The 57,671-nt window shown below is 45.3% G+C and carries 46 protein-coding genes (1 of these 46 running past the window's edge); 20 read left to right on the top strand and 26 right to left on the bottom strand.

Annotation, left to right across the window (positions count from 1 at the left end):
• Positions 1 to 57: 57 nt before the first annotated feature.
• Both CLOSA_RS04910 and CLOSA_RS04905 read right to left on the bottom strand, forming a co-directional pair.
• Positions 58 to 1,722 (bottom strand): alpha-glucosidase, encoded by a 1,665-nt coding sequence (locus CLOSA_RS04910; protein WP_013271666.1) that lies wholly within the window; start codon positions 1,720 to 1,722, stop codon positions 58 to 60.
• A gap of 85 nt (positions 1,723 to 1,807) precedes the next feature.
• Positions 1,808 to 2,722: a helix-turn-helix transcriptional regulator gene (locus CLOSA_RS04905; RefSeq protein WP_013271665.1), complete on the bottom strand. Its 915-nt coding sequence runs from the start codon at positions 2,720 to 2,722 to the stop codon at positions 1,808 to 1,810.
• 210 nt (positions 2,723 to 2,932) lie between these two features.
• Between CLOSA_RS04905 and CLOSA_RS04900 the strand changes: the two genes are divergently transcribed.
• From CLOSA_RS04900 to CLOSA_RS04875, 6 genes are all read left to right on the top strand, one after another.
• Complete coding sequence (locus tag CLOSA_RS04900) at positions 2,933 to 4,750, top strand: sensor histidine kinase (protein WP_013271664.1); 1,818 nt, start codon at positions 2,933 to 2,935, stop codon at positions 4,748 to 4,750.
• A 1-nt stretch (position 4,751) separates the two neighbouring features.
• Positions 4,752 to 6,287: a response regulator gene (locus CLOSA_RS04895; protein ID WP_013271663.1), complete on the top strand. Its 1,536-nt coding sequence runs from the start codon at positions 4,752 to 4,754 to the stop codon at positions 6,285 to 6,287.
• A 106-nt stretch (positions 6,288 to 6,393) separates the two neighbouring features.
• Positions 6,394 to 7,671 (top strand): ABC transporter substrate-binding protein, encoded by a 1,278-nt coding sequence (locus CLOSA_RS04890; RefSeq protein WP_242647784.1) that lies wholly within the window; start codon positions 6,394 to 6,396, stop codon positions 7,669 to 7,671.
• Between the two features lie 24 nt (positions 7,672 to 7,695).
• Positions 7,696 to 8,574 carry a carbohydrate ABC transporter permease gene (locus tag CLOSA_RS04885; RefSeq protein ID WP_013271661.1) on the top strand — a complete coding sequence of 293 codons (879 nt, stop codon included), beginning with the start codon at positions 7,696 to 7,698 and terminating at the stop codon, positions 8,572 to 8,574.
• Positions 8,574 to 9,404 (top strand): carbohydrate ABC transporter permease, encoded by an 831-nt coding sequence (locus CLOSA_RS04880; RefSeq protein ID WP_013271660.1) that lies wholly within the window; start codon positions 8,574 to 8,576, stop codon positions 9,402 to 9,404. Before CLOSA_RS04885 ends, CLOSA_RS04880 begins: the two co-directional genes overlap by 1 nt.
• A gap of 16 nt (positions 9,405 to 9,420) precedes the next feature.
• Positions 9,421 to 11,040, top strand: coding sequence for a glycoside hydrolase family 13 protein (locus tag CLOSA_RS04875; RefSeq protein WP_013271659.1), 1,620 nt, complete (start codon positions 9,421 to 9,423; stop codon positions 11,038 to 11,040).
• A gap of 141 nt (positions 11,041 to 11,181) precedes the next feature.
• Here CLOSA_RS04875 and CLOSA_RS04870 read toward each other — a convergent pair whose 3' ends face one another.
• On the bottom strand, positions 11,182 to 11,664 hold the full coding sequence (locus CLOSA_RS04870; protein WP_013271658.1) for a MarR family winged helix-turn-helix transcriptional regulator: 483 nt from the start codon (positions 11,662 to 11,664) through the stop codon (positions 11,182 to 11,184).
• A 275-nt stretch (positions 11,665 to 11,939) separates the two neighbouring features.
• On the opposite strand from CLOSA_RS04870, the gene CLOSA_RS04865 reads away from it, so the two are divergent.
• The 3 genes from CLOSA_RS04865 to CLOSA_RS04855 are packed head-to-tail and all read left to right on the top strand — an operon-like array spanning position 11,940 to position 16,249.
• On the top strand, positions 11,940 to 13,133 hold the full coding sequence (locus CLOSA_RS04865) for a MalY/PatB family protein (RefSeq protein WP_013271657.1): 1,194 nt from the start codon (positions 11,940 to 11,942) through the stop codon (positions 13,131 to 13,133).
• Positions 13,134 to 14,522 (top strand): cation:dicarboxylate symporter family transporter, encoded by a 1,389-nt coding sequence (locus CLOSA_RS04860; RefSeq protein ID WP_013271656.1) that lies wholly within the window; start codon positions 13,134 to 13,136, stop codon positions 14,520 to 14,522.
• A gap of 29 nt (positions 14,523 to 14,551) precedes the next feature.
• Positions 14,552 to 16,249 carry an FAD-dependent oxidoreductase gene (locus CLOSA_RS04855; protein WP_013271655.1) on the top strand — a complete coding sequence of 566 codons (1,698 nt, stop codon included), beginning with the start codon at positions 14,552 to 14,554 and terminating at the stop codon, positions 16,247 to 16,249.
• A gap of 123 nt (positions 16,250 to 16,372) precedes the next feature.
• Here CLOSA_RS04855 and CLOSA_RS04850 read toward each other — a convergent pair whose 3' ends face one another.
• The 3 genes from CLOSA_RS04850 to CLOSA_RS04840 all read right to left on the bottom strand — a co-directional run bounded on the left by CLOSA_RS04850 (position 16,373) and on the right by CLOSA_RS04840 (position 18,911).
• The gene (locus CLOSA_RS04850) at positions 16,373 to 17,692 is read right to left on the bottom strand and encodes an aspartate kinase (RefSeq protein WP_013271654.1); all 1,320 of its coding nucleotides are present in this window, start codon (positions 17,690 to 17,692) and stop codon (positions 16,373 to 16,375) included.
• 121 nt (positions 17,693 to 17,813) lie between these two features.
• A complete protein-coding gene (locus CLOSA_RS04845; RefSeq protein ID WP_013271653.1) occupies positions 17,814 to 18,395 on the bottom strand; it encodes a hydrolase in 582 nt (193 codons plus the stop codon).
• A gap of 54 nt (positions 18,396 to 18,449) precedes the next feature.
• On the bottom strand, positions 18,450 to 18,911 hold the full coding sequence (locus CLOSA_RS04840; protein ID WP_013271652.1) for a DUF523 domain-containing protein: 462 nt from the start codon (positions 18,909 to 18,911) through the stop codon (positions 18,450 to 18,452).
• A 507-nt stretch (positions 18,912 to 19,418) separates the two neighbouring features.
• On the opposite strand from CLOSA_RS04840, the gene xdh reads away from it, so the two are divergent.
• The 3 genes from xdh (at position 19,419) to CLOSA_RS04825 (ending at position 24,489) form a co-directional block, all read left to right on the top strand.
• Positions 19,419 to 22,037, top strand: a complete 2,619-nt coding sequence (gene xdh / locus CLOSA_RS04835; RefSeq protein WP_013271651.1) for a selenium-dependent xanthine dehydrogenase — start codon at positions 19,419 to 19,421, stop codon at positions 22,035 to 22,037.
• A gap of 111 nt (positions 22,038 to 22,148) precedes the next feature.
• Complete coding sequence (locus CLOSA_RS04830) at positions 22,149 to 23,171, top strand: XdhC/CoxI family protein (RefSeq protein ID WP_013271650.1); 1,023 nt, start codon at positions 22,149 to 22,151, stop codon at positions 23,169 to 23,171.
• Positions 23,172 to 23,286: 115 nt separating this feature from the next.
• A complete protein-coding gene (locus CLOSA_RS04825) occupies positions 23,287 to 24,489 on the top strand; it encodes an FprA family A-type flavoprotein (protein ID WP_013271649.1) in 1,203 nt (400 codons plus the stop codon).
• A gap of 144 nt (positions 24,490 to 24,633) precedes the next feature.
• On the opposite strand, the gene CLOSA_RS04820 is transcribed toward CLOSA_RS04825, so the two are convergent.
• The 15 genes from CLOSA_RS04820 to CLOSA_RS04745 form a co-directional block, all read right to left on the bottom strand.
• Positions 24,634 to 25,146, bottom strand: coding sequence for a ferritin (locus tag CLOSA_RS04820; protein ID WP_013271648.1), 513 nt, complete (start codon positions 25,144 to 25,146; stop codon positions 24,634 to 24,636).
• Positions 25,147 to 25,187: 41 nt separating this feature from the next.
• Complete coding sequence (gene rd / locus CLOSA_RS04815) at positions 25,188 to 25,343, bottom strand: rubredoxin (RefSeq protein ID WP_013271647.1); 156 nt, start codon at positions 25,341 to 25,343, stop codon at positions 25,188 to 25,190.
• 422 nt (positions 25,344 to 25,765) lie between these two features.
• Positions 25,766 to 26,392 carry a MarR family winged helix-turn-helix transcriptional regulator gene (locus CLOSA_RS04810; RefSeq protein ID WP_013271645.1) on the bottom strand — a complete coding sequence of 209 codons (627 nt, stop codon included), beginning with the start codon at positions 26,390 to 26,392 and terminating at the stop codon, positions 25,766 to 25,768.
• A gap of 164 nt (positions 26,393 to 26,556) precedes the next feature.
• Positions 26,557 to 27,210 (bottom strand): fructose-6-phosphate aldolase, encoded by a 654-nt coding sequence (gene fsa, locus CLOSA_RS04805; protein ID WP_013271644.1) that lies wholly within the window; start codon positions 27,208 to 27,210, stop codon positions 26,557 to 26,559.
• Positions 27,211 to 27,244: 34 nt separating this feature from the next.
• Positions 27,245 to 27,460: a VOC family protein gene (locus tag CLOSA_RS04800; protein WP_013271643.1), complete on the bottom strand. Its 216-nt coding sequence runs from the start codon at positions 27,458 to 27,460 to the stop codon at positions 27,245 to 27,247.
• 1 nt (position 27,461) lies between these two features.
• A complete protein-coding gene (locus CLOSA_RS04795) occupies positions 27,462 to 30,602 on the bottom strand; it encodes an alpha-mannosidase (protein ID WP_013271642.1) in 3,141 nt (1,046 codons plus the stop codon).
• Positions 30,603 to 30,622: 20 nt separating this feature from the next.
• A complete protein-coding gene (locus CLOSA_RS04790; protein WP_013271641.1) occupies positions 30,623 to 31,444 on the bottom strand; it encodes a carbohydrate ABC transporter permease in 822 nt (273 codons plus the stop codon).
• Positions 31,445 to 31,455: 11 nt separating this feature from the next.
• Positions 31,456 to 32,334 carry a carbohydrate ABC transporter permease gene (locus CLOSA_RS04785; RefSeq protein ID WP_013271640.1) on the bottom strand — a complete coding sequence of 293 codons (879 nt, stop codon included), beginning with the start codon at positions 32,332 to 32,334 and terminating at the stop codon, positions 31,456 to 31,458.
• 289 nt (positions 32,335 to 32,623) lie between these two features.
• Positions 32,624 to 34,045, bottom strand: a complete 1,422-nt coding sequence (locus CLOSA_RS04775) for an extracellular solute-binding protein (RefSeq protein WP_013271639.1) — start codon at positions 34,043 to 34,045, stop codon at positions 32,624 to 32,626.
• Between the two features lie 245 nt (positions 34,046 to 34,290).
• Complete coding sequence (locus CLOSA_RS04770; RefSeq protein ID WP_013271638.1) at positions 34,291 to 35,547, bottom strand: ABC transporter substrate-binding protein; 1,257 nt, start codon at positions 35,545 to 35,547, stop codon at positions 34,291 to 34,293.
• Positions 35,544 to 37,061: a response regulator transcription factor gene (locus CLOSA_RS04765; RefSeq protein ID WP_013271637.1), complete on the bottom strand. Its 1,518-nt coding sequence runs from the start codon at positions 37,059 to 37,061 to the stop codon at positions 35,544 to 35,546. The genes CLOSA_RS04770 and CLOSA_RS04765 overlap by 4 nt, the downstream gene beginning before the upstream one ends.
• A 22-nt stretch (positions 37,062 to 37,083) precedes the next feature.
• A complete protein-coding gene (locus CLOSA_RS04760) occupies positions 37,084 to 38,910 on the bottom strand; it encodes a sensor histidine kinase (protein WP_013271636.1) in 1,827 nt (608 codons plus the stop codon).
• A gap of 193 nt (positions 38,911 to 39,103) precedes the next feature.
• Positions 39,104 to 41,017: an anaerobic carbon-monoxide dehydrogenase catalytic subunit gene (gene cooS / locus CLOSA_RS04755; RefSeq protein ID WP_013271635.1), complete on the bottom strand. Its 1,914-nt coding sequence runs from the start codon at positions 41,015 to 41,017 to the stop codon at positions 39,104 to 39,106.
• A 139-nt stretch (positions 41,018 to 41,156) separates the two neighbouring features.
• Entirely contained in the window at positions 41,157 to 41,780 is a 624-nt protein-coding gene (locus CLOSA_RS04750; protein ID WP_013271634.1) for an undecaprenyl diphosphate synthase family protein, read from the bottom strand.
• A 151-nt stretch (positions 41,781 to 41,931) separates the two neighbouring features.
• On the bottom strand, positions 41,932 to 42,846 hold the full coding sequence (locus tag CLOSA_RS04745; RefSeq protein ID WP_013271633.1) for a LysR family transcriptional regulator: 915 nt from the start codon (positions 42,844 to 42,846) through the stop codon (positions 41,932 to 41,934).
• A gap of 105 nt (positions 42,847 to 42,951) precedes the next feature.
• Here CLOSA_RS04745 and CLOSA_RS04740 point away from each other — a divergent pair, with 105 nt between their 5' ends.
• From CLOSA_RS04740 to CLOSA_RS23120, 3 genes are read left to right on the top strand one after another with little or no spacing between them, the layout of a single operon-like run.
• Positions 42,952 to 43,521: a chromate transporter gene (locus CLOSA_RS04740; protein ID WP_013271632.1), complete on the top strand. Its 570-nt coding sequence runs from the start codon at positions 42,952 to 42,954 to the stop codon at positions 43,519 to 43,521.
• On the top strand, positions 43,521 to 44,096 hold the full coding sequence (locus CLOSA_RS04735; protein ID WP_013271631.1) for a chromate transporter: 576 nt from the start codon (positions 43,521 to 43,523) through the stop codon (positions 44,094 to 44,096). The genes CLOSA_RS04740 and CLOSA_RS04735 overlap by 1 nt, the downstream gene beginning before the upstream one ends.
• The gene (locus CLOSA_RS23120; RefSeq protein WP_013271630.1) at positions 44,096 to 44,623 is read left to right on the top strand and encodes a hypothetical protein; all 528 of its coding nucleotides are present in this window, start codon (positions 44,096 to 44,098) and stop codon (positions 44,621 to 44,623) included. Before CLOSA_RS04735 ends, CLOSA_RS23120 begins: the two co-directional genes overlap by 1 nt.
• A gap of 134 nt (positions 44,624 to 44,757) precedes the next feature.
• Here CLOSA_RS23120 and ppdK read toward each other — a convergent pair whose 3' ends face one another.
• Both ppdK and CLOSA_RS04720 read right to left on the bottom strand, forming a co-directional pair.
• On the bottom strand, positions 44,758 to 47,385 hold the full coding sequence (ppdK, locus tag CLOSA_RS04725; protein WP_013271629.1) for a pyruvate, phosphate dikinase: 2,628 nt from the start codon (positions 47,383 to 47,385) through the stop codon (positions 44,758 to 44,760).
• A gap of 265 nt (positions 47,386 to 47,650) precedes the next feature.
• Positions 47,651 to 48,982 carry an MATE family efflux transporter gene (locus tag CLOSA_RS04720; protein WP_013271628.1) on the bottom strand — a complete coding sequence of 444 codons (1,332 nt, stop codon included), beginning with the start codon at positions 48,980 to 48,982 and terminating at the stop codon, positions 47,651 to 47,653.
• A 236-nt stretch (positions 48,983 to 49,218) separates the two neighbouring features.
• Between CLOSA_RS04720 and CLOSA_RS04715 the strand changes: the two genes are divergently transcribed.
• From CLOSA_RS04715 to CLOSA_RS04695, 5 genes are all read left to right on the top strand, one after another.
• Positions 49,219 to 50,388 (top strand): BMP family lipoprotein, encoded by a 1,170-nt coding sequence (locus CLOSA_RS04715; protein WP_013271627.1) that lies wholly within the window; start codon positions 49,219 to 49,221, stop codon positions 50,386 to 50,388.
• A 227-nt stretch (positions 50,389 to 50,615) separates the two neighbouring features.
• On the top strand, positions 50,616 to 52,151 hold the full coding sequence (locus CLOSA_RS04710) for an ABC transporter ATP-binding protein (RefSeq protein ID WP_013271626.1): 1,536 nt from the start codon (positions 50,616 to 50,618) through the stop codon (positions 52,149 to 52,151).
• Positions 52,148 to 53,257 carry an ABC transporter permease gene (locus CLOSA_RS04705; RefSeq protein WP_013271625.1) on the top strand — a complete coding sequence of 370 codons (1,110 nt, stop codon included), beginning with the start codon at positions 52,148 to 52,150 and terminating at the stop codon, positions 53,255 to 53,257. The genes CLOSA_RS04710 and CLOSA_RS04705 overlap by 4 nt, the downstream gene beginning before the upstream one ends.
• Complete coding sequence (locus CLOSA_RS04700) at positions 53,254 to 54,207, top strand: ABC transporter permease (RefSeq protein WP_013271624.1); 954 nt, start codon at positions 53,254 to 53,256, stop codon at positions 54,205 to 54,207. The genes CLOSA_RS04705 and CLOSA_RS04700 overlap by 4 nt, the downstream gene beginning before the upstream one ends.
• A 222-nt stretch (positions 54,208 to 54,429) precedes the next feature.
• Positions 54,430 to 54,900, top strand: coding sequence for a cupin domain-containing protein (locus CLOSA_RS04695; protein WP_013271623.1), 471 nt, complete (start codon positions 54,430 to 54,432; stop codon positions 54,898 to 54,900).
• Positions 54,901 to 55,044: 144 nt separating this feature from the next.
• On the opposite strand, the gene CLOSA_RS04690 is transcribed toward CLOSA_RS04695, so the two are convergent.
• The 3 genes from CLOSA_RS04690 to recO form a co-directional block, all read right to left on the bottom strand.
• Positions 55,045 to 56,433, bottom strand: a complete 1,389-nt coding sequence (locus CLOSA_RS04690) for a glycine--tRNA ligase (RefSeq protein ID WP_013271622.1) — start codon at positions 56,431 to 56,433, stop codon at positions 55,045 to 55,047.
• A 14-nt stretch (positions 56,434 to 56,447) separates the two neighbouring features.
• The gene (locus CLOSA_RS04685) at positions 56,448 to 57,077 is read right to left on the bottom strand and encodes a hypothetical protein (protein ID WP_013271621.1); all 630 of its coding nucleotides are present in this window, start codon (positions 57,075 to 57,077) and stop codon (positions 56,448 to 56,450) included.
• A gap of 215 nt (positions 57,078 to 57,292) precedes the next feature.
• Positions 57,293 to 57,671, bottom strand: the 3' portion of a protein-coding gene (recO, locus tag CLOSA_RS04675) for a DNA repair protein RecO (protein WP_013271619.1). The gene runs 287 nt beyond the window's last position; the window shows 379 of its 666 coding nt (coding positions 288-666); its start codon lies beyond the right edge, outside the window — the gene reads right to left on this strand; its stop codon occupies positions 57,293 to 57,295.

The raw sequence follows: 57,671 nt of genomic DNA, 5'->3' as shown, positions 1-57,671 counted from the left end.
CTTCCTGCTTTTATTTATGAGCTTTCCGCTTACATTGGTTTAGGGTCATCGCTCGGTTTAAATTTCCAATACAAGGAACTGCCAGCCTTTTAAAGTAATCTTGTTCTGGTCTAAACATACCTCCGGACCGTTATTGATCAAAACTGATTTTGGTACGCAGGGCAGAATCGCTTCCTGTGCATCTTTTTGAAAATTCCCAATGATAAGGAGTGTTTTAGGCCCTTTCCGGTAGTAAGCCATTATATTCTTCTCTCCCTCAAGCACTGGTTCCAGGGTTCCATAAACAATGGTTTCCTTCCACCGGGGATCCTTCCTTAACTGAATCAGCCTTTTATAGAACATGAATACCGAATCATCCCGGGAAATCTGGTCAGCCACATTGATATCCTTATAATTCGGATTCACCTTCAGCCAGGGGGTGCCTTCCGTAAATCCTGCATTGGCCGTTGCCTCCCACTGCATGGGAGTTCTTGCATTATCCCTGCTGTAGCGGCTTACAATGCCAAGCGCTTCTTCCGGCGTGTACCCTGCCTCCAGGGCGGTCTTATATTGGTCAAGAGTGGCAATGTCATCCACCTCATCAATACTGGAAAAAACAGTATTTTCCATTCCGATTTCCTGTCCCTGATAGAGAAATGGGATGCCCCGGAGCATAAAATTCAGGCCGCCAAGCATCTTTTTCGCTTCCATGGTACATTCTCCTGCAGGAATGTAATGACTGACTCCCCTTGGCTCATCATGGTTTTCAATGATGTTGGATAAAAAGCCTGAGGTTCCCACATGCCTTTGGGCATCAAAGCAGCAGTGCTTATAATCCTCCGGAGTAATCTCCCTGGCATCGTACCAGCCCAATTCACTTTTGCCGAATACGGTTTCATTAAAATCAAATTTACTGGAAAAGTATCCGTTTTCACCGATGAAGTCTTCTAATTCCTCCGGCTTTTCATCAAAGACCTCCCCAACGGTAAAAGCATCATGAGGCTTGAAGCAGCGGTCTCTCATCTCGCTTAAAAATTCACCTACTCCATTGGCATGGGACAGCATTTCCTGGATACTGCATAAACCGTCTTCCCGGTCTGGCTGGTAGCTCTCAAAAGGGAGAGCCTTTTTGATATTGATGATTGCATCGATCCGGAAACCACCCAGGCCCTTATCCAGCCACCAGTTGATATTTTTATAGATCTCCTCCCGGACTGCCGGATTTTCCCAGTTTAAGTCCGGCTGTTTTTTATGGAACGAGTGGAGATACTGCTTATTGGTACCGGGTATATCGCTCCACACCGAATTTCCAAAGTAAGAACGCCAGTTGGTAGGGGATTTCCCGTCTTTTTTTTCGCGGATATAAAAGTATTTTCCATATTCACCCTCCGGATCGGCGCACGCTAATTGAAACCATTTATGCTCGTCGGAGCAGTGGTTCACCACCAGATCCATGACGATATCCATCTCTCGTTCTTTCGCTTTTTTAATAAGCTCCTCCATATCCTCCATGGTCCCGAACCTGGGGTCTATGTTATAATAATCAGCAATGTCATATCCCTGATCCGCAAACGGGGAAACATAGATCGGAGACAGCCATAGGATATCCACCCCCAAGTCTTTTAAATAATCTAATTTACGGATAATCCCTCTTAGATCCCCAATGCCGTCCCCATTGGAATCCAGAAAACTCTTTGGATAAATCTGATAAGCGGTTTTATCATGCCACCATTTCTTAATCATCGTAAGTGACCTCTCTTTTCTGTAGTAGCCTTATTCTACCTCGGAGAAAAAGATTTGTCTTACACTTCTATGATTAAAAAATTCACTATTTTGACTTTTCTTTCCGATATTGCAAGGGAGTCGTCCCGGTATACCTTCGGAATATTTTCAAAAAGTTCCCAAGGTTAAAAAAACCGGAGTCCAGACATATGTTCATGACCGGAAGATCTGTGGTTTCCAGAAGGGAAATTGCCTTCCGGATCCGGTAATCATTGATGTATTCCGTGGGAGTCCTGCCAAGGGCTTTTTTAAAAAATCGGCAGAAATACTGCTCGTTCATGTTGGCAAGGGAAGCAAGGTCACGGATATAAATCTTTTCTCTGTAATGGTTTCTAATAAAGATCATGGAGGCTTTGATCAGCTCTACCCGTGCATCGGTGTTGCGGTGAGAATCGGAATAAAGGTGGAACTGGAATAAAATAGCCAGCATTTTAAGAAGGGAGGCTTTGATATGAAGCTGGGAAATAACGGCTTCTGCAGTACCGCCCTCCATGACAGGGAGTTCCTCTTCTCCAAAGAAATCGGTCACACTGGTAAAGCAAGCCAGAATGGAAGCATAGGACGGATGATCTGGCTGAAGGCACCTTGGAAAGGAAAGCTCCTGATTCCTCAGGGGATTAATCAGGTACATCTGAGCCGAGTCATAAGTTTCAAAACTGAGAATTCCCGGCTGGAATACAATGGCATGCTCCTCATGATAACTTTTGGATTCACTGATGATTCCATGAAGCTCCCCTGGATTGATAAAATAAATACATTCTTCCTGGATTTCGTAAGATTCCATGTTGACTAGTAAGCGGAAGTGGCCCTTAAGAAAGTGGATCATTTCAATTTCCTCGTGCCAGTGGTGCTTCACTATCATACCCTTTTGGGCTGATTGTGTCCGGTAGATCCCGCAGGGAAAGGAACTGGTACCATGGGGACGCCCCTCTTTTAATTTGGATTTTATCTCTGGATTCATGATTATCCTCATTTCCCGGCGCTTTTATGCCTTGAAGTCAAGCGGATATTCCCAATCCGCTCCGCTGCCTGATTCGTTTCAAATACGGTATTCTAAATGTATCATATCACAGGGATGGAAAAGGATTCAAGTAAAAGCATACTGTTCAAGCGGTTGTGTTTATAGTACACTTAAAAATATAACCTAAGCCAGAATACCAGGAGGAATACTATGCTCAGACGATTCCGCAAATTATCCTTTCAGTCTAAAATACTGCTAACCTATTTGCTCTTACTGCTGTTTACCGTGGTTATTTTTGCCATCTGCTATATACAGGGAGTCTCTTCGGCCCTTACCTACAACATTGAGTACATGAAACAGTCAAACCAGCAGAAAAACATGAATTTGGATATTGCCATGGGAAATAACAGCTCCTTAAACCTTCTTCATCTGATCGATCCAAAGGTCAATGTCATACTCCATGAAAAAGTCAGCGATATGTCCGCAAATGATCGTTATGAAAGAGATTATTATATGCAGACCGTTCTTAAAATGCTCACGGTCATCAATCCCCATGTACAAAGAACGACCATCCTGACATCTGAAGGAGACACCTATTGCAGCATTAACAATATATCAGAGGATTATATTGAAAATGCTTGGAAGACCATCAAAAGTATCCAGTGGAAAACAAAGAGCCAGAAATACTATACGATTCCTTATCCCCAGAAAATTGGAAATACCGGCTATTCCCTGGTAACGGTCTACCACCAGCTTTCGGATATCGGCCAGTATAAAACCTATGGATACCTTATGGCAGACTTGGATTTTGGCTCCCTTGCAAAAGATTTCAATTCCACTGATGCTGCCGACGGTCTGGCCTCTTCCTTTGCCATCGTATATAAAAACCAGGTCATCTATAACTCCAGAAACGCTTATATCAATCTGGAAACCGATCTTTCAGAAAAAGAAAAGCAGAAAGCCTTTCCTGATCTGGAACAGATCGAAGCATCGGGCCAAGGTTCCGGAGAACTTTTTCTCAATGACACCCTCTGCATTGCCGCTGTTTTAAAAAACGAATCCACCGGCTGGTATCTGGTGCAGTATATCCCTAAGCACCTGCTGATCAGCACCAGTATGGAAAGCATGCTGAATGTCATGGCATGGGTGATGCTGATTCTGACTGCAGCCGGGATCTTAAGCTTTCTATTATCCAAGCAGGTCAGCTGGCCCATTAAGGCGCTGGCAGAGACCATGAGCCAGGCTAGACAGGGGGAAGTAAAGCTTTTCCATGGATTAAAGCCCAGAGAGGATGAAATCGGCAACTTGATTGAAATCTACAATGAAATGGGAAAGCGGATCAACGACAGCATTACCAAGCTGTATATTATGCAGCTGAACCAAAAGCAGACAGAGCTTAAAATGCTTCAGTTCCAGATCAATCCCCATTTTTTGTATAATGCCTTAAACACGGTTACAGCCATTGCCCGGCTGGAGGAAATTGAAGAAATCCCTGCAATCACCGAAAGTCTGTCAGACATGTTCCGCTATAACATCAAAGGGACTGATTTTGTAACGATCAAGGATGAAGTGATTCAGCTAAAGAACTATATCCGCATCCAGTCCATCCGCTTTCCCGGGCGTTTTTCGGTGGAGTATGATATCCCTGCCCAATACGAAAATCATGGAGTGATTAAATTCATCCTCCAGCCCATTGTGGAAAATTCCATACACCATGCGTTTAAGGCAAAACGGAACCAGGACTGTTTAAAAATTTCAGTGTCACCGGATTCGGAAGATTATCTTATGATTTCTGTGTACGATGACGGATGCGGTATGCCGGAAGAAAAGGCGGCTGAATTAAACCGGGCATTATGCAGTACAAAAACCAACACTCTTTTGGGAGAGGATGGTTCTGGCATCGGGTTAGCCAATGTAAATGCCAGGCTAAAAAACTTTTATGGGGAAGATTGCGGCATTGTGGTGGAAAGCCGGTACGGAAGCTTTACCTGCATTCATATGCGGATCAGGAGGAATAAGGAGGGGTAGAATGAAGGTCATTGTTGCAGAGGATGAATATTATGCAAAAAAAATGCTCGTTAAGCTTTTAACTAATAGTACTATGGATATAACCGTATGTCTGGAAGCCGAAACAGGGAAACAGGCTGCTGATTATCTTGCCGGCCAGGACGCAGATCTTGTGATCACCGATATCCGCATGCCGGAGATGGACGGGCTTTCCCTTGCAAAATATGTGGAAGAACACTGTCCGGCAACGGATGTAATGATCGTAAGCGGCTATTCGGATTTTAATTATGCCAGGGAAGCCATGAAGTACGGAGTCCGGTATTACCTTACCAAACCGGTAAAGCCTGAAGAACTGGAAAAGGCTATTGGAGATATTACAAAGGCCAGAGAAGAAAAGAACATGCTGCTTGAAAAGCAGGTGGACCGGAGGCTGTTGCAGGAATCCCTCCAATATGTAAATATCTCCGGCATCCTGGCAAACCGGGCCTTGATGGATACCTTCTGTGATTTATGCGGCGGACAGCTAAAGGAGTGCTTCTACCAAATGCTTTTATTCCAGGGGAAGCATTGTCTGAGCCGGGAAGAGGCAAAAAGGCTGTCAGATTTTCTGGAATCCCCATCCCATCACGGCAATGTCCAGGTCTTTTATTTCCAACAGCCGGACGAAGTGATTGCCATGAAGTTTGATCTGCAGGAAGTGCCCCCGGATCAAAGGCTTTTGTACCGGTTAAAACGGAAACTGCCCCAATGGGAAACAGAGGTCACCTGCGGGATCAGCAGGATTTATAAAGGAGAGGGATCACTTGGGGACGCTTACCGGGACTGTGTTTATGCCATCAATGGAAGATTGCTTGACCAAACAACCAGAGTGTTTGAATATGAACCGGAGCTTTCCATGGAACAGATTGTGACCCAGCAGGAGGAACTGGCGATTTATGAAAGTGTGTTAAAGGGCAGCTACCCCCAGGCAGAAGCTGCTCTCCGACAGTTTTTTGAAAAATGTGAAACGGCCAGTTGGAATGTTTATTCCCTATACAGCGGAATCATGCAGATTTTTTCCGTGATCAGCAGAGCCTATTGCAGCAGGGAGGCCTCTTCCGAATCAGAAGAGGTAAACCGTTATCTTTTATTTTCCTTTAAAACTGACCTATACCAGTTCCGGACCAGGCAGGAGCTTGAACGGTATATGTTTAAAATCCTGGAAAACACCTGCGGCTCCCAGGAGGAAAAAGGAAGCATTATCGAGGAAATCAAGAATTATGTATCCCTTAACTTCCGGTACGAGATCTCCTTAAATGAACTGGCAGCCCACAAATATTTTATGAATTCCAGTTACTTAAGCCGTCTGTTTAAGTCTGAAACAGGGATGAACTTTTCCAAATACTTAATTACCTGCCGCATGGAACGGGCAAAGGAGCTTTTAAAGAATACGGTATTCAAAATAAGCGAAATTGCCGATTATGTAGGCTACAACGACACTTCCTATTTTATCCATACCTTTAAACGCTTTTACCACATGACTCCCGAGCAATATCGTGCCCAGGCGGAAAAAAGGTAAAAAATGTTTTACAAAACATCTCAGATACCTTATACGGGTGGCCACGGTTTGTTTCGTATACTGGTACTACCAATTATAAGGAAACAGAAAGGACGAGATGATGAATATGAAAACAAAAAAAATGTTGGCAGTTGGTTTGGCCTGCTCCCTGGCAGCGACAGTGGCCGCCGGATGCAGCGGAACAGGAAAAACTTCAGGCAAGAGTTCTGATTCCGGAGTGACTCAACTGGAATTTTTCTCTTCAAAGATGGAAAATGTATCCACCATGCAAAAGCTCGTGGATAAATTCAACAAACAGAATACCGATGTTCAGATCACCTTAAATTCCCCGGCAGATGCGGGAACTGTATTAAAAACCAGGATGACCAAGGATGATCTGCCGGATATCATCGCCTATGGCGGCGATAACATCTATACGGAACTTACGGAAGCAGGGATCTTATTGGATTTAAGTGACCAGGAGGTATTAAAGACCATAAACGATTCTTATATGCAGATGGTCTATGATATCAATGGGGATAAAGAAGAAAAAGCATACGGCATCCCATTTGCTGCCAATGCTTCCGGAATTATCTATAATGTGGATTTGTTTCAAAAAGCAGGAGTTAAGATACCGGAGACCTGGGATGAGCTCATTGAGGTATGCGAGAAGCTGTCCGCAGCAGGCATCCAGCCCTTTGAGTTAAGCTTTAAGGATAACTGGACCATCCTTCCATCCTGGAACTCCCTGGCTCCGGCAACACAGCCCGAAGGCTTTTTAGATGCAAAGAGAGAAGGTACGGCAACCTTTTTAGGCACCCATGAAGAAGTTTTGGAAAAGTACAGCAAGCTGGTGAATTATGCCCAGACAGATTTTATGGGAACTTCCTATGATGACGGCAACCGAAGCTTTGCAAATGGCGAAGCCGCAATGCTGATTAACGGCGTGTGGACCGTACCTGAAATCAAAAAAACCAATGAATCCATTAATCTTGATATGTTTGCTTATCCGGCAACCAATGATAAGAGTAAAAACAAGGTTGTATCCGGAATCGATGTCATGCTTATGGTGACAAACCAATGCAAAAACCCGGAAGCTGCCAAGCGTTTTGTGGCATTTATGCTGGAACCGGAAAACAGTCAGCTTTATATAAACGAGCAGTTTGCATTTTCTCCGGTGGAAGGTGTTGTACAGGAGGATGCTTCGGTGGCCGGCCTGGCAAAGGATATTGGTGATGGAAAGGTTACGGATTTTGTAGACCATTATTATCCCAACGGTTATAATCTGTCCGCTATTTTATCCGAGTTTTTCTTAAACAAGGCAAATGGCATGGATGAAAGCGAAAACATAGCTGCAACACTGAAAAAGTGCGATGAACAATATGATATCCTCAATACCCGTTAGACCTGGTAAAAGGAGGATAAGGCATTGAATAAACATAAAAGTAACCATATCAGTCCAGCGTTCTATCTTATGGTGGTTCCCGTGGCAGCACTGTTCTTTTTACTTCATACGGTTCCCTTTCTAAAAGGTATCTATTACAGCTTTACCAACTGGAAGGGCTATGGGAACTGGGAATTTATCGGTTTTAAAAATTTCCTGCAGTTTTTTAAGGATCCTTCCATAAAGCAGGCCTATGGCTTTACCTTTCAGTTTGCACTTTCCGCCACTGTCCTTGTCAACGTATTAAGTCTGACGCTGGCATGCGGGCTCAATGGGAAAATTCGTGGAAAGAATATTTTAAAGGCGCTGTATTTCCTTCCATATATGCTGGGTACTCTGATCATCGGTTTTGTATTTAACTTTATCTTTGGAAATATCATTCCGGGATTTGGAAAATTGGCGGGTATCGATGGGCTGAGTGTCAATATCCTTGGTACCAGCAAAGCATGGCTGGGGGTTTTGTTCGTTACCGTCTGGCAATCCATGGCCTTTAACACCATGATCTATCTCTCCGGCCTTCAGACGGTGGATAAGGATATTTATGACGCGGCATCCGTTGACGGTGCCGTTGGCCTCCAGCGGTTTATCAAGATCACCTTCCCGCTGATCGCTCCTTTTTTTACCATCAATATGGTATTAAGTGTGAAGAGCTTTCTTATGGCCTTTGACCAGATTATGGCGATGACTGGGGGAGGGCCCGGAACTGCGACCACTACGATCTCCATGTTGATTTATAAGCGGGGATTTGACGGCGGACAGTTTGCTTACCAGTCAGCCAATGCCGTTATTTTATTCCTGGTTGTGGCGTCAATTTCCGTATTCCAGCTGAAGATCTTAGAAAAAAGGGAGGCGAAAATCAACTGATGAAAGAGAAAGAAAAGACCAACTGGCTCCTGACAATCCTTCTGTCAGCAATCGCTGTTTTCGTGATCCTGGGCCCCCTTTATCTTACGGTGGTAATCGCTTTGAAATCACCGTCAGACATGGAACATGTACTGGCACTTCCCACTTCCCTGCACTTCGAGAATTTTTCCAGGGCATGGGTGCTTACCGACTATCCAAAGAAGTTCTTAAATACATTTTTTATCACAAGCATCAATCTGGTGTTTACCATCCTGACCAATTCCATGGCAGCTTATGCCATTATAAGGAATAAGGAGAAAAGCAGATTTTTTAATCTCATGTATTATTATTTTATCAGCGCCATGTTTATCCCTTTCAATGTGATTATGCTTCCCCTGGTAAAACAGGCCTCATCCTTTCATCTGGATAACATCTATGGCATCACATTCATTTATATTATATTCGGACTGCCCATGAATACGTTTCTTTATTCAGGTTACATCAAATCCCTGCCTGTGGCATTAGAGGAGGCAGCAAGGATTGACGGGGCGGATACGTTCCAGACCTTTTGGAGCATTCTATTTCCGCTTCTTAAGCCGATGAGCGCTACGGTGGCAATCCTGTCCTTTATGTGGACCTGGAATGACTTCCTGATGCCCCTGGTTTTGTTAAGCGATGCAAGCCAGCAAACCCTGCAGTTGGCCCAGTATGTGTTTAAAGGCCAGTTCTCTACGCAGTATAATCTTGCATTTGCCTCATATTTAATGGTGCTGCTGCCAGTTTTAGCGGTATATGTATTTTGTCAGAAATGGATCATCGCAGGAGTGACCAGCGGTTCTGTAAAAGCTTAACGGAAGGAAGAAGAAAATGAACAGTAAATGGTGGAAACAAGCGGTTATCTATCAGATTTATCCCAAAAGCTTTCAGGACAGCAACGGGGATGGAATCGGAGATCTTCAAGGGATTATCTCCAGACTTGACTATTTGAAAAAGCTGGGAGCAGATGCTCTCTGGCTCTCCCCAGTCTGTTGTTCGCCTCAGGATGACAATGGGTATGATATATCGGATTATCAGGATATCGATCCCATGTTCGGGAATTTAGAGGACATGGATGAGCTGATAGAAAAGGCAGGAAAGCAGGGGATCCGCATCATCATGGACCTCGTTTTAAATCATACTTCGGATGAACATCCATGGTTCAAAGAAGCGAAAAAAAGTAAGGATAACCCCTATCACGATTATTATGTATGGAAGGATGGGGTTGCAGGAGTTGTGCCCAATGGGTTAAGGGCTTGTTTTGGCGGCCCGGCCTGGGAATGGGTTCCGGAACTTGGGCAATACTATTTTCATCAGTTTTCAGTAAAGCAGCCGGATCTTAACTGGGAAAATCCGAAGGTACGCCGGGAAATCCAGGATATGATTCTTTGGTGGATGGAGAAAGGAATCGGCGGATTCCGGCTGGATGTCATCGACTGTGTGGCAAAGGATCCTGACCGGCTGATCACAGCAGACGGGCCAAAGCTCCATACCTATATACAGGAGTTAAGCAGGGAGACCTTTCAGAAAGGAGATCTTGTCACCGTAGGGGAAGCATGGAGTGCAAATCCGGAAAGTGCCCTGCTTTACAGCAATCCGGATGGCAGGGAACTTTCCATGGTATTCCAGTTTGAGCATATCTGCCTTGACCAGAAAAAGGGCGGAGAAAAATGGGATTTGGCACCTCTTCCATTTCCGGAATTAAAGCGTGTCCTATCCGCCTGGCAGGAAGCCCTTTTCTGCAAGGGCTGGAACAGCCTGTTCTGGAACAACCATGACCTGCCGAGAATCGTATCCCGCTGGGGAAATGATAAGGAATACCGGGTGGAATCAGCCAAGATGTTTGCAATACTCCTTCATGGAATGCAAGGCACCCCCTATATCTACCAGGGCGAAGAACTTGGGATGACCAACGTAAGATATCATATAGAAGATTACCGGGATATAGAGATTTTAAATTTATACCGGGAAAGAACCGAAGCCGGATATAAAAAATCCGATGTCATGGAGTCAATCTATACAAAAGGGAGGGATAATGCCAGAACGCCCATGCAGTGGAATCAGGGCAAAGAAGCTGGGTTTACAGAGGGAACTCCCTGGATCAAGGTGAATCCAAACTATACAAAAATCAATGCAGAGGCTGCTCTGGCAGATGATACTTCTATTTTTTACCTTTACCAGAAGCTGATTGAGTTAAGGAAAACCTACGATGTATTCGCAGACGGGAAATACCGGCTTCTGCTGCCTGAGGATCCTGACATCTTTGCCTATACCCGTACACTGGAAAAAACTGTCTTGCTGGTGGTATGCAACTTTTACAGCAACAAGGTCTTGCTTCCGCTTCCCAAAGAATTTGACTGTGAGAAAAAGCTGCTGGCCAGTTCCTATACGGATGAGGGCCTGCCGAATGAGCTCAGGCCCTATGAAGCCAGAATGTATCTGATCGGGTGATATCAATACAAAGAAATTTATGTTCTAAAAGGAAATCGGTGCCCGGACTTGCGTCCTGAGCACCGATTTGTCTTTCTGAGAGAGCCGATGACGGCTCTCTTTATTCTCCTTACAATGATTATTCAATGACAGGGCTGGGATCTATAATTCCAAATCAGATTTCAAAAGTTCATTATACTTCTCAATAATCCTGTAAAAGGCGTCCAAATCTGACTCTCCGCACTGTTCAATCAGATAAGAGGTTGTCTGTGTGATGTCTGCAACATCGTAAGCTTTATGAACCGAGGAGAGTCTCTGTCCCTTTTCTGTCACGTATAGGCATACTGACTTTTCATTATTCTCCTTGTAGCGTTTTTCTATATATCCGGAGTCAACCAGCTTTTTAATGACCTGGGATATGGCACTTTTGCTTTTATGCCATATCTTTGATAGCTCAGTGGCAGTAATCCCGGGAGAATCGTCAATGTAGGTAAGGGTGTGGATCTCCATCATGTTAAAGTTTTCATTCTCATATGTGTGATGGGCATAGATGTAGTTATGATATAAAATGATAAATTCATACAGCTTATCTGCCCGCGCATTCAACTTTTGATATGCGCTGTTTATATCTGAAATATGACTCATATAGATGCTCCTGTTCTATTGGTAATGTCTTATATGTAATAGTACCATATATAGAATAGGGCTTCAATATTATATTTCATTCAAAGATGAAAATATTGTTAAGCAAATTAACTATAAAAATGGAAAATCAAATTTTTGTGTATAAACTGCCCTATTTATAAAATTATTATTAAATATATATTGACAGTATGCACTAATTATTTTATAATATAGTTCAGTAAGTAAACAATATTTAGTGACATCTTGCTTATTCTAGAAAAAGGATGGTATTTTTCATGGACATTGAGAAGTTCTGTAGAGAAAATTGTGTGGAACGTCGGGGAACAGGCACCTTAAAGTGGGACTCACTTCAGGAAATTTTCGGAGATTCAGACCTGCTTCCGCTCTGGGTTGCTGATATGGAGATCCAGTCGCCGGCAGCAGTAAGGGAGGCGCTGGTAAAGCGCGTGGAGCACGGCGTGTTTGGCTATGGCGCCGTTGAGAATTCCTATTTTGATTATTTCTTTGCATGGCAGAAGAAGCATCATAAGGTAGATCTTGCCAGGGAAAATGTAAGATTTGCCACCGGAGTGGTGGGATCCCTGTATGCGGCGGTAAGGGCATATACCCAAGAGGAAGCGTCTGTGATTATCTGCCCCCCTGTATACTATCCATTTTATGATGCCATACTGAACACTGGCAGAAAGCTGGTAACCTGTGAACTTGATAATCACAACGGTTATTACACCCTGGATTTTGAAAAGTTTGAGAAGGAAATCATCGACAACAAGGTAGAGATGTTCATCCTGTGTTCTCCCCATAACCCTGTAAGCCGGGTATGGTCAGAGGAAGAGCTGGATACCATGTTTGACATCTGCCACAGGCATGGGGTATTGGTGGTCTCCGATGAGATTCATCAGGATTTTACCTATGAAGGGAAGAAGTTCGTATCATCCGCACTGGTCAGCAACGGGAAGTATAAGGATATTCTCATTACTCTGAATGCAGGTTCCAAGACCTTTAACTTAGCCGGGCTGATTCACTCCCATGTAATCATATTTGACAAACAGTTGATGGCTGCCTATGATGCATACATCAAAGGCATTGGTTCCCCGGAAGTTAACCTCATGGGGATTGTAGGCGTGGAGGCCGCTTTCCGGGGAGGGGAAGAATGGCTGGAGAACGTGAAGACATTGATTATTCACAATTATAATTATATGAAGCAGGAGTTTGCAAGGGAGCTTCCGGAGATCATTGTTACGCCTCTTGAAGGAACCTATCTGTCCTGGATTGACTTAAGGGGCTATCTCACAGGGGAAGAAACCGCCGGATTTATCCAGAACAAGTGCCGTCTTGCCTGTGACGTCGGGGAATGGTTCAGCCTCATGGCTCATGGATTTATCCGGATCAATCTGGCTACAGATACAAAGAATGTTGTTACTGCTGTTGAAAGCATTATCAAAAACATCAAAGAAAAGGTGGGAGAATAAATGGCTGTTTCGATTAGTGTAATCTGTTTTTTAATTTATCTGGGTGTTCTGTTTGTATTGCAGAAAAAAGGAAAATCTTTTAATGTACGTGTCGTTGCCGGTTTGTTCGGCGGTATTATATTTGGTGCAATTTTAAAGACAGTCGCAGATGATGCGGCGGTATCTGAGAGCCTCCGCTGGATCAGCCTGGTGGGTACTGCTTATACCAAGCTATTAAAGATGATGGTTATCCCATTGATATTTGTATCCATCGTTTGTGCTATCATTAACCAGAAATCAGGCAAGAACCTCGGCAAGATAACAGCTCTTGTACTGGCCATCCTCCTGTCCACGGCAGCAGTTGCAGCAGTGGTTGGCGGTGTTACTGCTACGGCATTTGGTGTCAGCGCAGAGGGACTGGAGATCGGCGAAGCGGAAAGTAAGAAGACTTCCCAGCTGGAGGAGAAGGCGAAAGAGGGTCTTTCTATTGAGGAAACCATTATTGATATCATTCCATCCAACCCAATCTTTGCCCTGACCGGACAGGGGAACAATGCAACCCTTTCCGTGGTGCTCTTTGCGGCATTCCTTGGAATCGGAGTTATCGGTGTTCGGACATATGCGCCGGAACAGGCGGAGTTTTTCGGAAAAATAATGAATTCGCTGAACACCTTGGTTGTGGAAGTGGTCATGATGATTATCATGCTGACCCCATTCGGTATCTTCTCTTTGATGACCAAAACCATTGCCGGAAGTGACTACACCAGTATCCTGAGGCTAGTAACCTTCGTTCTTGCCTCTTATACAGCTATTTTTATCATGTTCATCATTCACGGACTGATACTGGCTGCCGTAGGAGTCAGCCCGCTCACATATTTTAAGAAGGCTATGACAACCCTGGTATTTGCATTTACTTCCCGTACCAGCGCAGGAACCCTGCCGCTGACCATCAGAACCCTGACCGATGAGATGGGCGTAGATAACGGAGTTTCCAACCTGGCCGGTTCCCTTAGTACCTCCATCGGACAAAACGGATGCGCGGCGATTTATCCTGCCATGCTGGTAATCATGGTGGCTCCTGCCGTGGGCCAGCCCATAACCCCTTCCTTCTTTCTCCTGATGGTAGTTATCATCACGTTTGCTTCCATCGGCATCGCCGGTGTCGGCGGCGGCGCTACCTTTGCAGGCATCACCGTATTATCCGCACTTGGACTCCCGGTTGGTATCGCAGGTCTTCTGGTAGGAATTGAGCCTGTGATCGACATGGCCAGAACCGCCCTGAATGTAAGTGACGGTATGATAACCGGTTTGGTGGCCGCAAAGCTGACGAATAATATTGATATGAAGGTGTATAATGACAAGTCTCTGAACCTGGAAAAGAAACAGGCTTCCGCTAAAGAGGATTTATAACGAAAATAATTGATAAAGGATGTGTGAACATGGGTAAACGGGTTCTTATTGTTGGAGGTGTTGCGGGCGGTGCGTCCGCGGCAGCCAGAATCAGGCGTCTGGATGCAGATGCTTCCATAACCATATTGGAACGGGGCGAACATGTATCCTTCTCCAACTGCTCACTTCCCTATTATTTAAGCAGAACCGTAGAGGATAAAGACGAGCTGGTGCTGATGACGCCGGAGGGATTTAAGAATTCGTATGATATTGAGGTACGTGTTAACAGTGAGGTGTGCGGCATTGACCGCACCCTTAAGAAAATTCGTATCAAGGACCGTGTATCCGGCCGGGAATATGAAGAATCATATGATGAACTGGTGCTTTCACCGGGATCCTATCCTATCCGTCCCAATTCAATCGAAGGGGTGACTCTCCCTCATGTATTTACCGTGCGCAATGTGAAAGATATTGAAACGCTGGATCAGTATATTTCCAGGGAAGAAGTCCGCAGGGTGGTTGTAATCGGAGGCGGCTTTATCGGCCTGGAGGTGGCAGAAAATCTGAAATCAGCTGGAAAGCAGGTAGCTGTGGCAGAAGCTGCAAACCAGATCATGGCACCTTTTGATTATGATATGAGCCAGATTCTGCAAAAAGAGCTTTATGATCAGGGCGTGGAACTGGCTGTGGGTGACGGTGTTAAGGCCATCACTGAGGATAAGGTTATCTTAAACTCAGGCAGGGAGCTGCCCTGCGATGCAGTGGTGCTCTCCATTGGCGTACTGCCGGAGACAGAACTGGCAAAGCAGGCCGGTCTGGAAACCGGTGAAACCGGTGCCATCAAGGTGGCACCGGATTACCGCACCAGCGATCCGCATATCTATGCAGTGGGCGATGCCATCGAAGTCTACCAGCGTCTGACCCACAAACCAATTAAGCTCCCGTTAGCCGGTCCGGCTCTGCGGCAGGCAAGGGCTGCTGCTGATGCCATGTATGGCATGCCCTCCAGAAATAACGGCGTCATCGGCTCCTGTGCGGTCAGGCTGTTCCGGTTAAACGCTGCAGCCACAGGCTTAAATGAGAGAACCGCAAAAGCAAATAACATACCATGTGATTTTGTCTACACCATAGCCATGGATAAGGTAGGCTTAATGCCCGGCAGTTCTCCCATGCACTTTAAGCTGGTATTCGAAGTACCCACAGGTAGGATTCTGGGAGCCCAGGCCATCGGCAAAGGCAGCGTGGACAAACGAATCGACGTGATCGCAACTCTGATTGCCATGAACGGAACACTGGAGGATTTAAAAGATTTGGAACTCTGCTACTCACCGGTATTCGGCACTGCAAGAGATGTGGTTAATCTGGCTGCACTGGTGGCACTCAATGTCCTGCACGGAGTCGTTAAACAGGTTCCTGTAAGTAACGTGCGGGAGTTGGTGGAGAGCAAAGCCTGCATCATTGATGTAAGAAGCCGGGACGAGTTTGAGATGGGACATCTTATTGGAGCTGTAAATATCCCCTTAGGTGAATTGAGGCAGCGTATATCAGAGATTCCTCATGACAGGCCGGTATTCCTGCACTGCAGGACCAGCCAGAGAAGCTATAATGCGGCCATGGCGTTAAAGGGCCGCGGTTTTGACAATGTCCTGAATATATCCGGCTCCTTCCTTGGAATCAGTTATTATGAATATTTTACAGATATGACTACAGGACGGGAAAAGATACTTACGGAATATAATTTTCTGTAAAAGCTAAGGATAAAAACAGACGGCATGGCCTGGAAAAAGGGTCATACCGTCTGTTTTTGTCTGCAAAGCCTTGATAATTCAAGATACTCTTAATACCTGATTACTTGGCCGGATACTTTTATCTTAAACCTCAGTCATAATAAATATATCATAAATCGCCTTGATTGCTTCTTCGAAATCTCCGTTCTTCACGCCGATGATGATATTAAGCTCGCTGGAGCCCTGGTCAATCATCTTAACATTGACTCTGGCATGGGCAAGAGCCGAAAAGATCCTACCGGCAGTTCCTCTGGTGGCCTTCATCCCCCGGCCCACCACGGCAATCAGCGCAAGATCTGATTCCATCTCAAGGAAATCAGGCTCCACCGCCCTGTGGATCCCTGCGATGACAGACTGCTCAAATTCCACAAATTCCGATTGATGGACAAATACGGTCATGGTATCGATTCCCGACGGCATATGCTCAAAGGAGATTCCGAATTTTTCAAATACCTCCAGTACCTTTCTCCCAAACCCCACCTCAGCGTTCATCATGGCCTTTTCAATGTTAATGGAGCAAAAGCCTCTCTTCCCTGCGATTCCGGTTATGGTATAATTAGGCTTCCTGCAGGTGCTTTCCACGATCAGGGTCCCCTTGTCCTCAGGCTTATTGGTATTCCTGATATTAATGGGTATCCCTTCTTTTCTCACCGGGAAAATGGCATCCTCATGGAGGACACTGGCTCCCATATAAGCCAGCTCTCTCAGCTCCCGGTATGTAATGGTCTCAATGACCTCAGGATTCTTGATGATCCTGGGATCAGCCACCAGGAAACCGGAAACATCCGTCCAGTTTTCATACATATCCGCATGAATGGCCTTTGCCACAATAGAGCCTGTCACATCGGAACCGCCTCTGGAAAAGGTCTTTATGGTGCCATCCTGCCTGGATCCGTAAAAGCCGGGAATCACTGCCCGTTCCACATGCTCCAGCCGCTCCCCAAGCTCCTTGTTGGTAAGTTCCGCATTAAACGTTCCATCTGCATCAAAGAAGATCGCTTCTGCCGCATCTATAAATTCGAAGCCTAAGTACTCTGCCATCACCAGTCCATTTAAATACTCTCCCCTGGAAGCTGCATAATCCCGGCCTGCCTTTTTAAGGAAGTTTTCTTCAATGGTTTCAAACTCATGATCCAGATTTAAGTTTAAGTCAAGGCCGTCTATAATCTCTGCATAGCGTTCCTTAATCTTCTCCAGAATCTTTTTATAGCTTTTTCCATCTGCTGCTGCATCATAGCACTGGTATAACAGATCCGTAACCTTTTCATCCTTGTCATTCCGTTTGCCCGGCGCTGACGGAACCACAAAACGTCTGCTTTTATCCCCGCGGATGATATCGCCAACCTTTTTAAACTGCTTTGCGCTGGCCAAAGAACTTCCTCCGAATTTTACAACTTTTTTCATACGCTTATCTCCTCTGATACAGGTTATTATTACATATTTAACGGAAATAATATCCTAATTGCATTCAGCTGTCAAGTATTTTTCTTTATTTGTGCATAATTTTCCATTCTCATGCATAAACTTACTCTCTCATTTCCTGGTTTACTTGATCCTCGCAGGAACGCATGGCAAGAATGGTTTTCTCAAACAGCTCATCAAGCGTCCACCCCATGTTCTCAGCACCTGCGGCAATCACTTCCCTGGAGCAGCCTGCCGCAAAGCGCTTGTCCTTAAACTTCTTTTTTAAGCTGGTGACTTCTAAATCCATGACGCTTTTGGAGGGACGCATCCTGGCTGCCGCTCCGATGAGCCCGGTCAGTTCATCTGCTGCAAATAAGATCTTTTCCATCATATGCTCCGGCTTTACATGGGAACAGATGCCATAGCCATGGCTGCAGACAGCCCGGACCAGTTCTTCCTCTGCCCCTATTTCAGCAAGAAGTTCCGGTGCTCTCTTGCAGTGCTCCTCAGGGAACTGTTCAAAATCCACATCATGAAGAAGCCCTGCGATCCCCCAGAATTCTTCCTCCTCACCAAATCCCATTTCTCCTGCGTACCAGCGCATCACCCCTTCCACAGTCAGACCGTGAAGCAGATGAAACGGTTCCTTATTATATTTCATAAGTAATTCCAATGCCTGTTGTCTTGTGATTGCTGTGTTCATAGCCTTTCCTCTTTCTCCATTTTTTATTGATATTTTTTCAATCCTTCCTTTGTTTTAAAAGGACCCTATGGCGGATTCTCCTGATACCTTGATTCCATTTTCCTCCAAAAGCCTTGCTGTCACACCGCTCCCAGGAACTTTTGTCCCCGAAAACGTCCCATCGTAAATAATCCCATGTCCGCAGGATGGGCTCCGTTCCTTTAAAATGGCCCTCTTGCAGCCGTAAAGCCCGGCCAGTTTTAAAGTCTCCTCTGCTCCCTTTACAAAGCTGTCCGTTACGTCCTTTCCTGACCGGTTCACCACACGGATTCCAGGAAGGTTCCCTGTGTCATCCCGGTTAAGCTGTTCTGCAGGCTCCCTTGGCGTTTCCAGACCTCCAAGCTGCTCCGGACAGACCGGTATTAAGTTGTATTTCTCCATTAGGCCAATCAAATCTTCCTGTAAGCCGTTTCCGCCGTCATAGCGGCAGTTAATGCCCAGCAGACAGGCACTCACCAGAATGTTTTCTTTTTTCATCTTACGCCTCCTTATAAAGAAATTAAAATATTCCTGTATTCTTCCCCGCCAAAAGATTTTCCACACCATTGTGTAAAAAAACATCCTCCAGGCAAAAGCCCGGAGGACACCGTTTCATCGTCTCTTTTTATTATACCATAAGCAGCAAATTATGCAATATTTTTAATCTTTTAAAAATATTACCAGGATATTTCAAACTGGTTTGAAAACACTATGCAACAACCTTATTTCCCAATTATATTTATAGATATTATCTATAAGTAACCAGAGAGAAACCGCCTGTTTAAGCGGAAAATGGCATATTCTAACTTTTTTTGTGTATGGCTAAAAAATTTTTATATTTTCATGGAATATGAATTGTTTTTGATTCATTTATATGTTAATATGTATGGGATAGAAGAAATAAAAAACGCCATTTTTAACTAAAATATATAAAATAGTATTGTAAAATAAAATGTGCGGGATTATATAATATCAACCAAAAAATAAAGAGAGAGAGGTATTGATATGTTTGTAGTAAATGTCAACGGTAAGGATTACCAATCAGAAGAAGATATGGCATTAATGGATTTTCTCCGTTACAAGCTTGGTATCACCTCCGTTAAAAACGGATGTAAGGAAGGAGCCTGCGGAACATGTACCGTAATTGTAGATGGAAAGACGGTCCGGGCATGCGTACTTAAATTATCCAAGCTGGAGGGGAAAAAGGTTCAGACCATCGAAGGGTTTACACAGAGAGAACGAGATGTCTTTGTTTATGCCTTTGCGGCAGCAGGAGCCGTTCAGTGCGGTTTTTGCATTCCAGGCATGGTGATCAGCGGCAAGTGTCTCATTGATCAGAATCCTGATCCAACCAGGGAAGATGTAAAGCAGGCGATCCGTACCAATATCTGCCGGTGTACTGGTTATACGAAAATAGAAGACGGCATTTTGCTGGCGGCAAAAATGCTTAGGGAAAATACAGAGGTACCTGAATTAAAGCAGACCGGTAACGTGGGCGAAAGAACCTGCCGGGTGGATGCGGAAGCAAAAACCCTGGGTACTGCCAAATATGCCGATGACTATTATCTGGAAGGCATGCTTTACGGAAAGAACGTGTTCAGCAAGTATGCACGTGCTAAAATTAACGGGATTGATACCAGCAAGGCTCTTGCAATGCCGGGCGTTGTCGCTGTTTATACGGCAAAAGACATACCTGGAGACAGGTACATCGGCCATCTGGCACATGACTGGCCCGGAATGATCGATGTTGGCGAAGAAACAAAGTGCTGCGGCGACACCCTTGCCATGGTCGTTGCTGAAACACCGGAACAGGCAGCAGCAGCAGTGAAAGCCGTAGAAATAGATTATGAAGAACTAGAGCCCATCCGCTCTCCAAAAGAAGCCATGGTACCAGGCGCCCCTCAGGTTCATGGCGAAGGCTTTATGCATTTTGGCAAATTCAGAATACCGGAAAACAACCTTTTTGACCATGAAGAAGTAAAACGCGGTGATGCAGAGAAGGCTCTTGCAAATTCCAAATATATTGCAGAGGGCACCTTCTATGTTCCGCCCACAGAGCACGCTTTTATGGAACCGGAAACTGCTGTAGGTATTCCTGACGGTGACGGGGTAAAGGTAATTACCGGATCACAGGGTATTTATGATGAACACCACGAATTAAGTGCATATCTTGGCCTCCCTTTGGAGAAAGTAAGAATACAGAGCGCATTTGTCGGCGGCGGCTTCGGCGGAAAGGAAGATATGAGCGTACAGCATCAGGCGGCTCTTTGTGCTTATTTATCAAAGAGACCTGTAAAGGTATCCTTCTCCCGTCAGGAAAGCATTAATTATCATCCTAAGCGCCACGCCATGGAAATCTACTGCAAGATCGGCTGTGATGAAAACGGTATTATACAGGGAATGAAGGCAAAGCTTCTCTCAGATACAGGAGCCTATGCTTCTCTGGGCGGACCAGTGCTTCAAAGAGCCTGCACTCATGCCGGCGGACCGTATAATTACCAGAACGTGGACATTGAAGGGGATGCTTATTATACCAACAATCCGCCAGCAGGCGCATTCCGTGGATTCGGTGTGACCCAGTCCTGTATGTCAACGGAAGTTTTGATCAACCAGTTAGCAGAGAAGGTAGGAATTTCCGGTTGGGAGATCCGTTACCGCAATGCCATCAGACCAGGCCAGTCCCTGCCTAACGGACAGATCGCTGACGAAGGCACCGGTATGGTGGAAACCCTGGAAGCAGTTAAAGAAGATTTTGAAAAATATGAAGCAGATCCTAATTATTTCGTAGGGATTGCATCTGCCATGAAGAACGCCGGTATCGGTGTGGGCCTTGCAGACGTAGGCCGCTGTATCTTAAGAATACGTGACGGAAAGGTAATTACAGGCTCTTCCGCTGCTGCTATCGGCCAGGGACTTCAGACCATAACCTTACAGATGGTCTGTCAGACCACAGGTCTTACGCCGGAACAGGTAGTGGTTGGACATCCGGATACAAAATACACACCAGACTCCGGAACTACCACCGCATCCCGTCAGACCGTATTTACAGGCGAAGCGATCCACATTGCAGCCTTGAAGCTGAAAGAAGATTTGGATGCAGGACATTCTTTAAGTGATTTGGAAGGCAAAGAATACTACGGCGAATTTGACTTTAAAACAGATCCTATCGGCAGTGATAAGCCAAATCCAGTGAGCCATATTGCTTATGGATATGGTACACAGCTTTTTGTTATTGACCAGGAAGGAAAGGTTGTAAAGGTAATCGCAGCTCATGACATAGGCAAAGCCATCAACCCTCTGGCCGCAGAAGGACAGGTAGAAGGCGGCGTAGCTATGGGGCTGGGTTATGGACTGACAGAGGATTTCCCATTAAAGGACGGCATTCCCCAGGCTAAGTTAGGTACGTTAGGTATCTTTAAAGCACCTCAGATGCCCCCTGTTGACATACGGTTCATTGAAAAGAATCCTTCTGATGTAGCATTCGGAGCAAAGGGAGTCGGTGAGATCGTTTGCGTTATGGGAGCACCTGCTTTGCAGAATGCTTATTATAAGAAGGATGGCGTATTCCGGTACAGTCTTCCATTGGAAAATACATTCTACCGCAAGCCGAAACCAGCAAAATAAAAGGATTCAAACGGTAAAGATTCCTTTACAGGCAGAATACGTAAAAAGGGCGGAGCGAATCCCGCCCTTTTTTCTTTCAACCTACAACAGCAAAAAGGGGGTTATCATATCATGGCAGGTTATTATGAAGAATTATCGAATGCTGATAAAAACAAGAGCTTAATCAGCCTGACAATCATCAGCGGACAGGGAATGGGATCCAAAGCCCTTTGGTCCGACGGGGAATTTATTTTAAAGCAGGGAGATGAAACGATTTTTGACGATTTTTCCGAGGAATTAAAAAACCTTGATAAAACCCAGACCATTAAGATTCAAAACAGCACTCTGTTCTGCGAATTGGTGACAGGGGAAAAATACATGGTGGTATGCGGAGCCGGACATATTTCTATTCCCATCATCAGAATCGGAAAAATGCTGGGCTTTCATGTTACGGTAATTGATGACAGAGTATCCTTTGCCAATACCGCAAGAAAAGAGGGGGCCGACGCAGTAATCTGCAAGCCCTTCCGGGAAGCCTTGGAAGAGATCAGCGGAAGTACAGGCCATTATTTTATCATCGTTACCAGGGGTCACCGTCATGACCAGGACTGCTTATCCCAGATCATAGGCAAGAAAAATGCCTACATCGGCATGATCGGCAGCAGAGCCCGGGTAAAACTGGTAAAGGATTTTCTGGAAAGCGAAGGAGTAAGCAGAGTGCTGTTAGACAAAATCTACACTCCTATCGGCTTAAAAATCAATGCCCAGACCCCGGAAGAAATCGCCGTAGCCATTATGGCAGAGATTATTCAAATCAAAAACGGAAGCAGAAAAACCTTTGGATATCCTAAGGAGATCCTTGAGGGACTCATTTCCCGGGAGTCGGATGACATACCAAGGTCTCTTGTCACCATTGTATCCAGAAAGGGCTCCGCTCCCCGGGATGTGGGTTCAAAAATGATCGTGATGCTTGACGGAAGCACCATGGGGACCATTGGAGGCGGCTGCGTGGAGGCCGAGGTGTGTGCCATTGCAAGAGAAGTTGCCAGGGATAAAACACCGGTGTTGAAAAAGGTTGACATGACTCCGGACAACGCAGAGGATGAGGGAATGGTATGCGGAGGAATCGTAGAGGTCTATATAGAGCCGGTATGAGGCATAACCGGGTTCGCTTGTTTCGGTTAAAAAACACAATGACATTTTCCTGAAAATATAGTATACTTCATACGATGGACTAGAATGCACCAACGAAAGAAAGGAAGGCAGCACCATGTATTGTGTAAAAAATATCAAAGACGACTTGTTCTGGGTTGGGGGAAGTGACCGCCGTCTGGCCCTGTTCGAAAACGCCTATCCCATACCGAAGGGGATATCCTATAACTCCTACGTCCTGCTAGACGAGAAAACCGTTCTTTTTGATACCGTTGACCGGGCAATCACCGGACAGTTCATGGAAAATGTGGAGGCAGTCCTTGGGGGACGGAATCTGGATTACATCATTGTAAATCACATGGAGCCGGACCACTGTGCCACGTTGGGGGAAATGGTAAGAAGATATCCTGATGTAAAAATCATCTGCAATACCAAAACAGTCCCCATCATCAATCAGTTTTACGAATTCGGCGTTGACTGCCGGGCTGTGATCGTGAAAGAAGGGGATACCTTCTCCTCCGGCAGGCATTCCTTTACCTTTTATATGGCTCCCATGGTCCACTGGCCGGAAGTAATGGTTACTTACGACACAACGGACAAGATCCTTTTCTCCGCCGATGCCTTCGGTACCTTTGGCGCCATGAACGGAAACCTGTTCGCTGATGAAGTGAATTTTGAACGGGAATGGCTTGACGAAGCCAGAAGATACTATTCCAATATCGTAGGAAAATACGGTCCGTCCACCCAGACCCTTTTAAAGAAGATCAAGGAATTAGACATCCAGATTCTTTGTCCGCTCCACGGACCTGTGTGGCGTGACCAGATCTGCTGGTATATGGACAAGTATTTTAAATGGAGCAGCTACACTCCGGAAGAACATGCCGTTATGATCGCTTATGGCTCCATATATGGAAACACGGAAAATGCAGCCAACATCCTGGCCTGCCGCCTTGCAGAACGGGGCATCCGCAACATCGTCATGTATGACGTATCTTCCACCCATCCCTCTGTGATCCTTTCAGAAGCCTTCCGCTGCAGCCATCTGGTATTTGCTTCGGCTACCTATAACGGCGGAATCTTCTCCAGCATGGAACATCTGCTTCTGGATATGAAGGCCCACAATGTACAAAACCGTACAGTCGCCCTTATGGAAAACGGTTCCTGGGGTGTCATGGCAGGCAAAAAGATGACGGAAATTCTATCTGAAATGAAAAATATGACCATACTGGATCAGACCATTACCATAAAGTCTTCTGTAAAAGAGGACCAGTTGGCGGAAATTGCTGCTATGGCAAATGCCATTGCAGACACTTTCAACTAATATCAGACTGGGCCTCCCATGTGAATGATATCCCCATTCCCGATGGCAAAGGCCAGAATGAAAGAGCATTCCCCGCCTGGAACAATAGTTCCATCATGGCGGGGAATGCTCTTCTTTTGAATTACGGTTATGATACCATAGAGATTAAAGAACAAGAGAAGGTGGCGTATAAACTCTGGCCGCCAGCTCTGAATCCAGCAAATACAGTCCCTTTGCATCATTTCCGAATAAATCGTATCTTTTTATGATCTCATCCGTATTTTTCTCTTCCTCGTTCTGTTCTTTTACAAACCAGTCAAGGAACTGCATGGTACGGAAGTCTTTTAATTCGTAAGCGGTTCCATAAATATCATGAATGGAAGCCGTTACTTTTATCTCATGGTCATAGGCGGTCATAGCCGGCTGGCGGAAATCCGTGTAAACAAAATCGGGAGCCTTAATATCTTCCAGCACAACCTTCTCGCTATTGTTAAGTAAATAATCCATAAAGAGCATGGCATGATCCCGCTCTTCCTGAGTCTGAATCTTAAACCAATTCGCAAAGCCGTTTAAATTACTGTCAGCATAATAATTGGATATATCCAGATAGATGTATGCCGAATACAGTTCAAAATTAATCTGTTTGTTTAACTTAGCAACAATTTCTTTATTTAACAAAATCTTCGCCTCCTTTAACCTTGTTAGTCTGTAAATTAATATTAGATTGCATTAAATGCATCTTTTTCTAAACCGCATACAGGGCATGTCCAATCATCAGGGACATCCTCCCAGGCAGTACCTGGTTCAATTCCATTATCCGGGTCACCTAATTCCGGATCATATATATAACCACAGGGACACTCGTATTTCTGCAAATAACACCTCCCTAAAAATGATATATTATATTCTAACATTTTTTACCAAATTATTCAATGGTGTAATAAAAATATTTTATTTCTCATAACGTCTGATAATAACACCTTCTCATGCCGCATGTTTATGGATCTTGCAAAGATTCGATGTCTTTTGCCGTTTCGGCAAGAAAGAAGCCGCTGTTCCGTCTCTGAATGTTCAGGAACAGTACAGCAGCCTCTCAATACATAGCAATCAATTATTACTTCATTTCACTAATCTTCTCCCACATAGCCCAAAGCGTGCCTGCCACCCGATATATTACGCTCCGTGAGAAGTAATGCAATGCAGCATAACAACGCCAGCAGCCGGCTCAAAGCCCTGGCCCTTTTAAACTGGTATCCCAATGGTACTCCTTCTGCGGAAACCGCATGATAAAAAATCATTACTTTATGATTTTATTTAAAATACCTTCCAGAACGTTCTTGTCTTCTTCCGTAAGCGAAGCAAATATACTGCCGTTATCTTTCTTCCAGTCCCGGGCAAGTTCTTTTGCCGAATCAGCCCCTTTTGAGGTAAGGGAAATATATATGGTTTTGTCTTCCGTTCGCTTCCGGCTGATGCATGCCTTTTTCTCCAGCTTTTCCAAAGCCTCTTCCAACTCCCCGGAATGCAGCCCTGTATGAACCTTTAGCTCCTTTTGTATCAGGCTGCCTTTTTCCGCCAACACTGCCAGTATGTAAAACTGTTTTCCTGCCTTTCTGTCAGACAGCTGCTTCATTCCGTTGTAACAAAGGCGCAGAAGCCTGATTTCAGACAGGATACCTTTCCACTCATTCTTTTCAGGAGCCTTTACCGGTTCCGAAGCAGGTTCCTCTGCCGTCCGGGACTCCTCGGTTAGAAGTTCAGCCTTTCGCTTAATCTCTGGCTTACGCTTCTTTTCTTCCTTAAATCTCTTTTCTTCCTTAAACTTTTCTGCCAAAGCTCTCCCCTTACCGCAATGGGGATCTGAGAAAGAACAGTGCCTTTTGCAGTATGGACAGTGCTTGCTTGCAAGTATCTCTTTTTTCATGCCGGTTCCTCCATCTGTGTATTCTATGATTTCTTTATGAAATCAAAGGGGATGTTTCTGGTGATTTTCCTGATGCTACTATTATATTTTTCCGGACCGGTTATTTCAAGTTATTTTTTATAGAAAAAAAGCGAAGTCTTAAAGACTTCGCCTGAATTATGGGATTACTCTCCGAACACCGCTTTATAATCCGCCTTGAATTTTTCAATTCCCTGATCGGTCAGCGGATGTTTTGTCATCTGTACCAGTACACCATAGGGTACGGTAGCAATGTCTGCCCCTGCCTTTGCACAGTCGATCACATGAACCGGATTGCGGACACTTGCAGCAATAATTTCCGTTTCAATTCCATGTTCCTTAAAAATATCCATAATATCGCAAATCAGATCAATGCCCGGCATGGAGATATCATCCAGACGGCCTAAAAACGGAGAGACATAGGTTGCTCCTGCGCGGGCGGCCAAAAGTGCCTGGGCAGCAGAAAATACCAGAGTCACATTGGTCTTGATCCCTTCTGCAGTCAATCCCTTAACGGCTTTTAAACCTTCCACGGTCATAGGGATCTTTACAACCATATTGGGATGAATTGCTGCAATTTCACGGCCTTCCATAATCATGCCCTGGGCATCCACTGTTGTGGCTTTCACTTCTCCGCTGATGGGTCCGTCCACGATGGAAGTGATCTCTTTGATCACCTGGGCAAAATCACGGCCTTCCTTGGCGATCAGGGAAGGATTGGTAGTAACACCGCAAATGATGCCCATGTCGTTTGCTTTCTTTATTTCATCCGTATTTGCTGTATCGATAAAAAATCTCATGGCAATTCTCCTTAAATATTTGATTTATTTAAAACTAGCCAACTTTGCAAAATTCGATCTTCTCCCCATTGGGACCCTGAAAAAGAAAGAAACGGTTGGTGAGAGGTGCAAACATCTGGTTGGATTCTATTCCTTCTGAAATGAGTTTATGTCCCTGAGCCACGATTTCTTCATATGCTTCTTCCAGATTCTCACAGGTCAGGGCAATGTGGTCGATGTTTCCTATGGGCTTTGCAGCCTGGCGTCTCACATTACTGGAACGTGACCTTCCAGGTTTTGATTTCGTAAGGGTGAAGTAGAAATGGAACTGTTCTGTCCTGACAGCTTACTTCTGCTTCCTCCTCCTCCAGCATATTGCATTCCACAATTCTTTGAACGTTCATGCCAAAGGTCATATTCCCCCTGGTCCGTTTGTTGTTTGTCTCATAAAAACGCAGGATCATTTGAGTCCCTTTTTGTGACTGCTTTACCACCTCAATGACAACGTTATGGGCATCCGCCTTTACCAGAGAATATTCTCCGGGAAGCCGTCCTCCGTCATTCTCTTTCACAAGGGCTGTCATTGGGTTATTCATGGAATACGCCTTTTGTATTGTATTTGCCTTTTTCCAGTCACCCTTATGGGGATAGATGGAAAATACGAAGCTGTGGTGTTCCTTATCAGCATCCGGATTCGGGTAGGATGCTGATTTCAGCATGGAAATTCCAATTTCACCATTATGGACGTGGCAGCCGTATTTACAGTCATTGATCATACTGACCCCGTAATCATCCTCGGAAACATCAATCCACTTATGCATGCATACCTCAAATTTTGCATAATCCCACATGGTATTAAAATGGGTTTTCCGTTTTACATTTCCATACTGGATTTCATAAGTGGCTTCATCCGTATGAATATCAACCGGGAACAGGGACTTTAAGAAAATATGGTTTTCCTTCCAGTCAATTTCATTTCTTATAAGGATTTCAGAACTGTTATATAGAAGTGAAATATACTGCTCTATGGTGGAATCCAGATACTTTCTCTTTACACATATGGTAGCCCGGACCGGTCCGTTTTCCACAAGCTCCATGCCGCTTACTTGGGTAATCTCCCAGGATTTTTCTACGTAATAATTGTTCACATCCCAGGCGTCATAATTATGGGGCCGGTCCTCATAAGTCATAAGCACATTGGCACACCTGTTTTCCTGAAGGACTTCCCGGTCATTTCCCTTATCATAAATTGAAGAAATCTGTCCATTTTCATGAAAGGTCACACAGACGTAATCGTTTTCCAGATGCCTTTCATCCGCTCTTAAACCGGTGTCACATCTTCCAGGCTTTAATGTAAAGGTCTTGTAACCCTTGGAAGGAACCTTGGAAGGACAAAACAGCCAGGCGCCGCTTCCGGTTTTCTGAGCTGGCAGCATCACCTCCCCATCCATTACCGTAAGGTTATCCATTTGTTCCGGAGCCTGAAAATCTGCGGTTCCTTCCCCCTCATAACTGTTGGGATTGAATACCACAAGATCATTCTTACGGGCATCCACTCCTTCTGCAATATGGATCAGGGCGCGTTTTACCAGTTCTCTTCCGGTCTTCCCGATTGCTTCATATTCCTTTCTGGAATCCTCATAGACTTCTTTTATGGAGGATCCCGGAAGGATATCGTGAAACTGGTTTCTTAAAATCACTTCCCAGGCATCCCGGATCTCCTCCCTGGGGTAAGGATTCTGATTTAATATCCCATCAAGCATTCCGTAGAATTCGGCATTTTCAAACAGAAACTCTGATTTCCTGTTGTACTTCTTGTTTCTGGCCATGGAGGTATAGGTGCCCCTGTGGTACTCCAGGTATAACTCTCCCACCCAGGAAGGCAGATATTTTTCCCCTCTCACGTTCTGGTCCAGTGTTTCAAAAAATGCCTTGGACGTGGTCATTACGGTCCTTGGACATCCCGGAAGCCCTTTTTCAAGCCTCCGCTGGTTTTCCAGCATGTCCTTGGTAGGACCTCCGCCTCCGTCCCCGTAGCCAAAGGACATTAAAACCTCATCATTTAAATATTTCTGGCTGTATCTGGCCCAGGCCCCCTTTACCTGGGATGGGTTTATGTATGCGTTATAGGTGGTAAAATGCTCGGTTTCTGTTCCGCCTTCCTCAGCCGCCTTATGATAATCACGACTTGGGCTGAAGTGGGTTAAAATTCTTGTTCCGTCAATTCCTTCCCATTCAAAGGTGTCATAAGGCATTTTATTAAATTCATTCCAGCTGATTTTTGTAGTCATAAAATATTTGATGCCGCATTTTTTCATGATCTGGGGAAGTGCGGCGGAATATCCGAATACATCGGGAAGCCATAAGATTTCATTATCCTTCCCGAATTCTTCCTTAAAGAATTCCTTGCCATGCAGGAACTGGCGAACAAGAGACTCCCCGGAGGAAAGATTGCAGTCTGCTTCCACAAACATGCCGCCTTCTGTCTCCCATCTTCCTTCTGCAACTCGTTTTTTAATCTCCTGGTAAACCTCAGGAGCATGCTTCTTAACATATTTATAAAGCTGGGGCTGGCTTGACATAAAGATGTATTCCGGGTACTGCTTCATCAGCTCCAGCACCGTGGAAAAGCTTCTTACCGCCTTATCCTCCGTAACCGCAAGGGTCCATAACCAGGCTACGTCAATGTGGGTATGACCCACGCAGTAAACCGTTTCTTTGCTGCTTCCGCTATATTTATCATAGAATTCTTCCTTCATATATTGCCTGGCTTTTTTCAGGCTTTCATAATATTCTTCCGAATATTCCTTTCTTAAGTCCAGAAGATTTAAGGATTCATTCACTGCATGAATGATGGAGAGATAGGCACTGTCACTGTCAGGAAGAAGCCTGGCGACCTGATAGGGAACGGAAATATCATAATAATACTGTTCTGTTTCCCTGTCTAACACCTTTATCCTGGAATCCATAACAAGCTTAAAATTCTGATCCCCGGTAAATGCGGATAAAACGATTCGAAACGTCTCACCTGGCTCTGCCTTTTCCGTCAGCAGGACATCCCTGTGATTGACGTCAAGCCCCTGCCGTCTGATGCCATTGATGTAAATGGTAAACTGGGGATTCGTGGCATCCCACTGACCTTCTCTTCCGGTTTTTAACTCATACACCACCCATTGATCCTTAAACCCCTCGGGAATGGTAATGACTGTTTCAAACCAGAAATATTCCCTGTGGCCCCCCCACAGTTCTGCACTAGTTAGTTCCTCCCAGTCATCGGTATTAAGGTCCTGAACATTTAAAAAGCGTTCTCCGGATTTTAACATCCGGTATCTGGTGACAGGAACTTCCTTGGAATAGGTCAGACCCTTTAAATCCTCCACCAGTTTTCCAATCCGTTCTTTGATCTGTATCATGGTAATCTCCTCCTTTTGCGTCAGCCTTTGGCAGCCCCGGCCATATTAAAGCCCTTAGACATATAGTTTTGCGACAGAATATAAAGTAATATGGATGGAATGGCATAGACAGCTGAGTATGCGGCCAACTGTCCGTATATTATCATACCATGCTGTCCGAAAAATTGGTATAGGGTTACCGATGCCGGTAATTTATTCAAAGTCTGCAGCAGAATATAGGGAATAAAAAAGTTGCCCCAGCTTCCGGAAAAAGTAAATATGAAAACCACACAGATCCCCGGAAACATTAAGGGTGCGATGATCCTGCGTATGCTGTCCAATGGGGAGGCACCGTCCACCCAGGCTGCTTCCTCCAGCTCTATGGGGACATTGTCCATAAAGTTTTTCATGAGCCAGATCCCATAAGGCATGGAAGTTGCTGTTAAAAACAAGATGAGCCCCAAAGTCTTGTCATATAAGCCAATGGTCAGGAACATCTTATACACCGGGACCATGACTGCCGTTATGGGAAGAGAGGTCATAAATAAAATCGTATATAAAAACAGGCTTTTATAACGAAGTTCATATCTTGACAGGGGATAGGCGGCAAGACCTGCAAAAAGCACCACCAGGACCGACTGTCCAAAGGATATGAACAGTCCGTTGGCAAATGCCCGCTGATTGGTCTGGCTGGATAAGATCACCTTGTAATTATCAAGGGTCCACTGGGCGGGCACCTTCACCGCCTGAGAGGCATTGCCGTCAAAGGAGGCCAGCAGGATCCAAAGCAGGGGAAGGACAAACATAATTGCTAATAAAGTCAGCACCCCATAGGGCACCGTTTTTCTCAATTTCCAATACATGAAGCACCTCCTTAGTCCTTTCTCATGACTCTCGTATAGAAAACACTGAGCACAATCCCGATCACAAGTAAAATCATGGAAATCGCCGTACCGTATCCCAGCTGCTGGGAAATAAATGCCTGCCGGTACATAAAGATGGGCAGGGTCAGGGTCTTGGTTCCTGGTCCCCCGCCTGTCATCATGTAAATCAGGCCGAATACGCCAAGGGTGGATAAGGTATTCAGCATGGTATTTGTGGCTATGGTGTTCTTGATGCAGGGTAGTATAATCCTGATCATGGTCTGAAAAGGACCTGCCCCATCCACCTTTGCGGCTTCCTCAATATCCGCCGGTACCCCATCTAAGGCTGACTGAAAGTTCATCATGGAAAATGCAGTCCCATGCCATATGTTTGCTAAAATAACCGTTGCCATGGGAATGGCAAACAAGAATTCCACGGTGGGAAGATGGAAAAAGGAAAAGATCTGGTTTAAGGTACCCTCATCTCCGAAAAAGGTGCTGCAGCATAAGGCCACAACCACCTCCGGCATAATCCAGCCTGCCAGGAAAACAGGCCCTACGATTCCCCGGAAGATCCTATTTCGGTTCCTCATGTTAAGGGCAATGAGAAACCCCAGTACCTGCTGACCCATAAGACTTCCAAGGAGAAATACAAGAGTGTTGACAATGCTGATACGCACGGTACGGTCCTTAAACATGCTGATATAATTGGAGAAGCCGATAAATTTAAGCTGTTTTGCATTCTCCCCAGATAAAGCCAGATTTGTAAAGGAATAATAAACAGTCAATAAAATCGGCATTACAAAAAACACAAGTAAAAGGGCCATAGAAGGCAGAATGAATACGGACTTTCTTGCTTCCGCCAACAGCCGGCTGCTATTTTTATTCATGGTTTCCTCATTTCCGCCCTGTTTTTCAGGGCATAAAGGTATCCCTGTAAGGGGTTTCCTCATTTCCGCCCTGTTTTTCAGGGCATAAAGGTATCCCTGTAAGGGGTTTCCTCATTTCCGCCCTGATTTTCAGGGCATAAAGGTATCCCTGTAAGGGGTTTCCTCATTCCCGCCCTGTTTTTCAGGGCATAAAGGTATCCCTGTAAGGGGTTCTTTCGTTTAGATAAGAACAGGGAGAGCCAGGTGCCTTGCTGTTGCACGATTGCCCTCCCCATTAAATCCAGAACGTTTATTTTGTCACGGTATTTTCTGCGCCAACGCTGTTTGTTACGTCTGATTTATATTGCGCCATTGCATCCTCCGGGCTCGTTCCTGATACAACGGATTCCACCATGGTCTGAATGTGGGTGGTAACCGTTGAATACTGGCTGTTTCTGGGCCGGTAAAAGGCTCCGGATAAGAAGCTGGTGCATTTTTCCATAAAGGGCTGGGAAGAATAGGTAGGATCTGAGGCAATATCAGTTCTGGTTGCAATATTCCCCTGGGCAATGATGGTATCTAAGTAAATATCATAACTCATGCAGTGCTTGATAAAGTCCATTGCCACATCCTTCTGATCCGAAAGCTGTGGTATGGATAATGCCCAGCCGCCTGACATGGTGATGCTGCCCGGTTCCTGCCCCTCAGAGGTGGGCATGGCTGCAATGCCAAGCTTATCCTTGTATTCCGGCCATGGAGCCGATCCTGTTTCCTTGTAATTTCCGGTCATCCAATACCCGTCTAAGGATATGGCAAGCTTGCCTCCCGGTAAGTATTCTCTGGAAGCAATATTTCCTGCTTCTCCGTTTAATACCTTGGATAAGGATGGCCCGTATCCTTCCTTATATATGGTGTTAATAAAATTCAGGGATTTCAAAATATTGCCGCTGGATGCGATCCATTTGTCATTTTCATCCAATAGCTGCTCACCGGTCCCGTAAAGAAGCATCTCATAGGTCTGCATGGAGGTGGCTTCTCCGCTTGCTACGCCTGAATTGCACCAGAAGGGCACCACGTCCGGACATTTCTCCTTGATGACCTTGCAGGTATCCAGGACCTCCTGCCATGTTTTTGGCTGCCATTCCGTATCCAGACCGGCTGCCTTAAATATGTCTTTGTTATACCACAGCCCGCGGGTATCGGTACAGTAAGGGATTCCGTACACGCTGCCGTCGCTGTATGTGACACCGTCCACCAGCGGCCCATAGAAGGTCCCGTCATTCCATTCCTTATAATCCTTTAAGTAGTCAGAAAGATCCGTAAGATAACCGGCTGCCACGTCAGAAGGAAGCTGGAACGTATCTTCGCAGACAATATCCGGAGCCGTATCCGCCGACTGAAGTGCCAGCGCCACCTTTGCAAAATAATCTCCTTCTGAAGCAGTAATGGGGGCAATATCAAGTTCCATAGAATCCTTTTTCTCGTATGTCTCATATGCATGCTCAAACCAGTTTTTTAAGGCATCGCTTCCTCCATCCCGGAACGTAATGGAAATTTTCACCTTTCCGCCTGCGCCTTGGGTTTCCGCTGTTTTTCCGGTTTCCCCGGAACCAGCTTCCGTCTTCCCCCCAGCGGTTGTTACCGCCGTTGCCCCGGATCCCTGGCATGCTGCCAGGGAAAGAACCATGGTTGATGCGATCACCGCTGCTGCAACTTTCTTCATTTTCTTCATAAAACCCTCCCATCTCTTATTCGCTTCCCAGACTTCCTGGGAAAAAACGTATACCTGTAAGGTATTTTTACCTGCGCGGGCAACGATCCGGACAACGATGCCTGCATGTTGATCCGACTGCCGCCGCGGGAACCATAAGGAACCCGTAAGCGTGTTCCTTATGGTATTAAGAAAATGATAGCATAAGAAAGTTTTACAGAATATTCCAAAATTTTAGAAAAGGGGTATAAATTTAACCTTTTTGTCTACCTTTCCAAAATAGCGTTCCTGATGTCCCCCTGAAGTCTTTTCGAAACCTCCCTGGGTGTCACGGTCTTATCTCCAAAAAAGTCCGTTAGATTCCCTGCAATTCCGTCTGATATAATGAACCATGTGGTGTAGGCATTCTTTAAAATGCTCTGGTTCCTCTCCCGTTCCACGAATTCATCGGGCAGACCTCTTACCTGTCCGGGATTAACCTTTACATCCGTTCTTACGGAAAGGCAGTAGGTGTTTTCGTAGTAGCTTTTTATCACATCCCTGGATGTAAGATAGTCCAGCAGTTTTATGGATTCTTCCATGTCCGCCGTTACCGTAATCCCGATGTTGTCTCCCTGCAGCAGATAGGTCTGCTTCTGGATATAAGGGATTTCTGCGATTTTATACCTGCACGTTCTGTCCGAATTCTCCAATATGGACATGGAGCTTAGCTCTGCAATGGCAATCTTTACATATCCCTTGGAAAATGCCTTCATCAGCTCCTTTTGGTTCCAGTTGATCACATCCTGGTCTATGATCCCTTCATCCCTCATATTACCAAGCATTTCATACAGTATCATGCAGTTTTCCGAATCTAAGCTCCGCAGGGTTCCTCCGGCAGAATAGATCATCTGCAGAAAGCTGGAGGTAATGTCTTCTTTATTCTTCATGGCAAAGCCAAAATTATAGGTGCCAAGGGTACTGGTTTCCCTGCACAGCTTATAAAGCTTATCCATAGTATCTGGTATGACGGCATGATGCTTCCTCAAATGATCTTCATTATAAAATACCACATAGGGGTTGCTGGTAAAGGGTACGGAATAGCAGATACCGTTTACCACTGTACTGCTGTAAGCATTCTTTAAATACAGGGAGGCTCTCTCCGCTGTCATGTAATCGGACAAATCTCTAAGGATTCCCATGGACTCTAGGGCAGGTGTCATAACGTTCTCACAGATGATCAGATCGGGAAGGTTATTCTGATCCTTATCAATGCAAAGCTGCTTTTGAAAGCCGGACTGTGAGACATACTGGATCCTGACCTCCGGGTTCCCCGGCATTTCAGAATATTCATCCACAAGCCTTTTGAAATAATCCCCGCTTTCATCCTCCTTGCAGACAGCCATGACCACAAGCTTGTCCCTTTTCTCCTCCTCAGCTGCCACCTCATTGGATTCCCTGTAATATTTAAAAATCACACTGATCAATAAAAAGAAAATCAGCAGCCATAAACCGATTAAAAGTTTTTGTACGGTCCTGTTCATATCTTGAATACCTTTCTATAGTCTGAGGGAGACACTCCCATAATGGAACGAAATACCTTGTTAAAATATTTTGTATCCTTGTACCCTACCATTTCAGCTACCTCATGGATCTTGTAATTACCGGTTGCCAGCAGCTTTTTTGCAATACTGACACGGAATTCCCCTAAAAAGGTACAAAAGTTGATTCCCATTTCCCTGGTAAACAGCTTGCTTAAATATTCCGGTGTAATCCCCACCAGATCAGCCGCATCGGAAAGGGAAACATCCTTATGGTAATTCTGCCTTATGAATTCTATTACATTTAAGATCATCCCATTGCCGGTTAAGGCATCTCTTTCCCTGTCATCTGCAACCATATCAATCACCTTCCAGTAATTGTTCAAAAAAATCTCCCTGATTCCGGTTTTCATCATATCGTTTAACAGGTATTGGTAAAGGGCCTCAATGTCTTTATTTTTCATCAGATCCCTGGCAGTATTTAAGGCTGCCATAACAAAACGGACGGTATGATTTTTAATCACCTTAGGCTCTTCCCTGCTTTGAATGACCGTCTCCTCAAATTTCCTGGCATTTCTTCTGATTCCCTCCTTGTTTCCATTTCTTATATCCCTTTTCACTCCCCGCTCCAAATATTCCGGATATTCCACCCTTTCAAAGGACAGATTCCGGACCAGTTCCCTGTCAATGACACACTGCTCCTGAAATACAAAAGCATAGGTAAGGTAATCCTGCATCTGCCTTAAGGTATCTTTGAGGTTGCAAAGACTTCCCAGCTCCCCGTAGCTGATGAGAAATTCCCCCTTCTCCTTCAGTTCCTTTAGGATCCGGGTTTTAAATATGGTTTTTAAATACCTGGAATTCTGGCCGTCTGTGATCATAACGAGAATCTGCTTTTCATAAGGAAGCTTAAAGATGTAAAAACCGGTGAGACAGATTGCGTCAAGGCTGTCTTTCAGGACTTCCGTCATCTGGTTTGTTGTATCCTCCAGAATGCTTTGTGACTGGATCAGAAACATGGAAATAACCTGATCCTTTTGCTTCCGTATCTTTTCAGCAAATTGCTTTTGAACCGCTTCCTCATCGCTTCCGTCTCCAGTCAATAAGGAAAACAGCAGCTGTTCTGCAGAAACCTGTTCCGCCTTGTTCTTCGTTAACTTTCTCTCGATAGTCCCAAGGACCTCTATGATGTCCTCCACATCCAGAGGTTTCAGCAAATATTCGGCTACCGATAACTGGATGGCGCGCTGGGCATATTCAAACTCCGAATACCCGGTCAGAAGGACTGCCGCCGTTATAATTCCTGCTTCCCTGATCTTATGGATCATGGCCAGTCCATCCATCCTTGGCATATTGATATCCGTTATAACCACATCCGGATGCAAAGATAACACTTTTTCAAATCCTGCCTCTCCATCACATTCCCCTGCCACCACTTCGTGGGACGTATACTTTTCAATGATTTTTATGATCCCGTTTCTTGTATTTGGCTCGTCTTCCACAATTACTACTCTCATACCCAAGTAACCTTCCCCCAGTCTATTCTTCAAATAAGATCTCTGCCGTTATTCTGGTTCCCCTGTCATTTGATTCAATAAGGAAATGTCCTTCTTCTCCATAATAGTATTTGATCCTCATAATTACATTCCGCACTCCGATGCTCCCCTCAACGGCACTGCTTGAATAATCATAGTGATTCAGCTCCCTGACCAGCTCCTCGTGCATGCCTTTCCCATTGTCCTCCACTTGAACCATCAAATGCTTATCTCCCTTTTTTCTGATGGAAACCATAAGCATATCCTGTCCGGTACCGCCTGGAAACCCATGGATGATAGCATTTTCTATGAGGGGCTGGAACAGCAGCTTGTGCATTTTTAAATCCAGGACTTCCTCATCCACATCCATAATGCAGTGAAAGGAAAAGGAAAACCTTTGCTGCTGGAGAAAGATATATTGCTTTAAATATTCCACCTCACTTCTTACACTTACCACACCATTGCTTTTATGTACGCTGTAACGCAGGATCGACCCAAGATTTTTCAGCATCCTGCTGATTAAGAACTGTTCATTTTCGATAGCGATCCAGTTGATGGCATCCAGGGTATTATATAGAAAATGAGGGTTGATCTGGGCCTCCAAAGCCTTTAATTCTGCATTTTTCTCACGGAGAAGGGCTTCCTTTTCGATCTTTCCGGACTGGTCAATCTTCTGAACCATGTGATTGAAGTGCCTTGCAATCTTTCCAAACTCATCCTGCCAGGAATGCTCAATCTGTACCGTATAATCCCCCTTATAGGCTCTGTCCATGGCAGAGGTGATCTTTGCAACACAGAACTGTAAGGAACCAGCAAACCGGATCATAATAAGAATGCTTGTAATGATAATCAATATTGTAAGCAGGATGATTACCTCAAAGATGTATTTAAAATCCTTTAGCGGCTCTCTGTTATCCCGGAGGCTGACCAGGACAAACTGGTTTTTTAACACAGGCTTTGTGTAAATGCTGTAGGATCCGTTATTCATGATCTGATGGGCTTCCACCGCCTGCCGGATCTTAAATTCCGGCTGGGAGAACAGCTCCTCTCTGCTGTCATCCCATTGTTCAAAGATGCCTGTCCCAATGAGATCTGTCCTGGTACTGGAAACGATGCTGCCATTGGCATCACAAAGAAAGGAAACATTGATTTCATTTTCGTTTTCCTGGGAATAAGTTTCCCGGATATTGGTTTCGTCAAGGCAGATTAATATGCTTCCAACCGTGCCTTGCCTGTAATTATTAATATCCGCGATCCGGTGTCCCAGATAAAGGAGGTTCCTCTTTGTTCCGTTTGCCGCCTCCCGGTTTATGACACGGGAATAAACGGTCTGGGTGTTATGAAAGGTCTCATCGGTCACTGCCAGCCAGCTTTTATCCTTTTCCGGAAAGCAATAGCTGTCCATGGTGCTGTTGGTAACGGAATCATACAGGATGCATTCCTTTTTCTGTGTCACCACCCCGATCCCCAGTATTTCCGGATGAAGATAGGAAATATTTTCCAGATCGTTCTCCAGCTCCTTCTTTAACAGATAGTAATTCCTGGAATCCCATACATTCAGCTTTTCCAGTTTCAGGGCATATTCATTCTCCGTATAAATTGACATGATGATGCTGTCATATTCGGAAAAAAAATCTTCCAGCCCTTTTTGGGATAATTTCATATTGCTTTCCACCAGAATATCCATCTGCTTTTTTAAGGTGTTCGCCGCAATGATACAGGTTATGATTTCAATTACCGTGACAGGGACGATTGAGACAAAAAGCAGGATGATCAATGTCTTTTTGGCAATCCCCCAGCCTCTGTATCTGTTTACCAAATATTTGATCAAGCTATGTTCCCCCTTTGTTAAATTCTTCCAATTTTCTTCTTATTTTTATTATATCATAATTTATTATGAAGGATAAGAGATTCCATCCGGCGGGCATAAAAAGAAGGCCTCAGCAAAATTGCCGAAGCCTTCTTTCTTCAAAGACTAAAGTCTGTTTTTTATCTTCCCTGGTTTTTCATTTCCCATATGGAATCTAACTTAAGCCCATTTTCTTTCTTTTCTTCATGATATGGTCTTCGATATCCCTGGCCACCTGTACCGGATCATCTCCCAAAGCCACTTTTCCTCCGGTTAAGCCCTCCACATCTTCTGTGAACAATTTCACAAGCTCTGGTGCTCCGGTGATAAATGGTGTGGGGGAAAGATGGGTATAAGCCCCGTATGCCACTGCAAACAAACCGTCTATGGTTGCCTTTTGTTCCATCCATTCCGGCGCAGTTACAGCAATCGGCAGGTCGGCAATGTCTGCATCCAGATGATCTGCCAGAGCCGTTACAAGCATGGAGATCCTTCCCGTATCGGTGCAGGTTCCAAAGCTTAACACCGGAGGGATTCCCAGGGCTCTGCAAACTCCCTGCAAGCCTTCCCCCGCCTGATCGATGGCATCTAAATTGCACATTCCCGCAACTTCCAGACCATGATTTCCGCAGCCTCCTGCCACTACCAGGATATCTTTTTTAATCAGTTCCTTCGTTAAATTCACTGTATTCCAATCCTGGGGGCCGTTTCTTAATGTGGAACAGTTCGCTAAGGCAACGATTCCTTTTATCTGGCCTTTTGCAATCACATCCACCAGATTATTTAAATCATTTCCAATAGCACCTAATACCGCTTCCGTAGAAAAGCCGGCAATGGCTTTTTGTTTGTACCTTGGCACCATTGGTTTGATTTGTTTATGCCTTTTCTTAAAATTATCTATGGCAATGCGGATGCATTTTTCCGCCATCTCTTCTGCCTTCCTGGGATAATACGGCATCTTGTGTTCTGTCCCTGGAACGCCTATGATCGTGCTGACACTAACCAGGGCAACCTGGTATTTTTCTGCATACTGGTCAATGGCCGGCGGAGAGCAGTTCTCCTCCATGACAAATGCGTCCACAGTTCCTGTTGCCAAAAATGGCTCAATGGCCAGCCAGTTACCCATAAGGCCTACAAACACATCATCCACTTCAAATCTTTGGAGCATTTCCTGTCCGGTTTCAATGGATCCCACAATATGAATTCCTTTTGCTCCGGCCTGTTTGGCCAGATCCTGAAACTCCTGCTTCTTTGCCATCTGTAAAGCGGCTACTCCAATCCATGGCTGATGTCCATTAAATGCTATATTAACATAATCAGGGTCCATGATTCCCAGATCCACATCCACTTCATGAGGCATGGGCGTTCCGAATAAAATATCCTGGGTCATTTCAAGGCCGATCTGGGCGGTATAAATGGTGGACAACCCTAAACGCAGAGCCTTTGTTGCCAGGGAAACATAATCTCCATCCACATTCGTAAGACAGCTTGCGATGCTATTCTGTACTTCATGTTCAACGCCTGAGGGATAAATGTGTAAGTCCTCCCAAATTTTTTTCCGTTTCTTCGGGGAAAAGACCTCCACCATAATACTTTCCTCATCAGGACCCAGTTTCATTTCCCGGTCAAGAAAATCAGCCAGATGAACGGCCATCTGGTTTACATCCTGGCTGGTACCGATTCCGGTTTTTTCACACATCCATTTTAATTTATCAACGTCTTTGATCTGGAAAACCGTATTGCCCATTCCTGTTTCCTTTAAAGTCCGGAAAGCTTCATATGCATGATGGGCATAGGTGGCTGCTCCCATGATATTTCTCATGAGCAGATTTCTCATGGCCATGGCATCCGGACCGATTCCGCATACACCTTTATCCGGTCCCTTCTGCCCGTTAAGCCTGCAGGGTCCGTTGGTACATAATTGACAGCTTAATCCCTGCAGACAAAATTTACACCGTATCTTTTCCTGTTCATCCCATCTGGAAAATACGCTTGATAAGCCATCATCCCGTATCCTTACTAGCATTTCTTCTACGGAATCATGATAGCTGACCCGTCCCTCTGTTTTTTCTAAAACCGTTTCTGGCATAATTACCTCCATTAAAATTTGATTCAGTCAGTAGTATGCCAAATTTTAGAAATCTCTATTCTATTTTGTATCATGATCCGGAAATCCCTATGGTTTCCGGTAAAACGGATTTCCATACTTCCTGACCGGACCTGTCCTCTCAGCCTCCCAGGGTTACATCCTGTCTGGAATACCATTCAATGGCATCGTATACGTGCTGTGGCGTAAAATCCGGCCAGTAATCATCAATCACATACATATCCGAATAAACGGACTGCACCGGTAAAAAGCCGGACAGCCTTCTGCGTCCTCCCCACCGGATCACCAGATCGATCCTGGATACATCCGCTGTTTTTAAAGCAGGTCCTATGGCTCCGTCATGCAGTCCCAGATCCCACTCCCAGCTGTAATTCACCAGAAAATTGATTTTTATCCCTCCACTTCCGAACTGGTGCCTGCTGGTATAAGGCTTCAGTTCCTTAGGAAACATGGCAGACGTTGTTTTTCCCAATACCAGCAGTTCCGCATCCTCCTTTGACAGCTCCTCCACTGCCTTTACACAAGCCTTTGAAAAGGCATCTCTCTGGACTGCAGGGCGCTTTGTATTGTCTACCGTAAATCCATAGAAGGTCATTTCCTTTATCCCCAGCTTTCTGCAAAGATGATAAAGAACCATTCCGGGAGATATACCATTCTCATACCCAGCCTCTTTTCCCATTCCCTTATCAACGGCCCAGCGGCGGTTTCCGTCTGGTATGATTCCGATGTGCTTTGGAATTCTCATACACGCTTCCTCCGTTTTTCCTGCTTATTTAAATCTATAGAAAGTATTGCCACTTTTTTCCGTTCCATAATTCTTATCAGGGAAATATATTGCCGGCAGGGAGCCGATCCTGTCTGTCCGGGGTTTTAGAAAACCGTCTGTTACCAGATTACTAGTAAAGGCCATTGTATTTAGGAATGGGATAATCCAGCTCGTAATTTTTACATAATTCAATGAATTCCCGGGCTGATTGGGTTAAAAACTTATTTTTGTGATATAAAATCGAAAACTTCCGTTGAAAATTTATTCCATCCACATCAAATGCAAGGATCAATCCATGGTTCAATGGACCCAGTATCATTCTTCGGGGCAGAACTGCAATCCCCAGGCCATGAATGACCGCATTAACCAGCGCCGTGGTACTGGTGGCTTCCCAAACGGGAACAACGGAAAATCCTGCGGCCTGGGTTGCACTGTCAAATTCCTCCCGGGTACCGCTGCCCCTTTCCCTCAGCAGAAAACGCTGCTGTTTAAACTGTTCAACCGATACCCTTTCTCCATAGGAAAATGGCCCATTGACCGAACAAATGGCAGTCAAAGAATCCTCCATGTATTCCTCACTGATCAGATTCGGAGTTTGAACAGCGCCCTCTATAAAAGCAAAGTCCAGCTTGTTCGACTGCAATTTTTCCTCTAACAGCTCCGATGAGCTGATGCAGACACGAACATCCATACCTGGATGCAAAATGCTGTAAGCACTGATATAGCTTGGCATGAACTGGGATCCGATTGTAACGCTGGCTCCGACCCGCAAAATCCCCAAGGAATCCCAATCCCGCAATCCCTTTTCCATATGATCGAACAATGACAGAATATGCGTGGCATATTCCCGCATCTGCTTTCCGGCTTCCGTGATAAAAAGCTGCCGCGACATTCTCTCAAACAGCAGAACACCATAATAGCCTTCCAGTTCTTTCAGTGCCAGGCTTACGGCAGGCTGGGTCATAAATAAGGCGTCTGCTGCCTTAGTGACATTATACCCATTTTCACAAACTGCGAGAAATATCTTAATGTGGCGAAGCGTCACGATATCACCTCCCATTTATATTTTATTGCTTATGATTATAATAAAATAATACTATTTTTATTATAGATCTGCAAGTGCTATACTAAAGGAACAGGAGGATAAACCGTGAAAAAAAGCAGAATATACTGGCAATTATTTGCCTCAACCTTTCAATTAAGTGCATTTACCTTTGGCGGCGGCTTTGTAATCATTCCGCTGATGAGAAAAAAATTTGTGGAAAAGCTCCATTGGCTGGAGGAGGAGGAAATGCTGGACCTTACGGCAATCGCCCAGTCAGCCCCCGGTGCCATTGCGGTGAATGCATCCATACTTATCGGCTACCGTATTGCAGGAATCATAGGAGCCCTTGTAACCGTACTAGGTACGGTGTTGCCCCCCCTGATTATATTGTCTGTGATCTCTTTCTTTTATGTGGCCTTTCGTAATAACCTTATGGTAAATCTCATCATGAGAGGTATGGCCGCAGGTGTGGTGGCCGTTATTTTTGATGTGGTGATCACCATGGCCCGTCCAATATTGCAGGAAAAACGTCTGCTTTTATTGGCAGTGCTTCTCAGCGCATTTACCGCAGCCTGTATCTTCAAAGTGAATGTAATTCCGATTATCTTAGTCTGCGGTATTGTGGGAGCATTGGATACATGGCATAGAGAACGGCAGACAAGGAGGAGAAGATAATGATTTATTTTCATTTATTTTGGAGTTTCTTTCAAATCGGACTTTTCAGTATTGGGGGCGGTTATGCCTCTATGCCTCTTATCCAGCGGCAGGTGGTGGAGATTCATCCCTGGCTGACCATGACTCAGTTCAGCGACATTATCACGATTTCCCAGATGACCCCCGGTCCCATTGCCATCAATTCGGCAACTTTTGTGGGAATTCAGATAGGAGGCCTCCCGGGGGCATTGGCGGCGACTTTGGGCTGTGTTTTGCCTTCCTGTATCATAGTGACGGTATTGGCCCATATCTATTATAAATACAGGTCCCTTACAATGGTCCAGGGAATTCTTTCCGGGCTGCGGCCCGCCGTGGTGGCCATGATCGCCAGTGCCGGCGTGACCTTGCTGCTTTCATCGTTTTGGGGAGATGATGGAATCATCTCCATTCCCAGGACTGACTGGGTGGCCGTTTTCATATTTTTAAGTGCAATCACTGTATTGCGCAGGTGGAAACCAAACCCTATCCTTGTTATGACATGCTCCGGAATATTAGGTCTGGTCTTTTATCAACTTTTCCCGGGAGGAGGGATATAATGAACTATTTTATAAAATCCGGAACCCTTTACAAAAGAGAAAAAGAAAACTTAAGCCCTGCCCTTGCAGGCATTAAAAACCGCTTATGCGGTTCTGAAAAGCAGATTTATGTAGGAGAGAAACAATTTCTCACCTTTATGGAACGGACGACGGGAGAACATAGCAGGGACGCTTGCCCTAAAAAGTATTTATTAAAAAATAGGAACGAGGAGATATTGATGACCGGTTTTCCAAAATATGCAGAAGGGGAAGATCCTTCTGTTGCAGGATGGCCGGTTTACAGAATGCCTCGTGTAGATTCTGCTGACCTGATACTGCAAAACCTTTCCGCTCATCTGAAAATGATCAACAGCCAAAATTACCTGTTGTCCGATGGTTCGGGCCAGGGGATTCTTTCTGTTATGCACAGAGGGGGCATGGGCGGCTGGGATCTGGATTCCCGGGAAGAGTTCAGCCCCGAAATACTTTGCGGCATTTTTGTGTTCTGCCGCTACTTGGAACAGGAAAACGAACTTATCGTTGTCTAGATATTATGATAAATACCATACAAAATACGTGCAAACAAACAGGTCCATCAGCTATGCTGATGGACCTGTTTGTCTCCACTGAAAATCTGTTGATTCCAGTTTATCTATAATTCTATTTGGATCAAAACCAAAAATTACTTCTCGCTAAGCGCCGCCTGTGCTGCTGCAAGCTTTGCAATCGGAACACGGAATGGAGAACAGGACACATAATCCAGACCGATCTTATGGCAGAACTCTACGGAAGAAGGATCACCGCCGTGCTCGCCGCAGATACCAACATGCATTTCCGGACGAACTCCCTTGCCTAACTTGATTGCTGTTTCCATAAGCTTGCCGACACCGGTCTGATCCAGTTTTGCAAATGGGTCATTCTCAAAGATCTTGGTATCATAGTAAGCATTTAAGAACTTGCCTGCATCGTCACGGGAGAAGCCATAGGTCATCTGAGTTAAGTCATTGGTACCAAAGCAGAAGAATTCTGCTTCTTTTGCAATGTCATCAGCGGTCAGGCATGCTCTTGGGATCTCGATCATGGTACCTACTTCATACTTTAAGCTGCTTCCTGCTGCTGCGATCTCAGCATCCGCTGTCTCAACAACAATCTTTTTAACAAACTTTAATTCCTTCTCATCACAGATCAGCGGAATCATGATCTCCGGGCAAACATTCCAGTCAGGATGTGCCTTCTGTACGTTGATGGCTGCACGGATCACTGCCTTTGTCTGCATTTTAGCAATCTCAGGATAGGTGACTGTCAGACGGCATCCACGATGTCCCATCATTGGATTGAACTCGTGCAAGGAGTCAATGATGCTCCTGATCTGAGCAACGGTCTTGCCCTGTGCGTCTGCCAGCTTCTTAATATCATCTTCCTCTGTAGGAACGAACTCATGAAGAGGCGGATCTAAGAAACGGATGGTAACAGGATTTCCTTCCAGAGCCTCATACAATGCCTCAAAGTCCCCCTGCTGTACCGGAAGAATTTTTTCCAGAGCTGCTTCTCTCGCTTCCACAGTATCGGAACAGATCATCTCACGGAATGCGTCGATTCTGTCTCCTTCAAAGAACATATGCTCCGTACGGCAAAGACCGATTCCCTCTGCACCCAGCTCTCTTGCTTTCTTAGCGTCAGCCGGCGTATCTGCATTGGTTCTTACTTTCAGTCTTCTGTATTTGTCGGCCCATGCCATGATTCTTCCAAACTCTCCGATGATGGAAGCATCTACAGTAGGAATAATGCCGTCGTAAATCTTTCCTGTGGAGCCATCAAGAGAAATCCAGTCTCCCTCATGATATTCCTTGCCGGCCAGGGTGAATTTCTTGTTCTCTTCATCCATAACGATTTCGGAACAGCCGGATACACAGCATGTACCCATACCGCGGGCAACAACGGCTGCATGGGAAGTCATACCGCCGCGCACGGTTAAGATACCCTGAGCAGCTTTCATTCCTTCAATATCTTCCGGAGAAGTCTCAAGACGAACCAGAACTACCTTCTCGCCTCTTTCATGCCATGCCTTTGCATCGTCAGCAGTAAATACTGCCTTTCCGCAAGCAGCTCCCGGAGATGCTGCCAGAGCCTTTCCGATGGGTTCTGTCTTCTTTAATGCATCCGCATCAAACTGAGGATGGAGTAAAGTATCCAAATTTCTCGGATCGATCATCTTCACTGCCTTTTCCTCTGAGATCATGCCTTCATCAACCAGGTCACAGGCAATCTTTAAAGCCGCCTTAGCGGTTCTCTTGCCGTTACGGGTCTGAAGCATGTAAAGCTTTCTATCTTCAATGGTAAACTCCATATCCTGCATGTCTCTGTAGTGGTCTTCCAGCTTGCCGCAGATTCCTATGAACTGCTCATAGGCTTCCGGCATAACGTCCTTTAACTGGTCGATCTTCTGAGGAGTGCGGACACCGGCAACTACGTCCTCGCCCTGTGCATTCATTAAGAACTCGCCCATAAGGTGCTTTTCGCCGGTTGCCGGATCACGGGTAAATGCAACACCGGTACCGGAGGTCTCGCCCATGTTACCAAACGCCATCATCTGAACGTTTACGGCAGTTCCCCAGGAATATGGAATATCGTTGTCGCGGCGGTATACGTTTGCTCTCGGGTTGTCCCAGGAACGGAAAACCGCTTTGATGGCTTCCATGAGCTGAATCTTGGGATCTGACGGGAAATCTGCACCGATTTTCTCCTTATACTCAGCCTTAAACTGATTTGCAAGCTCCTTTAAATCATCCGCTGTTAAATCCACGTCCTCTGTAATACCCTTTTCTTCTTTCATCTTATCGATGAGCTCTTCAAAATACTTTTTCCCTACCTCCATAACAACATCGGAGAACATCTGGATAAATCTGCGGTAGCAGTCATAAGCCCATCGTGGATTACCGGATTTTGCAGCCAGAACTTCCACTACTTCTTCATTTAAACCAAGGTTTAAGATGGTGTCCATCATACCGGGCATGGATGCTCTTGCACCGGAACGAACAGACACAAGAAGAGGATTTTCCTTATCTCCGAATTTCTTTCCGGTGATCTCTTCCATCTTATTGATGTGCTCCATGATCTGGCTCATGATCTCTTCGTTGATCTTTTCGCCATCCTCATAGTACTGAGTACAAGCCTCTGTTGTTATGGTAAATCCCTGGGGAACAGGAAGTCCTAAATTTGTCATCTCTGCCAAATTGGCGCCTTTTCCTCCTAACAGGTTTTTCATGCTTGCATTGCCTTCGGTAAACAAATAAACCCATTTTCTTGCCATAAGTATATTTCCTCCTCAAAATGTGTTGGTTGTTCGGCTCTTCTACCGGTTTCATTTGCGGAAAAGCCCTGCAGATATTATAGCATAATTCAAACGCTAGTAAAGGGGGTTTCTTTAATTATTACCAAAAATTAGCTCTTTTTTCAATACAATTATTCTGAAAGTGCTTCCATATTCTGTCATTTTCTGATATGCGATTCTAGTTCGCATATGCGAATTTTATGTCAAAAAACGATTAACTGACTTCCTTATTTTTATGACAAATTCAGAAATTTTCTGGCAAGACAGATTTCTGCTTTTTCAGTAATATGAAGCAGACTGCAAGAGTCATAAGCTCCGCCGCCGGCATGACGGCCCAGATGCCGTTTACTCCCATTGCCATTGGCAGGAGGAATACCAGAACACTGCTTAGGATAAGCCCCCTCATCAGGCAGATCAACAAGGCATTTCCCGGCTTCAGCACAGACTGGAACCAGGTGCTGAACAGTATGTTGAATCCCATGGGAAGAAAGGAGAGGAAATAAATTCTGACAGCAGGGACCGACATGGCTAAAATCTCATCCCCGGGCTTTACAAAAGCCTCTGTCACAAGAGCCGGGAAAAGCATTCCCGCTCCTGCGAACACCACACCGGCAAAGCACGCGGCCAGTTCTCCCATTCTCCGTGTTTCCTTTAACCTCTCTGTTTTACCGGCCCCGTAATTCATGGCCAGAATTGGCTGGGCGGCCTGTGAGATGCCGTTATTAATAGATGCGACGATCAGGGCACTGTTGGAGATGATGCCGTAAACCACCACTCCAAGGTCACCGACATAAGCCAAAAGCTGGCGGTTGAACAAAAACATGACAATTCCGCTGCAGGTCTCCAGTAAGAAGCTGGCAAGACCGTTTACCAGGATCTCTCCTGCCTTCCTCCCTTTGACCCGAAGGACAATTTTTAAGGAGCTGCCCCTGGTAAATAAATGGACAAGGAGAATGGCAAGGGTCAGGCAGGTACCTGTCACTGTGGCTGCCGCGGCACCCGCCATTCCTAAGTTCATAGGAAAAATGAAAATATAATCCAGGATTACATTGGTGACGCCTCCGGATATCACTGCCGCCATGGCTGTCTTAGGTGCCCTGTCATTTCTGACAAAGGACTGCAAAAGGGAAGAAAAAAGAAATACAGGCGCCCCTGAGATCAGGATCCTTCCATATTCCCTCACATAGGGATCCATGGTTTCATTTCTACCCAGAAATTTTGTTACAGAATCAAACAAAAGATGCCCGGAGGCCACGTAGAACACGCTTGCCAGGGCTGCCATGTAAAGGGCGGACGTAAAATACTCCCTGGCCCCATGTTCATCACCCTTTCCCTTGGAAATGGATAAAAGCACCCCTCCGCCTACGCCGAACAGCATACCGGTTCCGAAAAACAGGCTGTATAAGGGCAGGAGAAGATTTAAGGCAGCAATCCCGATGGCGCCTACTCCCCGTCCGATCATCAGGGTATCCGCCAGTATATAAATGGAGGTGACCAGCGTGGCGCTGATGGAGGGCATCAGATACCTTAAAAACAATTTCTTCACCGGTTCTTCCAGCAGGTTTGATTTCTTCATATACGTCCCCCTTTTTTCAAGTCTTTTACCAGTTTATCATTTTTTTCTTAAATCACAAGTTAATTCAGGAAAGTTATACGCTATATTCAAGCCTTAGGAATATATTCCATAAAATGATCCAGTAATTTTAGAATTTTTCTGTAAAATAATACCAAATGAGATTGTTTCCGGAGGGAAAATGTGGTACATTAATGTTATCTCTAAAATTAATCAATAACAGGAGGAAAATTAAGATTATGAAAAAGAGAGCATTAGCATTAGTGATGGCGGTCATGATGGCTGCAACCTTAAGCGGATGCGGTTCATCCAAACCAGACGGCGGCGCAACAACTGCCGCACCTGCGGAAACCACCACCGCTGCCGAGAAAACAACAGAGACGACCGCTGCAGCCTCAGAAAAGTCTGAGAATGGGTACGAGCTTGCTTTGGTTACAGACTTAGGAACTATTGATGATAAGTCTTTTAACCAGGGTGCATGGGAAGGCATGAAGAAGTATGCAGAGGAAAATAAGATTTCCTACAAGTACTACCAGCCCCAGGAAGGAACCACAGATTCCTATCTTGAGACCATCGGCCTTGCCATTGAAGGCGGTGCCAAATTAGTTGTTTGCCCCGGTTTTTTATTTGAAGAGCCTGTGTTCCTTGCTCAGGAGCAGTACAAGGATGTACATTTCATCCTTCTGGATGGCGAACCCCATAATGCAGACTATTCAGAATTCAAAACAGAGGCTAATGTAATGCCAATCCTGTTCCAGGAAGATGAGCCAGGATTCTTAGCCGGCTATGCTGCAGTAAAAGACGGCTATACAAAGCTTGGTTTCTTAGGCGGTATGGCAGTACCTGCTGTTATCCGTTACGGTTACGGCTTTGCGGAAGGTGCTGACTTTGCAGCAAAGGAAATGGGAATTGACAACGTAGAAATTATGTACAACTACACAGGCGCATTTGCTGCTACTCCGGAAGCACAGTCCATGGCAGCTTCCTGGTACCAGAACGGAACTGAAGTGATCTTCGGATGCGGCGGTGCAGTCGGCAACTCTGCAATGGCTGCGGCAGAAGAAAAAAGCGCTAAGGTTATTGGGGTTGACGTAGACCAGAGCTACGAATCCAATACTGTCATCACCTCTGCTATGAAAGAGCTGTCCGTTTCCGTATACGACGGAGTTAAGGCATTCTATGACAATGCTTTCCCAGGCGGAAAAACCAGCATTTTCTCAGCTAAGAACAATGGTATCGGACTTCCTATGGAAACTTCCAAATTCACCAAGTTCACACAGCAGGATTATGATGCCATCTTTACCCAGTTAAAAGACGGTAAAATCGAACTGGTACAGCCTTCCAAGGATAACAACAATCCTACGGTTGACTTAAAGCTTGAAAAGACAAAAATTACCTTTGTAGAATAAACTGCAAAAAGGCACCCTTAGGGCATACCTTTACACCCGATAAAGCGAGGTGTCTCTGCCCCAAAAAACGGGTGAAGAATGAGGAAAGGAGATGCCGTTTGACTCACCAGTCAGAACAGACCTGGTCTCTTACGGCATCTCTTTTTTATTTTCTTAAAAGCAGAAAAATACAAGGCATATTTTATTAACCAGGTCCCATAGACAGGTACCGAATTAAGGGGGATTTTATGGATTACATTATTGAGATGCTTCACATCACAAAAGAATTTCCTGGTATCATCGCCAATGATGACATCACTCTTCAATTAAAGAAAGGTGAGATACACGCCCTGCTTGGTGAAAACGGTGCAGGAAAATCCACGCTCATGAGTGTCTTATTCGGCCTGTACCAGCCGGAAAAAGGCGTCATCAGGGTCAGAGGCAAGGATGAAAAAATTACCGGTCCTCTGGATGCCAATGCTTTGGGTATTGGCATGGTTCACCAGCATTTTAAGCTGGTAGAGAATTTTACCGTGCTCCAGAATATTGTTCTGGGCATTGAAACCACGAAACGCGGGTTCTTAAAAATGGATGATGCCCGTAAAAAAGTTATGGATTTAAGCGAAAAATACAAATTGTTTGTGGACCCGGATGCAATCATATCGGATATTACCGTTGGAATGCAGCAAAGGGTTGAAATCTTAAAAATGCTTTATCGCGACAATGAAATCATGATTTTTGACGAACCGACTGCGGTTCTTACTCCTCAGGAAATTGATGAACTGATGCAGATCATGAAAGACCTGGTAAAGGAAGGAAAATCCATCCTGTTCATCACCCACAAGCTCAATGAAATCAAGGCGGTTGCGGACCGCTGTTCTGTCCTGCGCCGCGGTAAATATATTGGAACGGTAGATGTTGCAGATACAACGCCTGAAGAAATGTCAGAGATGATGGTTGGCCGCAAGGTGAACCTGACCGTTGACAAAGGACCTTCCAAACCAGGAGATGTTGTGCTGGAAGTAAAGGACCTTTCTGTAGAGGCAAAACGGGAAGGACAGACAAAGAAGCTGGTACATGATGTTTCCTTCCAGGTAAAGAGAGGCGAAATCGTCTGTATCGCCGGTATTGACGGCAACGGCCAGACAGAGCTCATCCATGCCATCACCGGCATTTCTGACATGAGCACCGGTACTGTCACCATTAACGGGGAAGACATGACCAAAAAGAGCATTCGCTACAAAAACACTCATGGATTGTCCCACATACCGGAAGACCGCCACAAACACGGTCTTGTTCTGGATTATAACCTGGCTTATAACCTGGTCCTTCAGCAGTATTTTGAAAAGGAATTCCAAAGCAGTACGTTCCTAAAGAATGATAAGATTTATGAATACGCGGAAAAGCTCATCCAGGATTATGATATAAGAAGCAGCGAAGGCCCCTTTACCACCAGCCGCAGTATGTCAGGCGGTAACCAGCAAAAGGCCATCGTGGCCCGGGAAATCTCAAAAGCTCCTGACATTCTTCTGGCCGTTCAGCCTACCAGAGGCCTGGACGTGGGTGCCATTGAATACATCCACAAGCAGCTGATAAAGCAAAGAGATGCGGGAGCCGCTATCCTTCTGGTATCTCTGGAATTAGATGAAGTCATGAATTTAAGCGACCGGATTCTGGTTATATTTGAAGGCGGAATCGTAGCCGACTTAGATCCCAAGAACGTCACGGTTCAGGAATTGGGTCTTTATATGGCAGGCGCAAAGAAAGAAGGTGGCAAATCATGAAACCAAAACAGATCAAGGACCATACAGGCCTTCTCTCTTCTGTCTTTGCCATTGTGCTGGGATTAATTGTAGGCCTGATCATTTTGTTCCTCTGCAATCCGAAACAGGCACTTCCCGGATTTGCAACAATTTTATCGGGGGCATTTACCCATGGAGCCAAGGGAGTCGGACAGGTATTTTATTATGCCACCCCCATTATCCTCACCGGTCTTTCCGTCGGATTTGCTTTTAAAACAGGACTGTTCAACATTGGTACTCCCGGACAGTTTATTATGGGCGGTTTCGGTGCCGTCTATGTGGGGATCCTCTGGACATCCTTAGGACCAGCCCATTGGGTGGCAGCTCTGCTTGCAAGCATTATCCTGGGTGCGGTATGGGGGCTTGTTCCCGGACTTTTAAAGGCTTATTTCAACGTGAATGAAGTAATCGCATCCATAATGATGAACTACATCGGCATGTATCTGGTAAACTGGATTGTAAAAAGCTATAAGCCCCTGTTCAATAACCTGCGCAATGAATCCCGGAATGTGGCGGCTACAGCCAATATCCCGAAGATGGGCCTTGATAAAATATTTCCTGGCTCCAGTGTAAACGGAGGGATCCTCATTGCCATCATTACGGTGATCCTGATCTGGATCCTTTTAAACAAGACCACCTTTGGTTATGAATTAAAAGCTGTAGGTTTTAACCGGGATGCCAGTAAATACGCCGGTATCAATGAAAAAAAGAGCATTATCCTGTCCATGATGATCGCAGGCGCGATTGCCGGACTAGCCGGAGGACTTTTATACCTGGCTGGCACAGGGAAACATATTGAGATCAAGGATGTGCTGGCATCGGAAGGCTTTACGGGGATTTCCGTTGCTCTGCTGGGCTTAAGCAACCCCATCGGAGTTCTCTTCTCCGGCATCTTTATTGCATACTTGACAGCCGGGGGCTTTTACCTGCAGCTTCTGGAATTTTCTACGGAAATCATTGATATTATCGTTGCAGTAATTATCTACTTCAGCGCCTTTGCCCTTATGGTAAAAATCATACTTGCCAAGATCCAGAAGCAGAAGGCTGCAAAAACAGAAGCAGAGAAGGAAGGAGGAACGAAATCATGAACGTAATTTATTTCATATTCCAGCAGACCATGTATTTCATGATTCCTCTCATGATCGTAGCCTTAGGAGCCATGTTTTCCGAAAGAAGCGGTATCATCAACATCGCTTTGGAAGGAATCATGATCATGGGAGCCTTTACGGGGATCCTGTTTATCCATTTTACAGGCAGCTCTATGAGCGGTCAGCTCCAGCTCATCATTGCAGTGCTGATCTCCATGGCCACCGGTATGGTATTTTCCCTGTTCCACGCTTATGCTTCCATTAACATGAAGTCCAATCAGGTCATCAGCGGTACGGCTTTAAATATGTTTGCTCCCGCCTTTGCCATATTCATAGCCCGTGTTATCCAGAACGTGCAGCAGGTACAGTTTAACAATACCTTCCGCATTGCGTCTGTTCCGGTATTGGGAAAGGTTCCGTTCTTCGGCCCTCTCCTGTTCCAGAACGCCTATATTACCACTTATATCGGTATCGCTATCTTTTTGCTCTCAGCCATTGTCCTTTATAAAACCAGATTCGGCTTAAGGCTCCGGTCCTGCGGCGAGCATCCTCAGGCAGCAGATTCCGCCGGTATCAACGTATACCACATGCAGTATGCAGGCGTTCTGATTTCCGGTGCTCTTGGCGGGCTTGGAGGACTGGTTTTTGTGGTTCCTACCTCCACCAATTTTAATGCAGACGTAGCAGGATACGGATTCCTGGCTCTGGCCGTTTTGATCTTCGGTCAATGGAAGCCGGTGAACATCATGCTTGCCTCATTGTTCTTCGGACTTATGAAGGCTATCGCATCCGCTTATTCCGGAATCCCGTTTTTAAACGCAATCGGTATTCCAAGCTATTTTTACAAGATGGTACCTTATATTATCACATTGATTGTACTGATCTTCACCTCAAGAAACTCTCAGGCTCCTAAAGCAGAGGGCATTCCATACGATAAGGGACAGAGGTAACAAAGAAAACGGCAGCAGCAAAAAAGAGAATTCTCACCGGATATTCCTTTTTGCTGCTGCCTCTTTTTATCTCCCTGCATCCGGCCTCTTCTTCTGCCGTCTGCCTCTTAATCGGCCGCGGTCCCTGTACTTCCGCAAATTCTTAGGATTTATCTTCAATACCTGTCACGGGTAAAAGTCCATTCCATATAATACATTACAATGCACGAAAAGAGTGAGCCTATGATACCCTGTAATTGCTTTACCTGCCAGTCTAACTGTATATCGGACAATACTTATCTCACCTGGGATGCGAATGACTATGGGCCGTCACCGCTTGTGCTGAACATTGTCCACGATACCCTTCGAAACCCTACCTTCCGTACTACCCGCTGGACCGGAAATCACATGCAGCTTACTCTCATGAGCATCCCGGCAGATAGTAATATCGGCCTGGAAAATCATTCTGAGGTAGACCAGTTCATCCGAGTGGAAGCAGGAGAAGGACTGCTGCTTATGGGAGACAGTCCCTATCATCTGACGTTTCAACAATCTGTCAATGAAAATTGTGCCGTTCTCATCCCCGCTAATACCTGGCATAATATTATAAATACCGGCAATGAGCCATTAAAGCTATATTCCATCTATGCTCCCATAGAGCATTCTTTTGGTACGGTTCATTGGACAAAAGCGGATTCTGATGCAGAGGAATAACCATTGAATACAAAAGAAACGATAAGCAGACTTTTAAGCCGGCGGAGATTTTATTATAAAAAAAGTGCAGAGAGAGGCGACCAGCCTCTCTCTGCACTTTTTTATAAAATCCCGTAGATCTCCCTTCAGAAGGAAGCATTATGCCTAAAAACGGAACTTATCTTCAAAATAGCTTTTCAGTTCAGCAATGGGAACTCTTACCTGATCCATGGTGTCACGGTCGCGTACGGTTACTGCAAAGTCCTCTTCTGAATCAAAATCATAGGTAACACAGAACGGAGTCCCGATCTCGTCCTGCCTTCTGTAACGCTTTCCAATATTGCCTCTGTCATCAAATTCACAGTTATAATATTTGCAAAGCTCTTCATATACCTTTTCTGCACCATCGTTCAGCTTCTTGGAAAGAGGCAGTACCCCGATTTTTACAGGAGCAATGGCAGGATGGAAGTGAAGTACGGTACGCACATCCCCTTCTGCGATTTCCTCCTCGTCGTATGCGGCACATAGGAATGCAAGGGTCACACGGTCAGCTCCCAGAGACGGCTCTACCACATAGGGTACGTACCGCTCCTTTTTTTCGTCATCAAAATAAGTGAGATCCTGTCCGGAGGTGTTCTGGTGCTGTGTCAGGTCATAATCTGTTCTGTCCGCAATTCCCCATAATTCGCCCCAGCCAAACGGGAACAGGAATTCAATGTCAGAGGTCGCCTTGCTGTAGAAGGAAAGCTCTTCCTTCTCATGATCCCTGACACGCATCTCATCATCCTTGATCCCCAGAGTCTTCAGCCAGTTGATACAGAATTCTTTCCAGTATGCAAACCATTCCAGATCCGTTTCCGGTTCACAGAAAAATTCAAGCTCCATCTGTTCAAATTCCCTGGTGCGGAAGGTAAAGTTTCCAGGTGTGATCTCATTGCGGAAGGATTTACCCACCTGTGCGATTCCAAATGGAATTTTCTTCCGGGAGGTTCTCTGAACATTCTTGAAGTTTACAAAAATACCCTGGGCGGTTTCAGGCCTTAAGTAAACAGTGTTCTTGGCATCCTCTGTCACTCCCTGAAAGGTTTTGAACATTAAATTGAACTGGCGGATATCTGTAAAATCATGCTTTCCGCAGCTTGGGCAGCAGATATTCTTTTCATCGATGTAGTTTTTCATCTCTTCCTGAGACCAGGCATCCACGGAGCCTTCCACCGTAAGGTTGTTTTCAGCCATATAATCTTCAATCAGCTTATCTGCACGGAAACGCTCTTTGCATGCCTTGCAATCCATCAGAGGGTCAGAAAAGCCGCCTAAATGTCCGGAAGCAATCCAGGTCTGGGAATTCATCAATATGGCACAGTCCACGCCCACATTGTAGGGACTCTCCTGAACAAATTTCTGCCACCATGCTTTTTTTACATTGTTCTTCAGTTCTACACCTAAATTGCCGTAATCCCAGGTATTGGCAAGGCCGCCGTAAATTTCGGAACCAGGATATACAAATCCCCTTGACTTTGCAAGTCCCACTATCTTTTCCATTGTTTTTTCCATGATCTTAACCTCTCTTATTTAAATATGATGTAATTTTTCCCTTCTGCTGTCTGAACGGTATAGCGATCCTTTATAACTACATTATCGGAGACAAATAAAAGCCTTCCCTGAGTCTGTACCGTCACCGGCTGTTTTGCCTTCAAAACCACAGCAAAGCAATCTCCCCTGCTGGACAAAGCCTTTTTTTCTGCCGGCTTCCCGTCAGAGGCCTTAATAAAAGCCACTCCCTCCGACTCACTCTGCCCCATTACCTGGGAGAAAGGGGTCACGGCAATGGAATCCACCTGATTTTCCTTATCCTCATACTCAGAAGCAAACCCCGCCAGATCGTTTCCTGATCCATAACGAAAGACCATGGTGGCATTTCCTTTTTCCAGATTACAGGATTCCAGGGTTACAGCTCCCTGTCCATGGGTTTCGTTATATTTTGAAACGGCTTCTTCCAGATAAGCTTTCAATTCATCTGCACGATAGTAATCCTGTTCCGCATAGGCTTCCACCGTGGAAGTCTGAAGGGTGCCTTCTCCCGTCACATAGATTCTGCTGCTCTCCCCGTTCAAGGCGCTGCCGCCGCTCCTGCCTAAGCAGCCGGTCAGCATAACCGCAGCCAGGAAAGCCACCAGAACCCCTTTCATTTTCTTCATCCATTTCCCTCCTGCATTGAGTCCGCCGCACGGATTCTGTGAATCCGTACCCCCAGTGCAGCCGGGGAATCCTTTGGATCCACCGGCTTACGGGCATCTGCCCTATGAATCAGGACGCGGAAAAACCTTCTTCTGTGCAAGCACAACGAAAATTTTTCCGCGTCCTGATTCGCACCGCTCATAGTATTCCTGGACATTATACCAAATCCTACCTGTCATTTCAATACTTTCCCCCCTGTCATGGTCTGCAAAATCTCAAGGGAGTGAAAATCCCGGTCCACATAACGCTTCTTGTTGATTTCCACGCAGCGGCTGAACTCCTCCAGAACCGGTTCGGTCAGGGTAAAGGTGTAAAGATGCTCTGCCGGGGAGGCGATTACATATTCCCAGGTATAGCCTGCCGAATCACTGACGGGGCAGGGAGGTTTTTCCGTGTATTCCCCGTTCAGCACCATGGCTTTCAACTCAAAGACCCTCTGGACCAGCTGATTTTTCAGGGCTGGCTTTAAAAGTGCCCGTATGGACTGGTAAAGAAGCTTTAAAAGCCCTGTACCATCCATGTTCTCTCTGGCATAATAATCAGCCAGCTCCAGA

Source organism: [Clostridium] saccharolyticum WM1 (assembly GCF_000144625.1).
GTDB classification, from domain to species: Bacteria; Bacillota; Clostridia; order Lachnospirales; family Lachnospiraceae; genus Lacrimispora; species Lacrimispora saccharolytica.
This window is presented reverse-complemented; position numbering and strand designations above follow the sequence as displayed.

What these genes read in the sequence shown, in the direction of transcription:
- ppdK (WP_013271629.1), bottom strand. Translation starts at nt 47,385, where the DNA reads ATGGCAAGAAAATGGGTTTATTTGTTTACCGAAGGCAATGCAAGCATG.
- CLOSA_RS04810 (WP_013271645.1), bottom strand. Translation starts at nt 26,392, where the DNA reads ATGAAAAAAGAGATACTTGCAAGCAAGCACTGTCCATACTGCAAAAGG.
- CLOSA_RS04840 (WP_013271652.1), bottom strand. Translation starts at nt 18,911, where the DNA reads ATGAAAAAAGAAAACATTCTGGTGAGTGCCTGTCTGCTGGGCATTAAC.
- CLOSA_RS04710 (WP_013271626.1), top strand. Translation starts at nt 50,616, where the DNA reads ATGGATTACATTATTGAGATGCTTCACATCACAAAAGAATTTCCTGGT.
- CLOSA_RS04830 (WP_013271650.1), top strand. Translation starts at nt 22,149, where the DNA reads ATGGCAGGTTATTATGAAGAATTATCGAATGCTGATAAAAACAAGAGC.
- CLOSA_RS04880 (WP_013271660.1), top strand. Translation starts at nt 8,574, where the DNA reads ATGAAAGAGAAAGAAAAGACCAACTGGCTCCTGACAATCCTTCTGTCA.
- CLOSA_RS04895 (WP_013271663.1), top strand. Translation starts at nt 4,752, where the DNA reads ATGAAGGTCATTGTTGCAGAGGATGAATATTATGCAAAAAAAATGCTC.
- CLOSA_RS04855 (WP_013271655.1), top strand. Translation starts at nt 14,552, where the DNA reads ATGGGTAAACGGGTTCTTATTGTTGGAGGTGTTGCGGGCGGTGCGTCC.
- CLOSA_RS23120 (WP_013271630.1), top strand. Translation starts at nt 44,096, where the DNA reads ATGAACTATTTTATAAAATCCGGAACCCTTTACAAAAGAGAAAAAGAA.
- CLOSA_RS04790 (WP_013271641.1), bottom strand. Translation starts at nt 31,444, where the DNA reads ATGTATTGGAAATTGAGAAAAACGGTGCCCTATGGGGTGCTGACTTTA.
- CLOSA_RS04845 (WP_013271653.1), bottom strand. Translation starts at nt 18,395, where the DNA reads ATGAACACAGCAATCACAAGACAACAGGCATTGGAATTACTTATGAAA.
- CLOSA_RS04700 (WP_013271624.1), top strand. Translation starts at nt 53,254, where the DNA reads ATGAACGTAATTTATTTCATATTCCAGCAGACCATGTATTTCATGATT.
- CLOSA_RS04715 (WP_013271627.1), top strand. Translation starts at nt 49,219, where the DNA reads ATGAAAAAGAGAGCATTAGCATTAGTGATGGCGGTCATGATGGCTGCA.
- CLOSA_RS04910 (WP_013271666.1), bottom strand. Translation starts at nt 1,722, where the DNA reads ATGATTAAGAAATGGTGGCATGATAAAACCGCTTATCAGATTTATCCA.
- CLOSA_RS04690 (WP_013271622.1), bottom strand. Translation starts at nt 56,433, where the DNA reads ATGGAAAAAACAATGGAAAAGATAGTGGGACTTGCAAAGTCAAGGGGA.
- cooS (WP_013271635.1), bottom strand. Translation starts at nt 41,017, where the DNA reads ATGCCAGAAACGGTTTTAGAAAAAACAGAGGGACGGGTCAGCTATCAT.
- CLOSA_RS04850 (WP_013271654.1), bottom strand. Translation starts at nt 17,692, where the DNA reads ATGAAAAAAGTTGTAAAATTCGGAGGAAGTTCTTTGGCCAGCGCAAAG.
- CLOSA_RS04785 (WP_013271640.1), bottom strand. Translation starts at nt 32,334, where the DNA reads ATGAATAAAAATAGCAGCCGGCTGTTGGCGGAAGCAAGAAAGTCCGTA.
- CLOSA_RS04775 (WP_013271639.1), bottom strand. Translation starts at nt 34,045, where the DNA reads ATGAAGAAAATGAAGAAAGTTGCAGCAGCGGTGATCGCATCAACCATG.
- CLOSA_RS04860 (WP_013271656.1), top strand. Translation starts at nt 13,134, where the DNA reads ATGGCTGTTTCGATTAGTGTAATCTGTTTTTTAATTTATCTGGGTGTT.
- CLOSA_RS04900 (WP_013271664.1), top strand. Translation starts at nt 2,933, where the DNA reads ATGCTCAGACGATTCCGCAAATTATCCTTTCAGTCTAAAATACTGCTA.
- CLOSA_RS04770 (WP_013271638.1), bottom strand. Translation starts at nt 35,547, where the DNA reads ATGAACAGGACCGTACAAAAACTTTTAATCGGTTTATGGCTGCTGATT.
- CLOSA_RS04735 (WP_013271631.1), top strand. Translation starts at nt 43,521, where the DNA reads ATGATTTATTTTCATTTATTTTGGAGTTTCTTTCAAATCGGACTTTTC.
- CLOSA_RS04825 (WP_013271649.1), top strand. Translation starts at nt 23,287, where the DNA reads ATGTATTGTGTAAAAAATATCAAAGACGACTTGTTCTGGGTTGGGGGA.
- CLOSA_RS04795 (WP_013271642.1), bottom strand. Translation starts at nt 30,602, where the DNA reads ATGATACAGATCAAAGAACGGATTGGAAAACTGGTGGAGGATTTAAAG.
- CLOSA_RS04765 (WP_013271637.1), bottom strand. Translation starts at nt 37,061, where the DNA reads ATGAGAGTAGTAATTGTGGAAGACGAGCCAAATACAAGAAACGGGATC.
- CLOSA_RS04720 (WP_013271628.1), bottom strand. Translation starts at nt 48,982, where the DNA reads ATGAAGAAATCAAACCTGCTGGAAGAACCGGTGAAGAAATTGTTTTTA.
- CLOSA_RS04685 (WP_013271621.1), bottom strand. Translation starts at nt 57,077, where the DNA reads ATGAAGAAAATGAAAGGGGTTCTGGTGGCTTTCCTGGCTGCGGTTATG.
- CLOSA_RS04705 (WP_013271625.1), top strand. Translation starts at nt 52,148, where the DNA reads ATGAAACCAAAACAGATCAAGGACCATACAGGCCTTCTCTCTTCTGTC.
- CLOSA_RS04870 (WP_013271658.1), bottom strand. Translation starts at nt 11,664, where the DNA reads ATGAGTCATATTTCAGATATAAACAGCGCATATCAAAAGTTGAATGCG.
- CLOSA_RS04905 (WP_013271665.1), bottom strand. Translation starts at nt 2,722, where the DNA reads ATGAATCCAGAGATAAAATCCAAATTAAAAGAGGGGCGTCCCCATGGT.
- CLOSA_RS04890 (WP_242647784.1), top strand. Translation starts at nt 6,394, where the DNA reads ATGAAAACAAAAAAAATGTTGGCAGTTGGTTTGGCCTGCTCCCTGGCA.
- xdh (WP_013271651.1), top strand. Translation starts at nt 19,419, where the DNA reads ATGTTTGTAGTAAATGTCAACGGTAAGGATTACCAATCAGAAGAAGAT.
- CLOSA_RS04695 (WP_013271623.1), top strand. Translation starts at nt 54,430, where the DNA reads ATGATACCCTGTAATTGCTTTACCTGCCAGTCTAACTGTATATCGGAC.
- CLOSA_RS04750 (WP_013271634.1), bottom strand. Translation starts at nt 41,780, where the DNA reads ATGAGAATTCCAAAGCACATCGGAATCATACCAGACGGAAACCGCCGC.
- CLOSA_RS04875 (WP_013271659.1), top strand. Translation starts at nt 9,421, where the DNA reads ATGAACAGTAAATGGTGGAAACAAGCGGTTATCTATCAGATTTATCCC.
- fsa (WP_013271644.1), bottom strand. Translation starts at nt 27,210, where the DNA reads ATGAGATTTTTTATCGATACAGCAAATACGGATGAAATAAAGAAAGCA.
- CLOSA_RS04865 (WP_013271657.1), top strand. Translation starts at nt 11,940, where the DNA reads ATGGACATTGAGAAGTTCTGTAGAGAAAATTGTGTGGAACGTCGGGGA.